Source organism: Pseudomonas cuatrocienegasensis, assembly GCF_900110925.1.
Lineage (GTDB): Bacteria > Pseudomonadota > Gammaproteobacteria > Pseudomonadales > Pseudomonadaceae > Aquipseudomonas > Aquipseudomonas cuatrocienegasensis.
The window spans coordinates 338,200-395,034 of the sequence record NZ_FOFP01000001.1 but is presented as its reverse complement, the minus strand read 5'-3'; the positions used below and the strand labels follow the sequence as shown (position 1 = coordinate 395,034).

The window sequence follows — 56,835 nt, the reverse complement described above, 5'->3', positions numbered from 1 at the left end:
CTTGAGGCTTTCCTGTACGGCGTCTTCCAGATCGACGATAACCGCATCAGCCCCAACGGCGAGCGCCTTGGGAATACGCTCCGGGCGACTGGCCGGCACAAACAGGGCACTGCGAATGATCTGTGGCTGCATACATTTCCCGTAGGGTGCGCCATGCGCACCGGCTCTTGGATTTATCGGTGCGCGCCGCGCACCCTACATAGGCGAAATCAGATCGCCCCATGCTCGCGCAAGCGCTGAATATCACCAGCGGCATAACCCAGCTCGGCGAGCAGCGCATCGGTGTGCTCGCCTAGAGCAGGCACGGCATCCATACGCGGCACGAAGGCGCTGTTGCGCCCTGGCGGCAACAATGCCGGCAGCGGGCCTGCCGGGCTGTCGACCTCGACCCAGCGTTGCCGCGCCTTGAGTTGTGGATGGGCCCAGACACCAGCCATGTCGTTGACCTGGGCGCTGGCGATCTGCGCCTGCTCCAGGCGCTCGATCACCTGCGTCGCGCTCATGCGCGAGAAGGCGTCGACGATGATGGCGCGCAGCTCAGTGCGGTTGGCCGAGCGTTTGGAGTTGGCGCTAAAGCGCTCATCACCCGCCAGCGCGGGCTGCTGCATTACCTTGTCGCAGAATGCCGCCCATTCGCGCTCGTTCTGCAGGCCGAGCATCACCGTGCCGCCGTCGCCAGCGGGAAACGGGCCGTAGGGATAGATGGTCGAGTGCGCCGCACCCGCACGCGGTGGCGGCGCGGCACCTTCATAGGCGTAGTACAGCGGGTAGCCCATCCACTCCACCAGGCTCTCCAGCATCGACACATCGACGCGGCTGCCGACCCCGGTCTTGCCACGCAGCATCAGCGCCGAGAGCACACCGGTGTAGGCGTACATGCCGGCGGCGATATCGGCGATGGAGCAGCCGGCCTTGGCCATCTCTTCTTCGCCCGCACCGCCGGTGACGGAGAGGAAACCGCCCTCGCTCTGGATCAGCAGGTCGTAGGCCTTTTTCTGCTCATAGGGGCCGCCCTCGCCGTAGCCGGAGATGTCGCAAACGATCAGTTTGGGAAAGCGTTCGTGCAGCGCCTCGAATGACAGCCCCATACGCGCGGCAGCGCCGGGCGCGAGGTTCTGCACCAGCACATCGGCGTCGGCCAGCAGGCTGTCGAGCACCTGTGTGGCTTCGTTCTGCTTGAGGTCGAGGGTCAGGCTTTCCTTGGAGCGGTTGGTCCAGACGAAATGCGAGGCCAGGCCATTGACCCGCTCGTCGTAACCACGGGCGAAGTCGCCACTGCCGGGGCGCTCCACCTTGATCACCCGCGCACCCAGGTCGGCGAGCTGACGGGTACAGAACGGCGCAGCAATGGCGTGTTCCAGGCTGACCACGGTGATGCCATCCAGTGGCCGGGGGGTTACGTGAGTCATTTCAAAAACCTCATGTACGCAAGCGTGTAGGAGCGGATTCATCCGCGAATGCGATGTGCCAGGCGCTGCACGTGTGCGGGTTGGTTTAACGTTTTCGCGGATAAATCCGCTCCTACAGAATTAGATTGCTCAGGTCATCGGTCTCGCGCAGGCGCCAAACCCGCTCGATCAGCACGCCAGCCTCATCACTACTGCGCTTGCCAGCAAAGGCCAGCAGGCGACGAAACTTGTCTTCCAGCTCGCTGCGATTGAGGCTGTTACCCGGATCGCCCTTGGGCTCGTCGATGGCGCCACGCAGGGTGCGGCCATCCGTGGTGATCACCTCGACCCGGCCCAGCCAGCGCGCGGGGTAGGCGCCGTCCACTTCAGGGTCGAGGCGCATGCTGACTTTGTCTCTGAATGCAGCAACGTCAGCATCGGTAAGCGACAGGTTCTCGAACTCGGTGAGCTGCGCCTTACCGTGCACGGCGATCAGGCCCAGCACCGTGCCCATGGAAAACTTCGCCTGGTGCACGGTCTGCGGCACCAGCACACGGCCGAGCACATCGATGGCGCCCTGGTGCACGTGGGTGATCACCTGCTTGATCTCGCCATGGCGCAGACCTTCGCGCTGCATCAGATCCAGCAGCGCATCAGCGGCCGGATGGGTATGACGGCAGGAGGCGTAAAACTTGAACGAGGTTTCCGCCAGCGCCCAGCGACTGCCGAGGCGATCCGACAGCTTGCTCGGGTTGGCATCGCTGGACATGCCGGCGGCCATGCCCTGCTCACCTTCGAGGATGTTCTGCGCGCCAGTCAGGCCCTGCTCGGTGAAATACGCCGCCAGCAGGCCATCGGCTGCGGCCTTGGCAGTGTGCAGTTGCTTGGAATCGGCGGCATCACGGAGGAACTCCCAGAGCCCGGCGGCCTGGGTGCCGGCATTGCCGAGCAGGTGAACGAACTGCTGCTGGTTGAAGTTCAGCAGCTTGCCCACCGCCACCGCTGCCGCAAGCGTGCCGACCGTGGCCGTGGTGTGGAAGATGCGGTAGTGCGAACGGCCGAGGAATTCACCGATGCGAATGCCCGCCTCGTAGCCGGCCACCGACGCCAGCAACAGCTCACGGCCGGACTTGCCGAGATCCTGCGCCGCCGCCAAAGCAGCCGGGAACACAACCGTGGCCGGGTGCAGCACCGAACTGTTGTGCAGGTCGTCCTGCTCCACCAGATGGGAGGACGCGCCGTTGACCAGCGCAGCGAAGTACGCCGAGGTGCCGCGACCATTGACCAGGATGCGCGCCGGCCCATCGGCCGGGCCCATCTTCTGCGCATAGGCTTCGAACAGTGGAATCGGTCGTGCGCCTTCACTGGCCAGGGCCGAACCGAGCCAGTCGAGGAACAGGTCTTCGGTGCGATCCAGTACGTGTTCGGGGATCTGCTCGTAATTGAGTTCAGCGAGAAATTCGGCGAGCTGTTGGGTATTGATGCTCATAAGCAGCTCCCAGGAGTCTGCTTATGAACTCGCGAGCTAGAGCCAGGCAATACCGATGGCGGCCCCGCGTAAGCGGGCGAGGAACGGACTGGGCTCGCACCCGAGTTTACGAGTTGTAAATGAGCATTCGACCGGGCTGGCGACCCAGATCGGTTACAACGCAGCATGGCCGACGCGCAGCAGTTCATAAGCAGGCTCCTCAGAAACTACGCGGCAGCTCGAGCAAATGCTCGGCCACATAGGACATGATCAGGTTGGTGGAGATCGGCGCGACCTGGTACAGGCGGGTCTCGCGAAACTTGCGCTCGACGTCGTATTCATTGGCGAAACCGAAACCGCCGTGGGTCTGCAGGCAAGCGTTGGCGGCGGCCCAGGAGGCTTCTGCCGCCAGGTACTTGGCCATGTTGGCGCTGGCCCCGGCGTTCTCGCCGCGGTCGTACTGCTCACAGGCACGCCAGCGCATCAGATCGGCAGCCTCGACTTCGATATGCGCCTTGGCGATGGGGAACTGCACGCCCTGGTTCTGCCCGATCGGCCGGCCGAACACCACGCGGTCGCGGGCGTAGGCACTGGCTTTTTCGATAAACCAGCGACCATCGCCGATACACTCGGCGGCAATCAGCGTGCGCTCGGCATTCAGGCCATCGAGGATATAGCGGAAGCCCTTGCCCTCTTCGCCGATCAGGCTGCTGGCAGGGATTTCCAGGTTGTCGAAGAACAGCTCGTTGGTCTCGTGGTTGACCATGTTGGCGATCGGCTGCACGGTCAGGCCGTTGCCGATGGCCTCACGCAGATCGACCAGGAAGATCGACATGCCCTCGGACTTTTTCTTTACCTCGGCGAGCGGCGTGGTACGCGCCAGCAGGATCATCAGGTCGGAATGCTGGACGCGCGAGATCCACACCTTCTGGCCGTTAATCACGTATTTGTCGCCACGGCGCACGGCGGTGGTCTTGATCTTGGTGGTGTCGGTGCCGGTGGTGGGTTCGGTGACGCCCATGGACTGCAGGCGCAGCTCGCCGCTGGCCAGTTTCGGCAGGTAATAACTTTTCTGTTCATCGCTGCCGTTACGCAGCAGGGTGAACATGTTGTACATCTGCCCATGGATGGTGCCGGAGTTGCCGCCGCAACGGTTCACCTCTTCGAGGATCACCGAGGCCTCAGCCAGACCCAGGCCGGAGCCGCCGTATTCTTCCGGAATCATTGCCGACAGCCAGCCGGCTTCGGTCATTGCGGCCACGAAGGCTTCCGGGAAGCCCTTCTGCTCATCGAGCTTGCGCCAGTACTCGGCCGGAAACTCGGCGCACAGCGCACGCACGCCCTCGCGGATGGCATTCAGTTCGTCGTTGTTATAGTCCATCGGTTTTCCTCACATCTGGCAGGGCGTCCCCAAGCATCCGGGACACACGGAATCAGTCGAATTGCACCTCGGCGCGTTGCGCCAGGCCCATCTCATTACCCGCCCACAGCTCGGCCTGGCCGACAGCGCTAATGCGTCCGCCGACCTCGAACGGCTGTGGTGAAACCAGTGGCCGCAGGCCACGGTAGGCAAAGCGCCGCAGGCGTGCGTGCGGGTTGGCGCGGCAGAAGGCGCGCAGGTTGAGCGTGGCGATCAGCGGGCCATGCACCACCAGGCCGGCATAGCCTTCGGTGTCAGTGACGTAGGGCCAGTCGTAATGGATGCGGTGGCCGTTGAAGGTCACCGCGCTGTAACGGAACAGCAGGGTGCTGGATGGCGTCACGGCCTCGCGCCAATCGCCGGCCATCAGCGGTTCACCGCTGCTGGCCTTGGGTGGGCTGGGCTCGCGGTAGACGATGTCCTGCTCCTCGCGGATCGCCAGTTGGCCGTCCTGCAGGTAGTCGTGCTGCACGGTGACAAACAGCAGCGCACCAGTGCGGCCGTGCTTTTCCTCGATGTGCTTGATGGTCGACACCCGGCTGGCTTCGCCGCCCACACGCAACGGCTGGATAAATTCGATGCGGCCACCGGCCCACATGCGGTTGCGGTTATCGGCCGGCGGCAGAAAGCCCCCGCGCGCCGGGTGACCATCCTCGCCCAGCCCACTCTCGGCGATGGGCTCCTGAAAAAACGCCCAGTGCCACAGCGGTGGCAGCGCCTCGCCCTGGGCTGGTGTGGCCACGCCGAGGGTGGCAGCAATGCGCGTTACCAGGTTGCGGCTGAGCAGGTCGTGGGCCTCTTCACGACGACCGATCCAGGCGGAAAAAGCAGAATCACTCATGGGGCAGGTTCCAGCTCGGTTCTTGTGTGAGCGGGAGCATGCGACGCCGCTTGCGTTCAGAGAATCTGTGTTTATCTAAACCGGCGTTCGGCTATGCTGAACACCGCACAATGACTCCACCGTAGGAGGGGCTTTAGCCGCGAGCTTTTCATCATGACGCGAGCTGTCATGGCTAAAGCGGATCGCCACCCGGCCCTCCAGGGTTTCTAAGCCGCCACCGAGACCACCATGCACTTCGACCTCCCCGACCTGCGCCTGTTTATCCATATCGCCGAGTCGCCCAGCCTGACCCAGGGCGCGCGCAAGGCGTTTCTCTCGCCGGCCGCCGCCAGCGCGCGGATCAAGGCACTGGAAAGCCAGCTCGGCAGCCGGCTGCTGTACCGCGACAGCCGTGGCGTCGAGTTGACCCCTGCTGGGCAACGCTTGCTGCAACACGCACGGCTGATCATGCGTCAGGTCGATTACCTGAAAAGCGAGTTCACCGAATACGGCACCGATGCTGCCGGGCATATCCGCATCTTCGCCAACACCACGGCGGTGACCGAGTTTCTCCCCGAGGTGCTGGCCGGTTTTCTCGCCCAGCGCCCCGGCGTCACCGTTGACCTGCAAGAGCGCCTCAGCCGCGACATCGTGCGTGGCGTGCTCGATGGCGCCGCCGACCTGGGCATCATCGCCGGCCCGGTACAGGCGCCGGGCCTGCAAGTGCTGCACTTCAGCACCGACCGCCTGGTGCTGGCCGTACCCCTGGGCCACCCACTGGCGCAACGGCAATTGGTGAGTTTCAGCGACACCCTCGCCTACCCGCATATCGGCCTGCACGAAGGCAGCACCCTACTGAGCTTTCTGCGTGAGCAGGTGGAAAAGCTCGGCGGTAACCTGGCGCTGCGTATCCAGGTATCGAGCTTCGAGGCGATCTGCCGAATGATCGAAGCGGGCGTCGGCATTGGCATCATCCCCGAGTCCGCAGCGCGGCGGCACAGTCGCACCATGCAACTGGTGACCCTGCAACTGGATGAAGTCTGGGCGGTACGCGAGCGCAGCATGCTGGTACGCGAGCTGGATGCCCTGCCCGGCAGCGTACGCGCCTTGATCGATACCCTGCTGCCCCAACCGGCAGACGAAAAAAAAGCGACTCACTAAGGAGTCGCTTGCTCGAACACTCGTATAACCGAGTAGAGAAACGCTTGCATCCAATCCACGCAGGGTTGAATAACCCCACTGTGCATCGCTGCTAATACGACGGGCTATTGCACCTTGGTCGTAACAGGTCCGGTGAACTCGACAAACCAGGGCTCCAGGCGCCGGCCGAAGGCAAGGTCGGCACTAAAGCGCTTGTAACGGCTCGAATAGTCGATGCCAGACGCGCCCTCCTGCACTGGCAGGCTGGCGAAGGTGGCATGCCAGTGCTGCGGCAGGTTGAGGCGCTGCATGCCCGGTGCGGAGGCCGTGCCGCCCAGGTGCCAGGTCCAGCGTGAGGGTTGCGAAAGATCCGTCGACTCAGCGGCCACATTATTGCTCTGCACCTGCACAACAGCGTGGACCAGGGCATAGCGCTGGCGATCCGGGTAACGCGCCCGCAGTACCTGCGGATCCAGCCCGACATCGACCACCAGCAGGCGACTGGCCCGTTGAATTTCATACTCAAGAGCATTAGCGGCGCTCACCCGCGCATTTTGCAGTTTTTCACTGTCGGGAACGGCTTTTTGCAGGCGCAATGCCTCGGCATGGGCGGTGCGCGCCAACGCCACCTCGTGTTCATAGGCGGGGCCATTGAGCTCCAGCACCAGCACGGCATCACGCGACAACTGACGGCGGTAGCGCCGCACGCTCTGCTCGGTCAGCGTTTGCGGAACCTCGAAACCCAGTTCGCTCATCTTCTCGGCGCTGATCGGCAGGTAGCGCAGGTCATCGTTTACCCGGCTGGGCCAGCGGTAATTCAGGCGCAGCGCCAGGCCACTGTTGTCCTCGTGCCAATAGGTCGCAGTGGTCCCCAGCTCACGCTCTGAGAGGTGCAGGCGACTGTCGAGCGGTGGCTGCCGATTCCATACCACGCCTGCCAGCACGACAGCATTGGTCAGCCCGATCAACGCCAGGCCAGCGATCAGGTAACGGCTCATCAGGGGCGGCCTCCGAGCAGGCCATGACGGCCGCGCAAACGACGCAGTACCAGCAGAATCAGCACCGCCCCCAGGCCCAGCAGCAGGAAGAACAGGGATTTGGGCATGCTCTCCCACCACCAGTCGAACAACCGGCTATAGAGCAACAGCACCAAGAAACTCAGCGCCGTGTTCACTACCTCCGGCCATTCACGGCGTATCCCCAGCCAGATCACCAGGGCGCCCAGGCTGAACCCGGCAAACTGGTAGGCCAACTCGATGGACTCGGTCGAGTACGCCAGGTAACTGCCCTCTCCCCAATGCGCCAGCCAAAATACCGGAACGAACACGCCGAGCAGGCCGAACACCCGGTAGGTCATGGCAAAGCCCTCGAAGCGGCGCTGATCGACGAGTAGCGGCAATAGGAAGATCAGCACGGCCGGCACCATAAAGTTTTCTGGGCGCTCGGCGAAACCCAGCCAGTAGATCCCTTGCCAGTTGCCGATCTGCGCCGCGGCGAAAGCCAGCAAACAAGCGAGCCCCGCGGCCAGCAGCAGACGCGCATGACAGGCATAGGCCAGCAGCAACGCGTAAAGCGCCCAGACCAGCAACGCATGGTTGGACGGCGCGATATTGAAGATTTGCCCGAGCATGCTGATGTTCAGGACAAAGCAGGTAAAAGCCAGTAAAGCCGCCAGCTTGCTGAAGTACCCCGAGCGGTCCAGGCGCCGCACCGACAGCGTCAGGCCGAAGGACGCGATGCTTGCCGACAATAGAATCGCCACCTGGCTCAGCGAACCGAACAACCCCCAGAATTGGTAGAACAGAAAGAACACACTGGCTGCCAGCGCCAGCGCCCCCAGAAAAGACGCAACCCGCATGCCCAGCGACAACTGCCGGGCCTGGCTGTCGTGATCGATATCGAAGGCAGCCAGGTAGCTGTTAAGCAATCGCTCCTGATAACTGTGCAGACGGCTGTACTGCTCATCACTCAGGCTCAGTACCTGCTCCGTCTCCAGGCGCTTCAGCTCGCGGTTGAACACACTGATGTCATCGGCGCGCTGCTGGGCATCACTGCGGTTCATCGCTGGCATGGCATTCCTTGCTGGGGTTGACTGCGTGCCACACTCTAGCGGTAAAAGTGGAGCGGTACATCGACACGCGCCACAGGAACTCCATCACAATAGCTGAAATCAACTACCCACCAATGCTGGCAAAACGCCTTGCCGATCACTAGAATCGCCAGCGCAGGACGCCCCAGCACCACTCTCTCGGCTTTAAATGTCATGGACAGACTTCTGTAGGTCACCCTCGCGCCAAGCAGGTCGCGACAATTCCTTCCATGCGCTGATGCCCTATGAATGTGTTTGGCAGCTCCCTGCCCCTCGCAGGTTTTGCCCTGCCTACTTTTCAACGAGATCCGTATGAACAAGATCATTATCGCCAGCCTGGCAGGTGTGCTTGCACTGCTCAGCGGCTGCGCCACTGAGCAGTCCCGCACCCTGGAAGTCGCCAAAGTCACGACCGCCAACAGCCCTTACAGCGGCCCGCGTAGCCCGATTTCCGTCGGCAAGTTCGATAATCGCTCCAGCTATATGCGCGGCATCTTCAGCGACGGCGTCGACCGTCTTGGCGGGCAAGCCAAAACCATCCTGATTACCCACTTGCAGCAATCCAACCGCTTCAATGTGCTCGACCGTGACAACCTGACCGAACTGCAACAGGAGTCGGGTTTCTCCAAGCAGGCTCAGCAGGTCAAAGGCGCCACTTTCGTGGTCACTGGCGACGTGACCGAGTTTGGCCGCAAGGAGGTGGGTGACCATCAACTGTTTGGCATCCTCGGGCGCGGCAAACAGCAAATTGCCTACGCCAAGGTCAACCTCAACATCGTCGATGTCTCGACCTCCGAAGTGGTCTATTCCGCCCAGGGCGCCGGTGAGTACAGCCTGTCGAACCGGGAAATCATCGGCTTTGGCGGCACGGCCAGTTACGACTCGACGCTCAACGGCAAGGTCCTGGATCTGGCGATTCGTGAAGCCGTGAACAACCTGGTCAACGGTGTCGACAGCGGCGCCTGGCGGCCGGTCAAGTAAGCACGGAGAAAATGATCATGAACGTTACCCGTACTGCACTTGTGCTCCTTGCCCTTATCGCTGCTGCCACCCTGACCGGCTGCGTGACACCACCCCAGCCGCTCTATTACTGGGATGGCTATCAGCAACAGGTGTATCAGCGCTTCGAGAACACCAGCAGCGCCGAAGAACAGATTGCCGCCCTTGAAGAGAGCGCGCAAAAAGCCCGTGCCGCAGACCGTACCTTGCCGCCCGGCTTTCATGCTCATCTGGGCATGCTCTATGCGGAAATCGGCAAGCCCGACCAGGTACGTCAGCAATTCGAGACCGAGAAGGCCATGTTCCCTGAGTCCGCTCAGTACATGGACTTCCTCATGCGTAAATTTGCCAAGTGATCGACATGACCTTCCCACATTCCTTCAGAACACTCGCTGCACTGGTATTAGTTGTACTGCTGGCCGGTTGTGCCACGCAGCAGCCCTATGACTACAGTGCCTTCAAGGAAAGCAACCCGGCCTCCATCCTGGTGTTGCCACCCGTTAACAAATCACCTGATGTCAAAGCGTCTTACAGCGTTTACTCGCATATCACCCTGCCCCTTAGCGAGGCTGGCTACTACGTCCTGCCCGTGGCCGTGGTCGACGAGACCTTCAAGCAGAACGGCCTGATGAATGCCGAGGAAATCCGCGACGTCTCGCCGAACAAGCTCTACGAGATTTTTGCAGCCGACACCGTGCTGTATATCGACGTAACGGAATACGGCAGCAGCTACAAGATCATCAGCAGCGAAGTGGCGGTCACCGCCACCGCGACACTGGTCGATCTGCGCAGTGGTAAGGAGCTGTGGAAAGGCGTCGCCCGCGCCAGCTCCGCGGAGCAGCAGCAAAATAGCGGCGGTGGTCTGGCGGGCATACTGGTCACCGCCCTGGTCAATCAAGTGATCAACACCCTGAGCGACCGTGGTCACGAGATCGCCGGCATCGCCAGTCAACGCCTACTGACCAGCAACCCGGTCAATGGCATTCTGCCAGGCCCAAGAGCGCGGCCGATCAGCGCACGCTAAAGCACCGCACAGCCAAACCTCAGCCGAGTCCTCCTGGCAGGCATAGAGATATTGGTGCGCGCGGCGCACCCTACGGGGCAGGTACCTTATCTAGGTCTTTGCAAGCCTGACGTAGGGTGCGCCATGCGCACCAGCCCAGAATGCGTACGACGCCACTACGCTCGCAGATGCCTCGCCTACTCCTTGCCCAAGCCATGCTGGCGCAGCTTGTTGGCGATGGTGGTGTGTGACACACCGAGGCGCTTGCCCAATTGTCGACTGCTTGGATGCTCGTGGTAGAGACGCTCCAACACGACCTTCTCGAAACGCCCGAGAATCTCATCCAGCCCGCCCTCCACCGAGAATTCGCCCAGCGGTTGCGGCGCACCATAGTCCGGCAAGCGAATATGTTCGAGCTTGACGGTCCCCCCGTCGCACAGCGACACCGCCTGGAACAGCACGTTCTCCAGCTGGCGCACGTTACCCGGCCAGTGGTAGTGACTGAGCTTGTCCAGCACCGGCGGTGCCAGTTTGGGTAGCGGGCAGCCAATTTGCCGACTGGCCTGGTCGAGAAAGTGCTCGACCAGCGGCGCCAGGCCGTCCAGGCACTCGCGCAGCGGCGGAATATGCAGGCTGAGCACATTGAGACGGTGATAGAGATCCTGGCGGAATTCGCCTTTGCCGCACAGTTCGGACAAATCCACCTGGGTCGCGCAGATCACCCGCACATCCAGGTACACCTCTTCATCACTGCCTACCCGACGGAAGCAGCCATCCTGCAGAAAGCGCAGTAGCTTGGCCTGCATGCGTGGGCTCATTTCGCCAACGCCATCGAGAAACAGCGTGCCACCGGCGGTCAGCTCCAGCAGGCCGAGTTTGCCCTCTGGGCGTGCACCTTCGAAGGCACCGGGGCCGTAACCGAACAGCTCGGTCTCAGCCATGGATTCCGGCAATCCGGCGCAGTTCAGCGCCATAAACGGCGACTGCCCACGCGGGCTGGCCAGGTGGCAGGCGCGCGCGAGTAACTCCTTGCCGGTGCCAGTCTCACCCTCGATCAGCAGCGGCGCATCCAGCGGCGCCATACGCCGTGCTTCGCGCACTACGGCAGCCATCACTTTGGAACTCTGGAAGATGCTGTCGAAACCGCGCAGCTCCTGTTTGCGCACGTTATAAATGCGCTCACCGACGCGGTCGGCACGGTGCAGGGTCAATACCGCCCCCGCCAGGGCATCGCTTTCGTCATGCTCGGTTTGCAGCGGCGCGATATCGGCGAGAAACACATCGCCCTTGACCTTCACCCGTAAACCATTGATCCGCGACTTGTTGGCACGCACCAATTCCGGCAAATCGAAGTCTTCGGCGTAGCGCGACAGGGCAATGCCTGGCACCTCATCTACCCGCACGCCCAATAGCTGCGCGGCGCTGCGATTGGCGGCGACGATCGAGCCGCCCATGTCGATCGACAGCACGGGAAAATCCAGCGCGCCGAGCAAAGCATTCAGCTCCAGATTACGTCGCTCGCTGGGCATCAGGCCCACCCGTTTGACCTCGAATACTCCGGCAATACCGACGAACTTGGGCTTGAGCGCCTGAAACTGCAGGTTGATCAGATTTGGGCAGTGCAGGTAAATGGCGTTGCCCTGCTCGCCCCCCACCTCACCACGGGCAACGTTGATACCGTAGTCGACCAGCAGGTCGAGGATATCGCGCAGAATGCCAACGCGATTCTGGCAGTGAACCTTAAGGCGCATGCAGTACCCCAATACGATGTACCGCCGGAATCTGGCACGCCAATCGCACCCTGCCGGTCATATAATGTGTCGCCATCGTGGCCTATGTCCTTATGTCAGAGGACGCCCCCTGCTTCAATGGGGCATCTCATGGCTATCGTGCGAGCGACTCTCCAGCCCGCCTCTTATTCAAATACGTGTGCCCACTTCACGCGGCCTGTCGCCTGCATGTACGTGGCAAGCGAGGTACAGCGCCGGCAAAAAGAACAAGGTTAAAACCGTGGCAACCACGATGCCGCCAATCATTGCGTAAGCCATCGGGCCCCAGAATGCCTCCCGCGCGATGGGGATCATGCCCAGGCTCGCCGCGGCCGCGGTCAGCAAAATCGGCCGGCATCGATGCTCGGTTGCCTTGACCACTGCGGCTGTTAACTCGTCCCCGGCCTGCCGGAATGCCTCGATCTGACTGACCAGGATCACGGAGTTGCGAATGATGATACCGATCAGGGCCAACACCCCCAGTATCGCCACAAAACCAAGTGGCGAACCGGTCAACAACAAGGCTGCCACGACGCCAATCAGCCCCAAGGGCGCCACACTTAACACCAACAAAACCTGCTTCACATTCTGCAACTGGATCATCAGGAAGGTCACAATCAATAGCAGCATCCAGGGCACCACGCGCAGGATAGGCTCCTGAGAGCGAGCACTCGCCTCTACGGCACCACCCACCGTGACGCTATAGCGGGGTGGCAACTGCTCCTTGAAGACCTCTATGGCGGGATGCAATTCCTCAACGAGTGCATCAGGTTGTAAATTTGCGACGATATTCGCTTTTAGCGTAATAGTCGGTAGCCGGTCACGCCGCCAGACTAATGGCTGTTCCTGCTCATAGCGAATAGTGGCGAATGCCAGAAGCGGAATCGATTCACCCGTGCGAGAAGACGGAATCTGCAAACTGCCAAGCAGCTCCGGCGACTGCCGCTCCTCGGCCTGCGCCCGCGCAACGACATCGACCAGGTAGATACCGTCGCGGACCTGGGTAATGCTTGAGCCGGAGACCACGCTGTTGAGGATCTGCGCGATATCCTGGGAGGACAGGCCGAATTGCCGCGCTTTGTCCTGCGCGATATCGATGCGCAGGACCTTGCCGGGCTCATTCCAGTCATAGATAACCTGGCCAATATTGGCATTGGCATCGATGATCGCCGCCAGGCTCATGGCCTGCCGGCGCACCTCATGCAGATCGGGACCGCTGACCCGGTACTGGATCGGCCATCCCACTGGCGGCCCCATGTTCAATGGCTGCACATAGGCCCCGATCCCTACGAAGTCCTCTCGCAAGAGCGCTCTGAGCCGTGTGATCAGCCGCTCACGCGCCTCACCACCGCGGCTGACAATCACCACCTGCCCATAAAACGGGTGGCTCAACTGCTGATCGAGCGGCAAGTAGAAACGCACCGCGCCCTTGCCGACATAAGAGCTCCAGCGCAGCACGTCGGGGTCGTCTTGCAGGCTGCGCTCGAAGCGGTCCATCGCCTCACGCGTGGCACTGATCGAGCCATGCTGAGGCAGGTGAAAATCCACCAGTATTTCCGGGCGGTCCGAATCGGGGAAGAACTGCTTCTGCAACAGGCTGGTGGCCCAGATCGAGACCGCGAACGCCAAGAGCGTCAGGCCGATGGTCCAGTTGCGGTGGCGCAGCGCCAGCGCCAACCAGGTGCTAAATACCCGCATCCAGCGGCTGCTCGACTCCACCACAGGCTCGCTAGGACGCTTGAGCAGGTAGACACCCAGCAGTGGCGCGAACACCACAGCGACCAGCCAGGACAACAGCAGCGCCACCGCGATCACCGCGAACATGGTGAACACGTACTCCCCGGCCGAGCTTGCGTTGAGCCCAATAGGCACAAAACCGGCAACCGTCACCAGGGTGCCGGTCAGCATCGGAAAAGCGGTCGAGGTGTAGGCATAAGTCGCTGCCTTCGACAGGCTGTCGCCCACTTCGATGCGCTTGATCATCATCTCCACCGTGATCATCGCATCGTCCACCAGCAACCCCAGGGCAATAATCAACGCACCCAGGGAGATGCGCTGCAGGGTGATACCGCTGTAAGACATGAACAGGAAGACCATCGCCAGCACCAGGGGAATGGAGCAGGCCACTACCAAGCCAGCGCGCATGCCCAGGCTGAGAAAGCTCACCAACAGCACGATCAACACCGCTTCGAACAGCGCACGGGTGAAGGTGCCGATGGCCTGGTCCACCACCTCCGCCTGGCTGGAGACCAGGTGCACATCGATCCCTAACGGCAGGGTCTGGGTCAACTCATCAACGCGCTGCTGCAAGCGCTCACCAAACAACTGAATATTGCCCCCCGCCTGCATGGCCACTGCCAGACCAATTGCGGGTTGGCCATTGAAGCGGAACAGCGACGCGGGCGGCTCCGCATAACTGCGCTCGATACTCGCCAGATCACTCAGGCGCAGCAGGCGATCACCAAACCTCAGGCTGACCGCCCGCAGGTCCTGCTCATCCTGAAAAGGTCCGCTGGCTTGCACCACGATGCGCTCTTCACCCGCCTCGACAAGCCCGGCTGGCGTGACGGCATTTTGCTCCTGCAAGCTCTGGATGACCTGGCGGAGATCAATCCCCAGCGCAGCCAGCTTGCGAATGGAAAAATCCAGGTAAATGACTTCACGCTGACTGCCGAGCATCTCGAACTTGCCCAGCCCGGGCACACCCTTGAGGCCAATGCGCATCTGCTCGGCATAGTCACGTAACTGGCGCAGGGACAGCCCGTCACCGGTCAGGGCATAAATGCTGCCGAAGACATCGCCAAACTCATCATTGAACGCCGGCCCTTGCACATCGCTCGGCAACTCGCCGCGCACATCCAGCATTTTCTTGCGCACCAGGTACCAGGCCGCAGGAATCTCGCGTGCCGGCGTTTCACTCTTGAGAAAGACGAACAACGTGGACTCACCCGCCACGGTGTAGCTGCGGACATAGTCCAGGGCATCGACCTCCTCCAGCTTCTTTTCGAGGCGATCAGTGACCTGCTGCAGGGTTTCCTGCAGATTCGCCCCGGGCCAACGTGCCTGGATGACCATGGTCTTGATCGCAAACGAGGGGTCCTCCTCACGCCCCAGCTCCAGATAGGCATAGGCACCCATCAACAGGGTGACCAGCATGCTGTACCAGACCAGCGTGCGATGCCGCAGCGCCCAGCCCGACAGGTTGAATCGCTCCACCATCAACTGCCCCGCTTATCCAAAGCTACCCACTGTCCTTCCTGCAAAGCATGCACCCCCGCGCTCACCACCCGGTCGCCAGGCTGCAGGCCACCACGCAACCGTACCCAGTCCGCGGAGCGCTCCAGCACCTCGACCCGCTGAGCACGCACACGTGCGCTGTGCGCCTCGATCAGCCAGACAAAATCCTGCCCTTTATCGCTCCACAGTGCCGATGCCGGCACGCTCGGCTCATTCACCTGCGGCGCAGACACGAGCTCCACAGCGACCATGCTGCCCAGGCGAAAACGCTCAGGCAGCTGCGCTGCCGACAACCGAACGCGGCGCATCCGTGTCGCGACATCCAGCATCGGATCGACCTGACGAATCTCGGCCCACGTGCTCTGCGCCGCATCGAGCATCGAGGTCACACGGATACGCGGCAGCCCTGCGTCCTTCTGCGCCTGTGTCAGCCACTCGGCAGGCAAGTCGACCCAGATTTCCAGGCTATCCAGCCGCGCCAGGCTCACCACCGGCGTACCCGCCGCGAGGACCTGGCCGACCTCGGCGTGCCAGGCGGTGACAACGCCCTCCAGGTCGGCCTCTATGCGTGCCTGTTGCAAGCGCTCCCTGGCCTGACCTAATTCGATCCGTGCCTGCTGCAATGCAGCTGCACGCACGCGCAACTCGCTGGAGAGCTGTTCGAGGCGGGCCAAGCTACCCACACCCTGCGCATGCAGGCCCTGATAGCGCGCAGCCTCATCACGGGCATTGCGCCAAAGCACCTCTGTGCGGCTGACATTCCACTGGCTGCTGCGCACATCGTTCTGCTGATCGCTCAGCTCCAGGCTCGCCAGCAAATCACCCTTGTGCACCTGCTGGCCCACCTCTACCTGCCGGCTGGCCAAACGTCCGCCTTGGCGAAACGCCGCTACCAACTGATGACGCGGCTGCACAACCCCGGTGAAACGCTCGGTCACACCCACCGCCTCAGCGCCCACCTCGATGTACAGGACCGGACGCCCAGGCGAAGTCGGCAGCGGCTCATCGAAACAGGCACTGAGCAACAGGCAAGTCATCAGGACAAGGTAATGATGTCTGTGCCTCATTCGGTCGCGCTTCCCTGCTGCGCCGCGCTCAGGCTGGCGACCTCCACCGCCTGTCCGGGGTAGAGCAGTTGCCCGCCACGGGCCACGACGCGATCCCCTTGCGCCAAACCAGAGGCCAGCAGAACCCGCCCGGCTTCAAAGCGGACAACTTCAACCACTGTCAGCCGCGCCCGTTGCTGATCATCGAGACGCCAGACGGCCGGCAGATCCCCATCACGGGTCAGCGCGGGCCATGGCAGGCTCACGATCGCCTCTGTCGGCACCGGCAGGCGCGCCACCACTGTACTGCCCAGGGGCCATGCGGGCGTCTCTGCCGGCAGGGTCAAACGCATGCGCAACGTGCCAGAGTCGGCAGACACCATCGGGGCGATCTCACGCACATGCCCTTCGACCTCATGCCCAGGGTCGCCCAGGGCATGTAGCCTTATGGGGGCTCCGACGCCGGCCATCGCAGGCATCCCTTCGTACAGGTCGAAAACTGCATCCCGGGCGCCTGCATGGGCCAGGGACAGTACCGATTGGCCTGCCTGAACCACCTCCCCTGGCTCAATACTCCGCGCCACAATAAGGCCATCGGCCACAGCCACCAGAGCTGCGTCTTGCAAACCATCACTGACCACCTGACGTCGCGCCCTGGCGGTCATCAACTCAGCCTCGGCACTCTGCAAGGCAGCATGCGCCCGCTCATAATCATTGCGGTTGGTATAGCCCTTGGGCATCAGACGTTGCTGTCGCCGATAATCAGCACGCGCCAGCTTCACACGGGCGTCCAATGCCTCAACTTCCACATTGCTGATATCCAGGGCAGCCTGTTGCTCAACCGGGTCCAGACGGGCCAGGACCTGCCCAGCTGTTACTTCATCGCCACTATCGACAAAAAACGCCGACACCTTTCCTGAGCTGCGAAACGAAAGCTCGCTGACAAAGCGGGCCTGGATATCGCCGGTCAGCAAGGTGCTCGGTGTATCAGGCATATAGCCAACGACCTGCACGGCGACCCGCGGCAGCGGCCTTTCTGGCGACGCAGGCGCTGTACACCCAACAATCAGAGCAACACAGGAAAGAACAGACGCACGCCACCTCGGCAACCGACATGGCGCACGCATTTCCTTAACAGGCGCTGAGTTCGTGTGCCTCATGCGAGCGAGGGCGACAGTTCACTCATCTGTGGCGCAGCCTCTTCGACGCCCATGAAATCAAGCACACTGCGGCGTGAAGCCAACCATGCCGCCTTGCTTTCGAGATCGAGGAAGTGCCCCGCGTTGGGAACCACGACAAACTGGCTTTTGGCAACATAGCCGGCAAATTGCCGCGCATCCTCTGCGGTGGTGTACTCGTCACGTTCACCATTGACGAACAATACTGGTATCTGGATCCGCGCAAAGCGCTCCACATAGTTCTTGGCACTTAGTTGGCGAATCTGGGTTATGTGGAAATCGATTTGCTCATACTCATGCTCAGCCAGACTGATCAGGTGCTTGTAGTTGTATAGCTTGAACAGCCGAGGCAGGTATTTACCCACGGTATCGTTGAGCAACGAGCCGATTTTCCGTTTGTCGCGCGCCGCCAGATAAACCTGCCCTTTATCGATGTAGTCGAGCATCGCCTCATTGATCACCGGCGAAAACGAACTGATGATGGCTCGCTCCACCGAAGGAGGCGACTCCGCTAACGCCAACATAGCCGAAACACCACCCCAGGACACCGACAACAAACAATTAACTTGAAAGCGCTCAATCAACTGCAGAATTATTTTGACTTCGTCTTCCTTGGTAACCACATACCCGCCGGGGTTGTGGTCGCGCGATTTACCGGCAAACGGCAGATCAAAAAGAACCAAGTTGAAATGCGGCTGTAAGTACTTGACTGTCTGCCCGAAAGATCCAGTGGTCGACAGTGCACCGTTGATCAGTAGCAGTGTTTTTGCCCCTTCCCCTCTCCAGTAAGTTTCTGTGTAGATCGAGAATCCTTCCACGCTCAGTATTTGCGCTTCCATACCTGCGGCACTCCATAAAAATTAGAATTAATTACACGCATTCTCATTTGCGCAACGGTCCAGATAGTCAAAAAACCGTCGCTAAACCTGACAAATACCGACTGAAAGCTTCGTGAAAGGTTGAGAGCACATGCATCCAACAATCTTCGGGGAGAATTTCTAGCTCAATACGGACATGACCGACAAGTCACTGACGCCACATTTGTGACTCAGGCAAGGCGTGAAACCTATCTGAAACGTCAGGCAGATGTCCTTATCCAGACCGTGCCAACTGAGAAATGATAGCGGTACCTACCAAAATTCAGCGCATTAGCGACGCAATCTGGCTGGGGGCTGGCAAACCGTCACCACAAAATCATGAAATAATTTGTTACTAGTTTTTTTGAACCAAAATATGGATGCGGGAGTGAAATAGCGAAATGCACGAATTGACTCTCTCGACAACCGAGAGGTGTAACGTTTTTATTACGTAAAGATAAAGTTACGAATTCTTCGCAGGCCTACCCCGCGCTTGAAACACCAAATATATCGTACAGGTATATTTACAGGCCAAATGACAGTTTTCTCAGCATGTAATTGCGCCTTCCTATTAGAATTATTTTTTAAAAACTACAAAGACAACCTCTTTAAAAACCACCCCCTATAGCGAATATATGCCCCTGACAATAACGCACTTAAAACTCACTAACCACTTAACCCATGAAATCACACATGGCTATTGTCGAGACAAAATCAGTCCAACCATGAATACTTACGAAAGCAATTACTGAAGGTCATATATGAGTTAACTGCCGCCCCCTGTAGGAGCGAATTTATTCGCGAATAAAGGCTAGGCGCCCCCCTTCGCCCCGCACAGGCCAAATCGGCGTATCGACAGCTGAGCATTGGCACTCACGTGGAAAAAGTCGTAAAGAAAAAATTACGTTAAATCACGAAACCATGGCCGGGAATCGACCACCTGGGACTACCGTAATAATTTCTTTACAAATAATCACTCTGATTGGCCTGCCGGCATTCGGCCAAGGGCTGCATAGCTCTGGCGCCTGGCGTATTCATGGCTCAACACAACAATAAAAGCCCCGACAGGAGGCCATAGATGAAGAGCACGCACTACGTGGCGCGTGAAGCGGACGAGCGTGGTTTTATCCATTACCCGGAAGCAGAGCACGGCGTATGGAATACCCTGATCACCCGCCAGCTCAAGGTGATCGAAGGCCGCGCCTGCCAGGAATACCTGGACGGTATCGAACAGCTCGGCCTACCCCACGAGCGCATTCCACAGCTGAGCGAGATCAATCAAGTACTCGAAGCCACTACCGGGTGGCGCGTTACGCGAGTACCAGCGCTGATCCCTTTTCAGAGGTTCTTCGAGCTGCTGGCCAGCAAGCAATTCCCAGTAGCCACCTTTATTCGCACACCCGAAGAGCTGGATTACCTGCAGGAACCGGATATCTTTCATGAAGTATTCGGCCATTGCCCATTACTGACCAACCCCTGGTTTGCCGAATTTACCCACACCTACGGCAAGCTCGGCCTGGCCGCCAGCAAGCAAGAGCGCGTCTGTTTGGCCCGCCTGTACTGGTTGACCATCGAATTTGGCCTGGTTGATACCCGCCAGGGACGGCGCATCTACGGCGGCGGTATCCTTTCTTCACCTAAAGAAACGCTGTATAGCCTGTCAGATGTGCCCGAACACCAGGCTTTCGATCCGTTGCAAGCCATGCGTACGCCCTATCGCATCGACATCCTGCAACCACTGTATTTTGTCCTGCCGGAACTCAAGCGCCTGTTCGAGCTGGCTCAACAAGACATTATGTTGATGGTGCAGCAGGCCATGCGCTTGGGTTTGCACCCGCCCAAGTTCCCCCCGAAAGTCGCCTAACTTATTGCTGGCGGCCCATTGCGAGCCCTCGCTAACACCTAATCACTCTGGAGAAGCCTGATGTCCCTTGCCCAAGCCCAATGCGAAGCCTGCCGCGCCGATGCCCCGCAGGTCAGTGATGACGAACTGGCTGAACTGCTTCGCGAAATCCCTGACTGGCATATCGAAGTGCGCGGCGACCACAGGGAGCTGGAGCGCGTGTACCTGTTCAAGAACTTCCGCCACGCCCTGGCCTTTACCAATGCCGTAGGCACAATTGCCGAAGAGGTCGGCCACCATCCGGCATTGCTCACCGAATGGGGCAAGGTCACGGTGACCTGGTGGAGCCACGAGATGCGCGGCCTGCACCGCAACGACTTCATCATGGCGGCCCGTACCGATGTACTTGCCGCCAGCGCCGAGGGCCGCAAATAAGCAACTCGCGCGTGCGCGCCGGCGCCCAATCCTGAGCAGATCAGGCAGACAAGCCTGCCCTTGAGCCCGTTATAGTGTGGCCATCGCTTTCCTTCTGCGGAATGTCCATGGCCACCACTAACAATGTCCTTTTTCGCGCCTACCAGCGGATCATCCACAGCCTGGCGTTCTACCCGACGCTGATCGCTGTTGGCTTCTTCCTATTGTGCCTGCTGACCATGGCCATCGAATACCAAAGCTGGATGATGGCGATCAAACGGCATGTAGACCTGGGACTGGTGCGCAACGCCGACAATGCCAGGCTGATTCTTGGCACCTTAGTCGCCGGTATTCTCTCGCTGATGGTGTTCAGCTTCTCCATGGTCATGGTGGTGCTCAATAATGCCGCTGCATCCCTGTCCCCACGGGTGATTCCGGGGCTGATCAGCAGCAAGGGCCACCAGAAAACCCTCGGTGTTTACCTGGGCACCATCCTCTATGCCCTGCTGCTGATCACCACCATCGAACAAGGCAACAGCTCACGCGTGCCCAGCCTTGGGGTACTGGTCACCCTGGCCCTGGGTATCACCTGCCTGGGTCTGTTCGTGCACTTTATCCGCTCCATTTCCCAGTCAATTCAAGTCGAGCACATTCTTAACACGCTCTATAGCACCAGCCTGGCAAAGCTCGACCGCTGCGCCGCCAGCCTGGCCACCTGCGAGCCACCACCGAACTGGCCGGATGACAAGGGCTGGATCACCATCCACGCGCAACGCAGTGGCTATTTCAAAGCCCTCAATGCAAGTGAAGCCAACAAACTGCTGAGCCAACATCAGTTACGCATGAGCGTTCTCGCGCACCGCGGCTTCTTCGTCGTGCAGGGGCACCCGCTGTTCAAGCTGGAGTGCCCGGTGGACGAAACCATCACCCAGGAACTGCTCGACTGCTTCGATTTTTTTATCGAGGAATACGTCAGCGCACATTACTTCTTCGGCTGCCGGCAGATGTCCGAAATCGCCGTCAAGGCCTTGAGCCCCGGCATCAATGATCCCGGCACGGCGATCAAGACCATCGACCTGCTCAGTGTGTTGCTCGGCCGACGCCTGGGCTTGCCTGATCGGGATTTCGCGGCATTGCCCGACGCCCCACCGCGCCTCTACTACCACGAGCTGACCCTGGATCAATTGCTATTGCAGTTACTCGGCCCGATACGCGCGTACGGCGCGAGTGACACCAGCGTATTGGTCAGCCTGCTGCAGGCGTACAAGAACATGCTCTACCTGACTCACGACAAGGCGCAACAGAACGAGTTACTGCGCCACGCCCGCAGCGTACGAGATACCGCCGATCGCAACCTTTTCGAGCGCCGCGACCGGGAGGAAATCAACCAGTTCATCGCTCGGATCAATCATGCGTGCGCAGCAAAAAGTGCCACCATGCCCCCTCTGGAAATAGAGGAAAACGCTCCATGATTGGGCACTTCTAGTCATCAGAAAACCGAACGACCATTTATCAGAAAAAATAAACCTTAAAAATCAATAACTTAAAAACAAACCTGAATATCCATGGCATACACCCTGCTTGCCATCATGGGCATAGTTCCTTAGGGTAGTTGCCATGTGGTCCTTGATTGCCCCTATCAGCTCGTTGCTGGGTGGGGTCGCGTTACTCCTGCTCGGCAATGGTCTGCTCAACACTCTACTGACCCTGCGTGGTGTCGCCGAAGGCTACTCCACCGGGATGCTCGGACTGATCATGTCCGGGTACTTTGTCGGTTTTCTCCTCGGTACCTGGCTGGCGATTCCGCTGGTACGCCGCGTGGGGCACATCCGCGCGTTTGCCTTTTGCGCAGCCCTCGCCGCCATTACCGCTCTGCTGCATTTACTCTTCGTCGATCCCTGGGTCTGGCTTGGGCTGCGCGTGCTCTACGGTCTGGCGCTGGTCAGTCTGTATATGGTGATTGAAAGCTGGCTCAACGCGCAGGTCCCCAATGACAAGCGTGGTCAGGTGTTCGCCGTCTACATGGCCGTCAACCTCGGCGCCCTGGCGGCTGCCCAGCAACTGCTGAACCTGGCCGAGCCCACCGACTTCTTGCTGTTCGTTCTGGCAGCGATGCTGATCAGCGCCGCGCTGATGCCCATTACCCTGACCCGCCAGGCCCAGCCAAGCTTGCCCGAAACCCTGCACACCAATCTGCGTCAGCTGGTCGGCGTGGCGCCACTGGCGCTCGCGGCATCGGCCTTATCGGGGCTGGCACTGGGAGCCTTCTGGGGCCTGGCGCCGGTATATGCCGCACTCAGTGGTTTCGACGCCCCCGGCGTCGGTCTGATGATGAGTGGCGCGATCCTCGGCGGTGCCCTGCTGCAGTTGCCCATCGGCCGCTACTCGGATAGCCACGACCGGCGCCTGGTGCTGTTCTGGGTCGTATTGCTGGCCGTGCTGGTGGCGCTGGTGATGAGCCTGCTACCTGCCGGGCGCCTGCTGCTTGTCGCCATGTTCCTCTGGGGCGGATTGGCGTTTGCCATCTATCCCATCGCGGTAGCCCAGTTGATCGACCAATTACACAGCGACGAAATTCTCGCTGGCTCCGGCAGCCTGCTGATGATCAACGGTATTGGTTCGGCATGTGGCCCGCTGCTGGCCGGGGTGCTCATGCAACACCTGGGCGCCCAGGCCCTGCCGCTGTACTTCGCCGCAACCCTGGGCCTGCTTGCCGCCTACACCCTCTATCGCCTGCGCCACGTCAGCGACCTGGTCAGCGAGCCAGCCGGCCACTTCATGCCGATGCTGCGCACCAGTCATACGGTACTCGAGCTGATGCCCGATGCCCCCGAACATCCACAGGAGGAACCGCCTCCTGCGGCTGCAGGCCCTCACTAGAAGGGCCGCCACACCAAGCACGTCGGCACCACGTCGGCGCGTCAACTGCACCACAACAATGGACAGGGAGACAGCGCATGCTACTTGCCACCGATCTGGATGGAACCTTTCTCGCCGGTGATCCGCAGGATCGCCTCAGCCTCTACCAGACCATCGCCGCTCACCCGGAAATCCGTCTGGCTTACGTCACCGGCCGCAGCCTGGAAGCGGTTCTGCCGCTGCTGGCAGACCCCACCTTGCCGCACCCGGACTACATCATCTCTGATGTCGGCGCCAGCTTTACCCACGGCGACAGCCTGCAACCGCTGCACCCGCTACAGAGCCAGGTCGACCAACTCTGGCCCGGCGAAAGCCAGGTTGCCAGCGCACTAGAAGGCTTCGACCTGGAACGCCAGGATGTACCTCAGGTGCGCCGCTGTTCGTACTTCTGCAGCCCTGAACAGGCCGCCGACCCGGCCCTGCGCGAAGCCGCCGACGCCCTCGGCTGCGACCTGCTGTATTCCGCCGACCGCTACCTGGACTTCCTCCCGCGCGGCGTGAACAAGGGCAGCAGCCTGGCCGCTCTGGCCGCCCATCTGGGTCTGGACGAAGACCAGGTGTTGACCGCTGGCGATACGCTCAATGACCTGAGCATGCTCAATGGCCGTTTCAAGGGCGTCTGTGTCGGCGCCTCCGAGCCGGGTCTGCTCGAGGCAACCCAGGCCTATTCGCGTATCCTGCATGCCCAGCGTCCAGGCTGCGGCGGCATTCTGGAAGCTTTTGCCCACTTCGGTTTTCTCGGTGAGCACGGCATCGCCGCCCTGCAGCCGCAAACCGCTCAGCCGGGCAAAGCCGAACTGGTGATGGTCTACCACCGCCTGCCGTATGAAGAGCACCGGGTCAACGGTGTGCTGCAACGCCGCCGCCCGACCTCGCCCAACGGCATCATCCCGACCCTGCTGAGCTTCTTCGGCGACGGCCGCCCCGGCTCCTGGGTCGCCTGGGCCGTGGATGACGACAACGGTGAAGCCTTCGAGACCCACACCACGGTGGACGCCGAGCGCTACCCGAAGCTCACTGCCGCTCGGGTGGCGCTGAGCAAGGAAGAGGTCGACATCTTCTATAAGCGCTTCTCCAAAGAAGCCTTCTGGCCCACGCTGCACACCTTCTGGGAGCGCGCGGTATTCAACGAGGATGACTGGCAGGTGTACCTCAAGGTCAATCGCTCCTTTGCCGAGCGCACGGCCCTGGAGGCGGCCGAAGGCGCTACCGTGTGGTTGCACGACTACAACCTGTGGATGGTCCCCGGCTACCTGCGCGAACTGCGACCGGATCTGCGCATCGCCTTTTTCCACCACACCTACTTCCCCTCCGCCGATGTGTTCAATGTGCTGCCGTGGCGCCGGCAGATCATCGGCAGCCTGCTGCAGTGCGACAGCATCGGTTTTCACATTCCGCGCCAGGTGGAGAACTTTGTCGATGCCGCGCGCGGCGTGACGCCGCTGGAGACGGTCAGCCGGCAAAACTGCGCACCGCGTTTCGTCACCTACGGCTGTGCGGTCGGCCTGGAGCGCATGACCACGGCAGTCAGCACAGGCAGCCGTGTAGTGCGCCTTGAAGCCAACCCGGTGGGCCTGGACATCGACCGCGTACGCGCCGCCCTGGATGACCCGAAGATCCGCGAGATGATGGCGCGCCTGCGTCAGGAGCTGGCCAGCATCAAGCTGATCCTCTCGGTCGAACGTCTCGACTACACCAAGGGCACCCTGGAAAAGGTCCAGGCCTTCGAGCGCCTGCTCGAAGAAAACCCCGAGCTGCAGGGCAAGGTCACCCTGGTCTGCGTCTGCGTGCCGGCAGCCAAAGAGATGACCATCTACGACGCCCTGCAAGCGCAGATCGAACAGGCCGTGGGGCGTATCAATGGCCGCTTCGCCCGGGTGGGCTGGACACCGCTGCAGTTCTTCTTCCGCAGCCTGCCGTTCGAAGAAGTCAGCGCCTGGTATGGCATGGCCGATGTGATGTGGATCACCCCGCTGCGTGACGGCCTCAATCTGGTAGCCAAGGAGTTCGTTGCCGCCCAGGGCCTGCTCGGCGGACGTGGTGTGCTGGTACTCTCGGAGTTCGCCGGGGCGGCAGCCGAGCTAAAGGGCGCCCTGCTGACCAACCCGCACGATCCGATGGATCTGGCGCAAACCTGCTACCTGGCGCTGAACATGCCCAAAGCCGAGGCCCAGGCGCGCCTGCGTGAACTGTTCGACATCGTCACCCATCACGACATTCGCCGCTGGGGCGAGGATTGCCTGGCAGGCGTAAGCGCACCAGCCGAAGCACCACTGAGTGCAGTTCTCGAACAGGCCTCCTGAGCTGGGGGCATAGTCTGTTGCCGTTTCGTCGCGAGCCGCGCGGCTTGCGACGAAACGACAACAGACCTAGCAGCGCAGTGGCGGGGTTGAACCAAACCACTGCCTGCCACTCTGAATCCATCAGCGTTTCGGCTGTCTACTAGGCAGCGCCGAACTGATCCGGTTAACCTGCCCGCATGAGGCTGCAGCCCTAGCCTGTGCGCTACAGTGTCATGCAGGACGGGAGCCGTGCCACGCCCCTTTGCACACCGAGGCCTCCATGGATTCGACTGGCTCCACCCCTGCCCCTATTTCGACCGAGCGTCATTACGAGCTGCTGGTGCAGGCGGTGAGCGACTATGCGATCTATATGCTCGACCTTCAGGGCCGCATAACGTCCTGGAATACCGGCGCATCGCGGATCAAGGGCTACAGCGCCTCCGAAGTGATCGGTCAACCGCTGGAGATGTTCTACACCGAGGAAGACCGTGCTGCGAACAAGCCCGCCTTGCTCATGCAGCAGGCACTTGCCCATGGCCGCGCGGAAGACCTGGGCTGGCGCGTGCGCAAGGACGGCTCGCACTTCCGCGCCCAGGTCGTGCTGGACCTGATTCGTGATGCCAATAATCAGGTCATCGGCTTCGCCAAGATCACCCGCGACATGACCCAACCCCATGAGGCTGAGCAGCGCATGGAAGCCATGCGCGAACAGTTGTTCCAGGCGCAAAAGCTCGAAGCCCTGGGCCAACTGACCGGTGGCATGGCGCATGACTTCAACAACCTGCTGACCATCATCATCAGCGCGGCTCGCCTGGCCAGTCGTACCGATAACCCGCAACGCCGCAGCGAGCTGCTGGAAAGCATTCACAGCGCCGGCCAGCGCGGCAGCCAGATGACTCAGCACCTGCTGACCTTCGCCCGCCGCGGCAACCTGCAGGCCCGTGTACTCGACCTGCATGAAATCCTGCCGGCCACTCAGACCTTTCTTGCCCAGGCCCTGCCCAAACACATCCACCTGAGCGGAGAACTGGACGCTGATCTGTATCCAGTCAAGGCCGATCCCAGCCAACTGGAAATGGCCCTGTTGAACCTGGTTTTCAACGCCCGCGATGCCATAGAAGGTCATGGCGAAATCTGCCTGCGGGCAGTCAATCGAACCCTCAACGGGGAATGGGACGGACTTCACGGCGACTTTGTCGTCATCAGCATCGCCGATACCGGCGTCGGTATCGACCCAGCGGTGCAGCCTAGAATCTTCGAGCCGTTTTTCACCACCAAGGGGTTTGGCCAGGGCACTGGGTTGGGCCTGAGCCAGGTATACGGTCTGCTCAAGCACCTCGATGGTTCAGTTCGGGTCGACAGTGCGCCGGGCCGCGGCACGACCGTGAGCCTGTTCCTGCCGGCCGCGATTGTGACCCCATCGGCCTGACCACTGGTAGACCTTGGATATACTGCGAACTGGTACAGGCCAGGGTATGCCCGTTATCATCGTAACCAGTCACACCCGCTGACCGTCTCAGCACCGCCACTTTGCGGTGATCGCAGGCACTCACGGCCCATTTTTTATAAGGCAGACCCGATAGTGGAACAGCTAAAACGCCTGCAGAGCGGCATTGAAGGCCTTGACGCCTTGTTGAAAGGTGGTCTGGTGGCAGGCGCCTCCTACATCGTTCAAGGTCGTCCCGGCTCGGGCAAGACGATTCTGGCCAATCAGATTGCGTTCAACCATGTGCGCAATGGCGGCCGTGTTCTGGTTGCAACCCTGCTCTCGGAATCCCATGAACGGCTATTCCAGTTCCTCTCTACCCTGAGCTTCTTCGACAAGACCCGCATCGGTGCGGAAGTCCAGTTCGTCAGCGCCTTCGACACGCTCGAGAACGAGGGGCTGGATGAAGTGGTCAAGCTGTTGCGTCGGGAAATCAGCCGGCAGAAAGCCACGGTATTGATCGTCGACGGCTTACTCAACGCACGCATCAAGGCTGACACCCAGCTCGACACCAAGAAGTTCATTTCCGAGCTGCAAGGGCACGCCGCCTTCGCCGGCTGCACGGTGCTGTTTTTGACCAGCTCGCGCCTGGATGATGGCAGCCCCGAACACACCATGGTCGATGGCGTGATCGAACTGGGCGAAGAGCTGTACGGCACTCGCTCGGTGCGCCGCATTCAACTGCGCAAGACCCGCGGCAGCGGCGCGCTGTCCGGGCTGCACGAGTGTGAGATCACCGATGATGGGCTGGTCGTCTACCCGCGCCTGGAAAGCCTCTACAGCCGCCCCTCGTGCGCTGAAAGTGACGAGCTGACACGCATCCCCAGTGGCATACCGCGCCTTGACACATTAATCGGTGGCGGCCTGCCAAGCACGTCCGTGACCTTGATCATGGGCCCCTCTGGTATCGGCAAAACCAGCCTGGGCATCAACTTCCTGGCGCAGGCGACACCTGAAGCGCCGGCGTTGCACTTCGGCTTCTACGAAACCCCGCAGCGCCTGCGCCTCAAGGCACGTGCCATCGGCCATGACCTGGCCGCCATGGAGGCCAGCGGTGCCCTGCACATGATCTGGCAACCCACCACTGCCGGGCTGCTCGATGCCCTGGGCGCGAAGCTGCTCAATACTGTGCGCACCCTCGGCATCAAGCGCGTATTGATCGACAGCCTTGGCGGTATGGCCCGCGTCACCACCAATACACCGCGCCTGGTCGAGTTCTTCAGCGCTTTGATGAATGAACTGCGTGCATTGGGTGTCACAGTCTTTGCTACCTGGGAAATGCGCGATCTATTTGGCGCGGAAATCAACGCACCGGCACCGGAATTGTCGAGCATCGTCGACAACCTGATCCTGATGCGCTTCGTCGAACTGGACTCCGAGCTCAAGCGGCTTTTTTCCATTCTCAAGATGAGAGACAGTTTTTACGACCCATCTCTACTCGAAGTGGTCATTAACGACCACGGCATTGATCTGAACAAGGCCTTTAAACATGCAGCGGCAGTATTATCAGGTTCCGCTACTCCCATCCCCGACGCCTGATCGCAGCCAGCGGGTCGAGTTCGCATGACGACTATCCTGGTTGTGGATGATGAGTATCTGATTGCAGATATTCTCGGCTACGCGCTGGAAGACGAAGGCTACATGGTGGTCAAGGCGGGTAATGGCCGCAAAGGTCTCGAGGTGCTCGACCGGGAGCGGCCGGAGCTGGTGATTACCGATTTCATGATGCCACTGATGGATGGCCTGGAGTTCGCCCAGGCGATTCGCTCACGCCAGTCGCCTCAGGCGCTGCCGATCATCCTGATGAGTGGCGCCCAAGGCAGTGTCGGCCGCGCCAGCCCCGAGCTGTTCGCCGCTGTCTTCGACAAGCCGTTCGACATCAACGAGATCATCGATAAGGTGCGCGAGCTGATCGGCCCCGGGCACAAAGGAGCGCTCTAACGCCCCGCGCCTGTGCTACAGCCAGGTTTGAGTGCAGCTGTTCTTTCCCCGTATTTCGCCCACCACCACTCTCACCAGCGTTACCAGCGGTAGGCCTAACCCCGGCGAACCGACCTCAGGGGTCAGTTCGCCTTGGGCGATGTAACGGCCGTCTACACCACGCCGAGCACAAGCAGTACCAGCACGATCACCAGCACTGCACCCAGCCCGCCACTTGGACCATAGCCCCAGCTTCGGCTGTGCGGCCAGGCAGGAATAACACCGATCAGCAGTAGGATCAGTACGATCAGCAGTATGGTTCCAACGCTCATGTGAATCTCCTTGCAAAAGATCGTGTTTGAACCCAAACAGCAGGCCAGACACAGGATCACCGCAGCCAAGACCTCTCAGCCGCGAAGCCGGACACGCTGCTCTGTGGACAGCGCCCGACCCGACTCTTGGTGGACTGGCTAGCACAGGCAAAAGTGCAGACTATTTAGCGCCCAAGAAAAAGGCCCTGGCGCTTTCACGGCAGGGCTTTTTCTTGGGTCTGTTGCAGGCGAAACCCCACTCCCGTGGGAGCGTCGCCCCGGCGCGAAGCTTTTGAGCTCTCTGACAAGTATTTAACGGTGAAGCCTGGCGCCGTAGGGTGCGCTGTGCGCACCAACGCTGCGAAGCGACCTTCAGGGCGCGAGCAGTTGCAGCGCCTCGCGGCTGGCTTGCTCGATGCGCGCCCAGTCGCCGGCCTTGATCCACTGGCTGTCGAACATCCAGGTCCCGCCTACACACATGACGTTGGGCTGATCCATGTAACGCACCAGGTTATCCGGGCTGATTCCGCCCGTTGGGCAGAAGCGCACCCCACCAAAAGGCCCGCCGAGTGCCTTGAGCGCCGCAACCCCGCCGCTTACCTCGGCGGGAAACAGCTTGAAGCGCCGGTAGCCCAGGGCGTAACCGAGCATGATGTCCGAGGCACTGCTGACACCGGGCAGCAACGGAATCGGACTGTGCAGCGCCGACTCCAGCAGTGCGGCAGTCGAGCCTGGAGTGACGATGAACTGCGCACCGGCGGCCTCTGCAGCCTCCCAGGAAGCCTGATCGAGCACGGTGCCGGCACCGACACACAGCTCCGGGCGCAGCTCGCGCAAGCGACGAATCGCGGTCAGCCCATGGGGCGAGCGCAAGGTAATTTCCAGCACCTGCAGGCCACCGGCCGCCAGAGCATCGGCCAGCGGCAGAATGTGGTCCTCATGGGCAATGGTGATCACCGGCATGATCCGCGCCCGCGCGCAAAGGCTGTCGAGCTGGGCGATTTTCGCGTCCATCGGGACGGCGGGAACAGACGTTTGGCGTGTCATGCAAGGGTCCTTCGGGCCATCAAGGGCACCAGTAGATCTCAAGGGGCGCGTGGAGGAACGCACGAATCGGAAGTTGTAGCGGGTCGTCGCCAGCCAGGGCCTGGGTCAGAGTCGCGAGCTTGCCCGGTCCCTGGATCGCCAGCAGTTGGGTACGCGCAGCCGCCAAACGCGGCAGCGTCAGGCTAAGGCGCTGGTGCGGCAGGCTGGGCGCTTGCATGGGCAGGCAACTGCGCGAACATTTCTGTGACAGGGCATCAGCCAACAAGGGGTTACCGGGAAACAGCGAGGCGGTATGACCGTCATCACCCATGCCCAGCACCAGCACATCAATCGCTGGCAACGCAGCGAGTGCGGCCTCGGCTTTTTGCGCAGCGCCCTCAAGGCTGGCGTCAGCCTGATACAGGCCAACGAAACGCGCTTCGGCAGCGCGGCCCTGTAACAGATGGGCACGCACCAGGCTTTCATTGCTGTCGGCATGGCCCAGCGGCACCCAGCGCTCATCGGCCAGGCTTACGGTGACCTGGGACCAGGCCAGTTGCTGCTGCGCCAGCGCGGCGAAGAAGGCAATCGGACTGCGTCCGCCCGACACCACCAGGGTCGCCTGGCCATGGCTGTCGAGCGCGGCACGCAAGGCCTCAGCCACCCGCTGCGCCAGGGCATCAGCCAGATGGGAGGGGTTATCCAGGCTGCGCGCCAACACCCCTACGGGTAAATCCAGTTTAGAGATCGCCATACCAAGCCTTTCCATCACGGGTGATCAGGGCAATCGAGCTCATCGGCCCCCAGGAGCCGGCGGCATAGGGCTTGGGCGAGTCGCCGAGGCGCTTCCAGCCGGCAATCAATTGATCGCACCACTGCCAGGCGTGCTCAATCTCATCCTTGCGCACGAACAGGTTCTGGTTGCCACGCATCACTTCCAGCAACAAGCGTTCGTAGGCATCCGGGACCCGATCACGGCGGTAGGTATCGGAAAAATTCAGCTGCAGCGGGCCGCTGCGCAACTGCATGCCTTTGTCCAGGCCCTGGTCCTTGGTCATCACCTGCAGCGCAATGCCTTCATCCGGCTGCAGGCGGATGATCAGCTTGTTGCCGATCAGCTCGCGCTGCTCAGGGGCGAAGATGTAATGCGGCGGCGCCTTGAAGTGAATCACGATCTGCGACAGTTTTTGCGGCATGCGCTTGCCGGTGCGCAGGTAGAACGGCACCCCTGCCCAGCGCCAGTTGCGGATATCGGCACGCAAGGCAACGAAGGTTTCGGTATCGCTCTGGGAATTGGAGTTTTCTTCTTCCAGATACCCCGGTACGGCCTTGCCATCACTGCTGCCGGCCACGTACTGACCGCGCACCACCTGGCGATTGAGCTGCTCGGCGGTGATCGGCGCGAGGGCCTTGAGCACCTTGACCTTCTCGTCGCGAATGCTGTCGGCAGACAGTTCGCTGGGTGGGTCCATGGCGATCAGACAGAGCAATTGCAGCAGATGATTCTGGATCATGTCGCGCAGTTGCCCGGCCTGGTCGAAATAGCCCCAGCGCCCTTCGATGCCAACCTTCTCGGCCACGGTGATTTCCACGTGGGAGATGTGGTTCTGGTTCCACTGGGTTTCGAACAGGCTGTTGGCGAAACGCAGGGCGATCAGGTTTTGCACCGTCTCCTTGCCCAGGTAGTGATCGATCCGGTAGACCCGCGACTCGGGAAAATACTGAGCGACGGCATCATTGACCGCCCGTGAGGAGGCAAGGTCGTGACCGATGGGCTTTTCCAGCACCGCCAGCGCACGCTCAGCCAGGCCAACGGCGGCCAGATTGGCGCAGATGTCGCCATATACCGACGCCGGCGTGGCGAAGTACGCCACCACGCGTTCGGCCGGGCCGACGCGTTCGGCCAGGGGCGCATAGTCAGCGACCTCGCGAAAATCCATGGTCAGGTAGTCCAGCCGCGCCATAAAACGCATCAGCACCTGCTGATCGACTTCTTGCGCCGGGACATAGCGGCGCAGATGCGACTCGATGGTGCCCAGATGCTGCGCGGTATCACCCACTTCACGGGCCAGAGCCAGCACCCGAGTGTCGTCATGCAGCAAACCGGCCCGGTCAAGCTGATAAAGCGCCGGAAACAGCTTGCGCAGTGCCAGATCGCCCAGGGCGCCAAACAGGGTAAAGGTGCAGGAATCAACAGTTATGCACGGCATGATGTACGTTCTTTTATCAAGTTGCGTTAGAAATACCGGGTTAACCCGGATTAATCAAGGCTATATGTTGTAATTAAAACAACATATTCATACATCCCATATTCCAGTGGTCGACAACCGGGTCCCTCAGTACGATAGGCCGGCCTTTATTTACCCTCTCAAGGAATCCCCATGGATCGAGTGCGCAATCTGCTGGAGCAGATCCAGGGCCGTCTCGACAGCCTGAACAAGGCCGAGCGCAAAGTGGCCGAGGTGATCCTGCGCAACCCGCAGCAAGCCACCCGCCTGAGCATTGCCGCCCTGGCCCAGGCCGCGCTGGTCAGCGAGCCAACGGTCAACCGTTTCTGCCGCTCCTTCGGCGTAACCGGTTATCCGGAGCTGAAGATGCAACTGGCACAAAGCCTGGCCAGCGGCGCTGCCTATGTCAGCCGCGCCGTCGAGGCCGACGATGGCCCCGAGGCTTACACCCGCAAGATCTTCGGCAGTGCCATTGCCTCGCTTGACAGTGCTTGCCAGGCTCTCGATCCGCAGCTGATCAGCCGCGCCGTCGACCTGCTGATCCAGGCCCGGCAGATCCACTTCTTCGGCCTGGGCGCCTCGGCCCCAGTGGCCCTGGACGCCCAGCACAAGTTCTTCCGTTTCAACCTGGCGGTTTCCGCCCACGCCGATGTGCTGATGCAGCGCATGATCGCCTCGGTGGCCCATACCGGCGACCTGTTCGTGATCATCTCCTACACCGGCCGCACCCGCGAGTTGGTGGATGTAGCGCGCATGGCCCGACAGAACGGCGCCTCAGTACTCGGTCTGACCGCCGAAGATTCGCCGCTGGCGCAAGTCAGCACCCTGAGCCTGAACATTCCACTGCCCGAAGACACCGACATCTATATGCCGATGACCTCTCGCATCATCCAGCTCACCGTACTCGATGTGCTGGCCACCGGCGTAACCCTGCGCCGCGGCGTGGATTTCCAGCCACACCTGCGCAAGATCAAGGAAAGCCTGGTCGCCAGCCGCTATCCGGCTGACGAAGAACCCAACTGAAACCGCTACCCGGCGTTAGGTAGCGGTCACCGCGCAGGCGTTATTTCCACCAGTACTCGACCTGCGCACCAAAGTTGGAGCCGTGGCGGGCATTGCCGAAGGCACCGGTATCGGACAGCGCGCTGCCGGCCACCAGCTCACTGGCGGCACGTTGTGCGGCCTGGTTCCAGCTGGCATAGGTGTAATACAGACGGAATTCCGGACGCTCCCAGAAGCCCGGCCCGGCCGGTGACCAGGTCGGTGCAATGGTGAACTTGGTCAGCTTGCGCGTGCCGTCACTGGCCTCGACCTGATCACGACCCAGCTCGCCGACCAGCTTGAATTGCTCGGTAAAGGCATAGCTGGCGCGACCACCGACCGACAGCCAGTTCTGATCGTCACCTTCAGGCCGCTTGTCTTTCTGATAGACCAGCTGCAATTGCCCGCCAATACGCGGCGTGGCCTGGAAATCGAAGAACTCCACCAGGCGATAGCTGGTGTTGTCGCGATCCAGTCCTACGTCGCCGGTGTAGCCCAGCCCGGTACCCGGCCCTTTGCCGTACTGCAGAGCAAAGGTGTTGCCACCACCGAGAAAGTCCGCCTGCTTGTGCTGCGCGGTTACCGCCCAGCCACTGTTGGCATCGCGGCTGTCGGGTTTGTCGATATAGCTCAGGCCCAGCTCCAGCTCGCCGCCGGGATTAACCTGAAAGCCTGCAACGTTGAAGTCGTGGCGGTTGATATAGGCTTCCTGGAAATAGCTGTCCTTGCGCGAGAAGGCGTAGCTGTACTTCAGGCCACCCAGCTCGAAGTCCTCGATACCGGCACCTGTGGCGCTCTGGTTCCAGTAGTAGAAGTCGCTGATATGGATGTCGTTGCGCTTGTAGAAGCGCCGCCCGGCCCATAGCGAGCCACCGTTGAGCGCCGGAACCTTGCTCCACTCGGCATACATCTGGTTCATCCGCGCAAAACCATAATCGCCAGTGAATTTCGGCGTGTGGCCGTACTCGTTGTACAACTGGGCCATGCCCTCCACGCTGAGCACCGAGCCATCGTCCAGGGTCGCCAGGTCATGGCGCAGGTCCAGCTCGATGTACTGCTCGCATTCGTTACCCAGGCGGTACTTGGATTGCGCGCCCGGCAGTTGGAAGCACGACTGTGTGCCCCCCTCCACCGAGCCACCGACACCGCTGCGCACGTAACCGGTGAACTCGGTACCCGTACCCAACTCCACGCCGTACGAGAGTCCCGGCAGCGCCATCAACACACACGGCAGCAACCACCCACTGTTCTTCGTTTTCATAGCCACTCCACTGGTTTTTATTGTTGTATTGCCTTGGATAGCTGGCCCGATACGCCGCGAAACGGCAGGCGGCGGCCGGGCCGCGGAATCAGCGCCCTCTGAACGGCGTCACGGTGGACGCGCGCTCAGCGGCGCTGGTCTTTCCCAACAGCCCCAGCCGCTCCCCGCTTTGCGCGTCGAACAGCAGGGCCTTGTCGGGATCGAAGCGCAGGACCAGGCTCTCGCCGATCTGCGGCGCCGCATCGGGGGTCATACGGCAGCAGACTTTGGTCTGGTTGAGGCTGACGAACACCAGGGTGTCTGGCCCGGTCGGTTCGGTAACTTCCACTTCGGCGCGGATCGACGGCTGACCCTCTACTGCGCCCAGGAGAATCTGCTCGGGGCGCACGCCGAGGATCACCTCGCGGTTTTCCATACCGGCCTCCAGCGCGCCCAGCGGCAGTTCGCAGTGCGCCGAACCGGCAACCCCGACGGCGGAGTCGAGCAGACCCCACACCTGGCCGTCGCGGCGCTGCAGGCGCAACGGGATGAAGTTCATTGGCGGCGAGCCGATAAAGCTCGCCACGAACAGGTTGGCCGGCTCGTTGTAGATCTGTTGTGGGGTGCCGAACTGCTGGATCACCCCATCCTTCATCACCGCCACCTTGTCGCCCAGGGTCATGGCTTCGATCTGGTCGTGGGTGACGTACACCGTGGTGGTCTTCAGACGCTGGTGCATCAGCTTGATTTCGGTGCGCATCTCCACGCGCAGCTTGGCGTCGAGGTTCGACAGCGGTTCGTCGAACAGGTAGATCTTCGGCCGCCGCGCTAGCGCCCGGCCCATGGCCACGCGCTGCTGCTGGCCGCCGGAAAGCTGGCCGGGTTTGCGCCCGAGCAGGTGCTCGATCTGCAGCAGCTTGGCGACCCGCGCCACTTCGTCGTCGATGGCCGCCGGGGCCATCTTGCGCATCTTCAAGCCGAAGGCGATGTTGTCGCGCACGTTCATGGTCGGGTACAGCGCATAGGACTGAAAGACCATGGCAATGTCGCGGTCCTTGGGGCTCATGCCGCTGATGTCGGCGTCATCCACCAGGATCGCGCCACCGGTGATGTCTTCCAGGCCGGCGATGCAGTTCATCAGGGTCGATTTACCGCAACCGGAGGGGCCGACCAGGATCAGGAATTCACCGTCGTCAATCGACAGTTCGATGTCCTTGAGGGTGTCCGCCAGGCCGGAGCCATAGCGTTTGTTGACGTTACGCAGTTCGAGGGTGGCCATGGTAATTACCTCAACCTTTGACGGCGCCGGCCGTGAGGCCGCGCAGGAAATATTTGCCGGCCAGGATGTACACCAGCAGGGTGGGCAGCCCGGCGATCATCGCCGCGGCCATATCAACGTTGTATTCCTTGGCCCCGGTGCTGGTGTTGACCAGGTTGTTCAGCGCCACGGTGATCGGCTGGGTGTCGCCACTGGCGAACACCACACCGAAGAGGAAGTCGTTCCAGATCTGGGTGAACTGCCAGATCAGGCAGACCATGATGATCGGTACCGACATGGGCAGCAGAATCCGCCCGAAGATGGTGAAAAAGCCGGCGCCATCCAGGCGCGCAGCGCTCACCAACGCCTCGGGAATGCTCACGTAGTAGTTACGGAAAAACAGCGTGGTAAAGGCCAGGCCGTACACCACATGCACCAGCACCAAACCGCTGGTGGTATTGGCCAGGCCAAGCTGGCCGAGGGTGAAGGATGCCGGCAGCAGCACCACCTGAAACGGCAGAAAGCAGCCGAACAACAACAGACCGAAGAACAGCTGCGAGCCACGAAAGCGCCACATGGCCAGCACGTAACCGTTCAGCGCGCCGAGCAGCGTGGAGATCAGCACCGCCGGAATGGTGATCTTCACCGAGTTCCAGAAGTAACCGCCAACGCTGTCCCAGGCCTTGATCCAGCCAATCGCGGTAAACAGCTCCGGCCACGACAGCAGGTTACCGGTGCGGATGTCGTCCGGGGTCTTGAAGCTGGTCAGCAACATGATCAGCAGCGGGATCAGGTACACCGCACAGGCTGCCAGCAAGGTGGCGTAAATCGCCACGCGGCTCAGGCTCAACGCGCGCTTAGGCATGACGCTTACCTCGCAGTTCGGAGTACAGATACGGCACCAGAATCGCCAGCACAGCGCCGAGCATAAGGATCGCGCTGGCCGCGCCCAGGCCCATCTGGCCGCGGGTAAAGGTGTGGGCATACATGAACATCGCCGGCAGGTCCGAGGCGTAGCCGGGGCCACCGGCGGTCATCGAGGCGACCAGGTCGAAGCTCTTGATGGCGATGTGCGCAAGGATCATCAGGGCACTGAAGAACACCGGCCCCAGGCTCGGCAGGATGATCCGCAGATAAATATTCGGCAGGCTCGCCCCGTCGACCTGGGCAGCGCGGATGATCGAGGAATCGACCCCACGCAAGCCGGCGAGAAACAGCGCCATGACAAAGCCCGAGGCTTGCCAGACGGCGGCGATGACCAGGCAGTAGATGACCCGCTCGGGGTCCACCAGCCAGTCGAAGCGAAAGCCTTCCCAACCCCAGTCGCGGAGCATCTTGTCGATGCCCAGCCCCGGATTGAGCAGCCATTTCCAGGCCGTACCGGTGACGATCATCGACAGCGCCATGGGGTACAGAAAGATCGTGCGGATAAAGCCTTCGCGGCGAATGCGCTGATCAAGCAGCACTGCCAGCAACACGCCGACCAGCAGGCTGATGCCGATAAACAGACCGCCGAAGACCATCAGGTTCTTGCTCGCCACCCACCAGCGGTCGTTGTCCAGCAGGCGCGCGTATTGCTGCAGGCCGACCCAGGAGTAGTTCGGCATAAAGCGCGAGCTGGTGAACGACAGCACGAAGGTCCAGGCGATATAGCCATAGAAGCCGACCAGCACGATCAGCATGCTCGGCGCCAACACCAGCTTGGGCAGCCAGCGCTGCAAGGCATCGAGCGGTGAGGCTTTACTCAATACGGCAATTGCACTCATGGGTAACTCCGTTGCGTGGTCCGTCTCTGCCGGTAAAACCGGCACGAACGCATCCCAGGTGCAGCCCTGGGGCTGCACCGGCAAGCGACGTTCGGCTGTGGGCCGCTAAACGGCCCGGGGGCTTATTGCACGGCTTCGATCGCGGCGGCCAGTTGCTGGGCGGCGCGGGCCGGGTCGGCCTTGGGGTCGTTGAAGAAGTTGGTGACCACGTCGAACACCGCACCCTGCACGTAGCTGGAGGCGGCCATGCCGTGGGCCAGGCTCGGTTGCAGGCCACCGCTGGCGGCCGCTTCCTTGAAGTCCTTCATCGAGGCCTGGGCGCAGGCGTCGAAGGTGCTCATATCCTGGTCCAGGCGGACCGGAATGGAGCCCTTGTTCTGATTGAAGAACTGCTGGAATTCCGGCTCCATGATGGTCCGCGCCAGGTCTTCCTGGGCCTTGCGGTTATCGGCATTGCTCAACTTGAACATCGCCAGGGAGTCGATGTTGTAGGCAAAGCTGCCCTGGCTGCCGGGGAACGGCAGGCACTGGTAGTCCTGCCCGGCGACCTTGCCGGCGGCGGTCCATTCGCTCTTGGCCCAGTCGCCCATGATCTGCATACCGGCCTTGCCGTTGATCACCAGCCCGGCAGCGGTGTTCCAGTCGCGCCCGGCGGCATCGGCGTCGATATAGCCGCGCACTTTCTGCAAAGCCGCAAAGACTTCGGTCATCTTGGCCCCGGTCAGGGTCGCCTTGTCCTGCTCGACAAACGCCTTGCGGTAGCCGTCGGCGCCCAGAATGCTGAACGCCAGGTCCTCGAACACGGTGCCGTCCTGCCAAGGCTGACCGCCATGGGCGATGGCGATAAAGCCGGCGGCTTTCAGCTTGTCGGCGGCGGCGAAAAACTCCTCGAGGGTGGTCGGCGGCGTGGCCCCGGCTTTGGCAAATACTTCTGGGTTGATCCACAGCCAATTGACCCGGTGCACGTTGATCGGCACCGCGACGTAGTCTCCGTCGTACTTCATCACGTCGGCCACCTGCTTGGGCAGCAGGCTGTCCCACTTCTGCTCGGTGGCGACCTCATTGAGATCGGTCAGCAGGCCCAGCTCGCCCCACTCCTGAATATCCGGCCCCTTGATCTGCGCGGCAGCGGGCGGGTTACCGGATACGGCGCGGGTCTTGAGCACGGTCATGGCCGCCTCACCACCGCCACCGGCGACGGCGAAGTCTTTCCAGGTATGGCCTTTTTCTTCGACGAGTTTTTGCAGGGTATCGGCGGCGCGTTTTTCGCCGCCGGAGGTCCACCAGTGCAGGACTTCAACTTCGCCGGCGTGGGCAGCCAGCGGCAGCAGTGAAGCCAGGGAAACAGCAGTGGCCAGGCGAGTGATCGCGTTCATCTGTGGGTCCTTTCTTGTTGTTATTCGCGGGCAAGTCGAGTGCTTGCTCTGGAATCGAGTCTAAACAGGGATACGCCAGCGCCGGGTAACGAAGGGATGCGCAAAGGTCACAGGCTGGTTACATAAGCGCAGCGCGCATGAATACGAGCCTTCACTCGGCAAACCGCGGCAACCACAGGGTCACCCGCAGCCCGCCTTCACGCAGGTTGCGCAGCGTCACCTCACCGCCATGGCTGTGGGCGATATTGCGCGCGATACCCAAGCCCAGGCCGTAGCCCTGCTGCTGCGCTGCCAGGCGAAAATGCGGCTCGAACACCTGCTCCAGGCGCTGTTCGGGCACCCCCGGCCCTTCATCGTCAACGTGCAGGACAAAGGCCTGGCCATCGTCCTCGATATGCAGGTGCGCGCGCTCGCCGTATTTCAGCGCGTTGTCCACCAGGTTGCCGATGCAGCGCTTGAGCGCCAGAGGTTTGCCCGCATAGCTGGCCAGCGCCTCGCCGGCCAAAGTCACCTGGCCATTGCCCTGGGGCGCCAGGTAAGGCTCGATCACGCAATTGAGCAGTTGATTGAGGTCCACCGCCTCGATGTTCTCGTGGATGTCGGTGTCCTTGACGCACTGCAGCGCGCCCTTGACCAGCATCTCCAGCTCGTCGAGATCGCGGCCGAACTTGGCCTGTACAGCTTCGTCCTCCAGCAGCTCGACGCGCAGGCGTAAGCGCGTGATGGGCGTGCGCAGGTCATGGGAGATGGCGCTGAACAGCTGGCTGCGCTCCTTGAGGTAACGGCCGATGCGCTCGCGCATATTGTTGAACGCGCGGCTCACCTCCACCACTTCACTGCCACCGGCTTCGGCCAGCGGCTCGACCTCACTGCCCAGGGACATTTCCCGCGCGGCCCGGGCCAGGCGCTTGAGCGGGCGGCTCTGCCAGTGCACCAGAATGCCGATAAACAGCAGCAGAAAGCTGCTGGTGAGGATGATGAACCACAGCTGCTGCGCCGGCAGGCCCTGCTGTTCCAGGCCGACATAGGGCTCGGGCAGCAAGGAGGCCAGGTACAGCCATTCACCTTCGGCGATCTGGATTTGTGTGACCAGCACCGGCGGGTTGAGCGGCTCCAGACTCAGGGCGTAATGCGCCCAGGAGCGCGGCAACTCATCGAGCTTCAGCGCGCTGTTGAAGATACGCAGGTCATCCGGGCTGACGAACTGCACCGAGAGGTCGAGCTGGTTACCCAGGCGCTCGCGCAGGGTCGCATCGACCGCCTCAAGCACCGCGCGCTTGCGCGGTGTTTCCGGCAGCACCTGCATGACCAAGGGCTTGTCGTTGAGCGACACGAAAAACCGCGTGCCGCCCATATTGCGCAACTGGTCGAGCACCAGCGGGCGATAGCCCAAAGGCAGCGAGCGAAAGTAGCTGACGCTGGCGGCCATCGACTGGGCCAGGCTGCGCGAGCTGGTCAGCAGGCCCGCCATCTGGCTGGCGCGCAATTGCGACACCCAGATCAGACTCGACAAGCCCTGGGCCAACAGCACCACCAGCAAAGTCAGCAGCAACATGCGCCCAAGCAACGAGCGCGGCACCGCCAGCCACTTACGCAGACTATGCATGGCGACAACCACGCGCGCAGCCGTGCACAACTCCTGTAGGAGCGAATTTATTCGCGATGCCCCCGCGAATCTCACAAACACATTCGCGCCTACACACCGATATTGTTCTACCCATGGCTATACGGAGTAACCGCCGCCGCCAGCTGATAGCCACTGCCGCGCACGGTACGAATCAGCCGTGCCGGCTTTTCCGTGTCACGCAGGCGTTGCCGTAGGCGGCTGACGGCCATATCGACGATACGCTCCAGCGGCATCACCTCACGACCACGGGTGGCGTTGCCAATGGTGTCGCGGTCAAGAATCTCTTGTGGGTGGTCGAGGAACAGCTTGAGCAGGGCGAAGTCCGCACCAGACAGAATCACCTCTTCGCCGTCACGGTGGAACAGCCGGTGGCTGACCATATCCAGGCGCCAGTCATCAAAGGCCAGTACCTCGCCGCCCCGCTCCTGGGTGAAATGCGCGCGGCGCAGCAGCGCCTTGATTCGTGCCAGCAATTCGCGCGGGCTGAAAGGTTTGCCGAGGTAGTCATCGGCGCCCAGCTCCAGGCCGATCACCCGGTCGGCTTCGTCGGAGCTGGCGGTGAGCATGATGATCGGCACCTGGGCGAAACGCTGATGCTCGCGTACCCAACGACAGAGGCTGAAGCCGTCTTCGTCGGGCAACATCACATCGAGGATCACCAGATCGGCCTGCTCGGCGCACAGGCGCTGGCGAAAGCCCGCACCGTCTGCAGCCGCGCGTACCTGAAAACCAGCGCGGCTAAGGTAGGTATCGAGCAGTTCACGAATCTCCTGGTCATCATCGACCAGGAGGATGGATTTACCGGGCTGGCTCATTGTCCGCCGTCCTTGTTGTTATCTCGATTTATCTAGCAAAACCTCGCGGCTAAAACCCTCCCGCACAAGGACTCATATTGTGGGAGGGGCTTTAGCCGCGACGAGCAACCGCTACGAGCGCGCCTGCTGCAACGCCACACCGGCACCGAGCAGGCCTGGGTACTCGGCCGTCACCAGCCACACCGGAATGCCGGCAAGGTAATCGCTCATGCAGCCTTTGTCACGGAAGGCCTCGGCAAAGCCACTGGCCAGCAGCAACGGGGCCACCCGCGGCAGCACGCCGCCGACCAGATACACCCCGCCACGCCCGCCGAGGGTCAGCACATTGTTACCCGCCACGCGCCCCAGCCAGCGGCAGAACTGCTCCAGCACCGCCAGGCCTTGGGCATCGCCCGCCAACGCGGCGGCGGTAACATCGGCTGGCTCGTGCCAACGCGGCGCCTGCCCCTCGAGGGCACAGAGCGCGCGGTGCAGATTGACCAGGCCGCTGCCACTGAGCACATCCTCGGCACGCACATGGCCCAGTTGCTGCTCCAGCTGCAGCCAGAGCGCCGCTTCATGGGCCGTGCCGATGGGCAGGTCGACATGCCCACCCTCTCCCGGCAACGCCTGCCAGTGCCCCGACGCGAGGGGCAACAGGGTGCCCACACCCAGGCCCGTACCCGGGCCGATGATCACCCGTGGCCGCTCGACCTCCGCCTCGCCAGGGCAAACCTGCAGGCAATCCTCCGGCGTCAGGCGGGTCATGCCCAGGGCCATGGCGGAAAAATCGTTGATCAGCAGCAGTTCACGCACCTGCAGCGTCTCGCAGAAGGCGCGGCGGCTAAGCTGCCAATGGTTGTTGGTGAAGCGAAACAGGTCACCGCCCACAGGGCCCGCACAGGCCAGGCACACCGCATCGATGGCCCCTGGCGCCAGGTCGAGGCTGGCCAGGTAGGCAGTGATCGCCTGCTCCGGGCTGGGGTAATCCGCCGTGGCCAGCACCTGCACCGAGGCCAGGGCGTTGTCCTGCCAAAGCGCGAAACGCGCATTGGTGCCGCCGATATCACCGACCAGCGCGCGCGTCACGTCAGCGACTCCAGCTCCGCACTGAATACGCTCGCGCCCTGCTCCGCCGGGCTGAACGCTGCACGCATAAAGCCGAACAGCTCGCGACCACAACCAATGCCGGTGCCCACCGGTCGCGGTGCCGGCGTGCGTGCTGCCCAGGTGGCGTCATCTACCAGCACGGTCAGGGTGCCGGCCGCGCCGTCGACGCGCACCACGTCGCCATCCTGCACCCGCGCCAGCGGCCCACCGTCCCAGGCCTCCGGGCTGACGTGAATCGCCGCAGCAACCTTGCCCGAGGCGCCAGACATGCGCCCGTCGGTGACCAGGGCGACCTTGTAGCCACGGTCCTGCAGCACGCCCAGGTAAGGCGTCAGCTTGTGCAGCTCGGGCATGCCATTGGCTTTCGGCCCCTGGAAACGCACCACGGCGACGAAGTCGCGCTCCAGCTCGCCGGCCTTGAAGGCATCGGCCAGCGCCGCCTGATCCTCGAACACCCGTGCCGGCGCCTCAATCACCTGATGCTCTGGCGCCACCGCCGAGACCTTGATCACCCCGCGACCAAGATTGCCGGCCATCGCCCGCAAGCCGCCCTCAGCCGAGAACGGCTGCGCGGCGCTGCGCAGGATATTGCTGTCCAGGCTCGCCTGCGGCCCTTCGCGCCAGGTCAGCACGCCGTCCTCAAGGAATGGCTCGCGGGTGTAGCGCGACAGGCCCTTGCCCATCACGGTGTTGACGTCCTCGTGCAGCAAACCGGCCTCCAGCAGGGTACGCACCATAAAGGGCACGCCGCCGCTGGCATGGAAGTGGTTCACGTCGGCCTGGCCATTGGGGTAGACCTTGGCCAGGGTCGGGGTGACGGTCGACAGGTCGGCCATGTCCTGCCAGGTCAGCAGAATCCCGGCGGCGCGGGCGAATGCGGGAATGTGCAGGGTGTGATTGGTCGAGCCGCCGGTGGCGTTGAGCGCGACCACTGAGTTGACGATGGCCTTCTCGTCGATCACCTGGCACAACGGGATGTAGTTGCCACTTTGCTGGGTCAGCCGGGTGACCTGCTGCGCTGCCTCACGGGTCAGCGCGTCGCGCAGCGGCGTATAGGGGTTGACGAACGAGGAGCCGGGCAAGTGCAGCCCCATGATCTCCATCACCACCTGGTTGGTGTTGGCGGTGCCGTAGAAGGTGCAGGTGCCAGGGCTGTGGTAGGACTGCATTTCCGACTCCAGCAGCTCCTCGCGGCTGGCCTTGCCCTCGGCGTAGCGCTGGCGCACCTCGGCCTTCTGCTTGTTGGGGATGCCCGAGGGCATCGGCCCGCCGGGCACGAAGATCATCGGCAGGTGTCCAAAGCGCAACGCACCAATCATCAACCCCGGCACGATCTTGTCGCAGATCCCCAGCAGCAGCGCGGCGTCGAACATGTTGTGCGACAGCGCCACCGCGGTGGACATGGCGATTACCTCGCGGCTGGCGAGGCTCAGTTCCATGCCCGGCTCGCCCTGGGTCACGCCGTCGCACATGGCCGGCACACCGCCGGCGAACTGGCCGACCGAGCCGATATCGCGCAGGGCCTGTTTGATCTGCTCCGGGAAATGCTCGTAGGGCTGGTGCGCCGACAGCATGTCGTTGTAAGCCGACACAATGGCCACGTTGGCCTGGTCCATCAGTCGCAGGCGCTGCTTGTCGGTGGCCGAACCGCACCCCGCCACGCCGTGGGCAAAGTTGGCGCATTGCAGGCTGCCGCGGTGCGGCCCGTCGCTGGCCGCCGCGGCCATTTGCGCCAGGTAGCGCTCACGGGTGGCGCGGCTGCGCGCGATCAGACGGTCGGTTACCTCAAGAATGCGGGGGTGCATGACAGTGACTCCAGGCTGGCGGACAGCAATATTTTGTACTTAATACAAAAATACTGCCACGCAAAAGGCTTGATTTCTACAGCTAGGCTAATAATCTTGTAATTCCAACAACAAATTAAACGGTCCTCACCTATGACTCTGCGAATTGCCATCAATGGTTTCGGACGTATCGGCCGCAATACTTTGCGCGCGCTGTACAGCGGAACCTACCGTCAACAGCTGCAGGTCGTGGCGATCAACGACCTCGGCGACAGCGCGATCAACGCGCACCTGCTCAAATACGACAGCGTACACGGGATTTTTGACGGCCAGGTCGAGGCCGATGGCGACAGCCTGACCATCAATGGCGACCGTATCGCCGTCAGCGCCATACGCAACCCCGCCGAACTGCCCTGGAAAGACCTGCAAATCGACGTGGTCTTCGAATGCACCGGGCTGTTCACCGAGCGCGACAAAGCGGCTGCGCACATGAGCGCCGGCGCGCGCAAGGTGATTATCTCGGCACCGGCCAAGGGCGCCGACGCGACCATCGTCTACGGCGTCAACCACGACAGCCTGCGCGCCCATCACCAGATCATCTCCAACGCCTCCTGCACCACCAACTGCCTGGCCCCGGTGGCCCAGGTGCTGCAGCGTGAGCTGGGCATCGAGAGCGGTCTGATGACTACCATCCACGCTTACACCAACGACCAGAATCTTTCCGACGTGTACCACAGCGACCCGTTCCGCGCGCGCTCGGCCACCCAGTCGATGATCCCGACCAAGACCGGAGCCGCCGAAGCAGTCGGCCTGGTGCTGCCCGAACTGGCCGGCAAGCTCACCGGCATGGCCGTGCGCGTACCGGTGATCAATGTGTCGCTGGTCGACCTGACCCTGCAGGTGCAGCGCGAAGCCAGCGCCGAGACGGTCAACGCGCTGCTCAAGGAGGCCAGTGAACAATCGCCGGTGCTCGGCTACAACAGCCTGCCGCTGGTGTCTTGCGACTTCAACCACAACCCGTTGTCGTCGATTTTCGATGCCAACCACACCAAGACCAGCGGCAAGCTGCTCAAGGTCATGGCCTGGTATGACAACGAATGGGGCTTCTCCAACCGCATGCTCGACACCTGCCTGGCGTTGTGCAATGCGCCCGATTGAGTCACGCCCATGAGCCGGATCAGCTTTACCGAGGGCCAGATGCCGGCGCGCAAGCGCATCGCGCTGATCGCCCACGACCATTGCAAAACCTTCCTGCTCGACTGGAGCCTGCGCCAGCGCGAACGCCTGGCGCACCACGAACTGATCGCCACCGGCACCACCGGAGTGCTGCTGGCCAAGCACCTGGGCCTGCCGGTGGAGTGCATGATCAGCGGCCCCCTGGGCGGCGACCAGCAGATTGGTGCGCGCATCGCCGAACGGCGCATCGATCTGCTGGTGTTCTTCTGGGATCCTTTCGAGCAACAGCCCCACGACCCGGACATCAAGGCCCTGCTCAGGGTCGCCGCGGTCTGGAACATTCCCCTGGCCTGCAACGAAAGCAGCGCCGACTACCTGATCGGCAGCCCCCTGCTCGACCAGGCGCACAGCTGTCGCATCCCCGACTACAGCCGTTATCTGGCTGGACGCACCTGAGTCATCCCAGCGTAACCGGTGGGTGCAACGCGCATTCGCGGTTATCCAATGCCTCCAGCAGGCGACAGTGCTCGGCCTCGGCGGCGTCACAGGTGGCCAGCTTGCTCAGGGCGATCTGCATGCGTTGCAGGTCGGCGATGCGCACCTCGATCGCGGCCAGGTGCTCGCGCACCAGCCGGTCGGCCTCGGCGCAAGGGCTATGGGGCTGGGCATCCAGTGCCAGCAGCGTGGTGATTTCCTCCAGGCTGAAACCCAACTCGCGCCCGCGGCGGATAAAACGCAGGCGACGCACGTCGGCTTCGGCGTACTGGCGATAGCCGGCAGCACTGCGCGGTGGCGCGGCGAGTAGGCCGCTGCGCTCGTAAAAACGGATGGTCTCCGGGTTGACGCCACTCTCGCGGCTCAACTGACCGATGTTAAAGGCTCGATTCATCGCTTGACCCTGTAGTGACTACAGGGTTTAGCGTACGCCTTGTCATCAATATGGAGAAGCCCCCATGAGCGCGCACTGCTGCCATCCCACGCCAAGCCAACGCCCACCTGCTGCAGGCTATCGGCGCATCCTGTGGATCGCCCTGTTGGTCAACCTCGGCATGTTTTTCGTCGAGATCGCCAGTGGGGTAAAGGCCGGCTCCGTGTCGCTACTGGCCGACTCGCTGGATTTTCTCGGTGATGCCGCCAACTACGGCATCAGCCTGTTCGTCCTCGGCATGGGCCTGGCCAGCCGCGCCCGCGCCTCACTGTTCAAGGCCCTGTGCATGCTGCTGTTCGGTATTGGCGTACTGTCGATGGCCGGCTGGCGGGCACTCTCGGGCGAGGTGCCGGAGGCGATCACCATGGGCTTGATCGGCAGCCTGGCACTGGCCGCCAACGTGCTGGTGGCAGTCTTGCTGTTTGGTTATCGCGAGGGCGACAGCAATATGCGCAGCGTCTGGCTGTGCACGCGCAATGACGCCCTGGGCAACCTCGCCGTACTGCTCGCGGCCTTTGGTGTGTTCGGCACCGGCACCGCCTGGCCCGACCTGCTGGTGGCCACCATCATGGCCAGCCTGGCGATCAGCGCCGCGGTACAGGTGATGCGCCAGGCGCGCACGGAGTTGCACAGCGCCCACGCAGCTTGAATCAGGCGCTGCCGAGGTGCTCACTCAGGTAGTCAAGAAAGCAGGTGATGCGCGCCGCCAGCGCCGTGTTGCGGTAGTACACCGCATGGATTGGCTGGCGCACCTCGACGGTGTCGCGCATCAGCACCTGCACCAGGTCGCCCCGAGCGCGGTCGGCGGCGGTCATAAAGTCCGCCAGGCAGACGATGCCCACGCCCTGCAACGCCAACTGGCGCAGGGTTTCACCACTCGAGGCGGTCAACGCCGGAGCAATGGCCAGGCTGTCACCGCCAGCATGGCGCAGCGGCCACTGGTTGAGGTGCTCCGGCTGAGTAAAGCCCAGCAGGCTGTGTTGGCTGAGGTCGTCCACTGTACGCGGCGTGCCGTGGGCCTTGAGATAAGCCGGGCTGGCCAACACACGTAAGGCGTTGCTGCCCAGCGGCCGCGCATGCAGGGTGGAGTCGCGCAGCGGGCCGATGCGGATGGCGATATCGGTGCGCTGCTCAAGCAGGTCGATGATCTGGTCGCTGCTGTGCAGCTCCAGCTGAATCTGCGGGTAGCGCGCGCGAAACCCCGCCACCAGCGGCACCACCGCATGCAGCATAAAGGGCGCGGCGGCATTCACCCGCAAACGTCCGGCGGGCTTCTGCCGACGCACTTTCATCTGCTCTTCGGCATCTTCCACCGCAGCGAGAATCTTGCGTGCCTGGGCCAGAAAGGCCCGCCCCTCCTCGGTCAACTCCAGACGCCGCGTGGTGCGGCGCAACAGGGTGACATCGAGCTTTTCCTCCAGACGACTGAGCGCCCGGCTGACACCAGAAGCGGTCTGCGCCATCTGCTCAGCCGCTGCGCTGATGGAGCCACTGTCCACCACGCGGACAAAGGCTTGGAGTTCATCGAGGGTCGTTTTCATTCACGCACTCCAGGGTAGGCAAGTAAGCCATCGCATGGCCTGCGCTAGCCTGGGTCGAGCGCAGCGACGAATAGCAGAAAGCCCAAAAAGCTTTGCGCCGGGGCGGCGCTCCTACGGGAGTTGTGTTCTGGCCTGCGTGCGGCTGCAACAGACAACAGGGCCACAACCTCAAAAATCCACCCGACCCCTGCCCGCCTTGATCGCCCCGCGCTTGGTCTTGCCCTCCAGGCGGCGGGTTTTCGAGCCCAGGGTCGGCTTGGTCGGGCGGCGGGCTTTTTCGGTTTTACCAGCGCTGCGAATCAACTCGGCCAGGCGCTCCAGGGCGTCGGCGCGGTTCTGTTCCTGGGTGCGGTACTGCTGCGCCTTGATGATCACCACGCCTTCGGCGGTGATGCGGCTGTCGCGCAGGGCCAGCAATCGCTCCTTGTAGAACGGCGGCAAGCTTGAGGCTTGGCTGTCGAAGCGCAGGTGCATGGCGCTCGAAACCTTGTTGACGTTCTGCCCACCCGCGCCCTGGGCGCGAATCGCGGTCAGCTCGATCTCGCTGTCGGGTAGGTGAACGCTGTTGGAAATCACCAGCATGGCCAATCTTCGTGCTGCAAATGTGTCGCGATCATACCGCACTGCCCGGGCCAGGCGGCTCTTGCGCGGGCTAACCGACGAATTCAATGCTGCCTATCAGGGCGATATCTTTTTGCCATCACATTTTGCTGGCGCCATAACTTCGGCGCGCCCATTATGCGCATCCTGTATCAGCAAAACCCAGCGAGACAACGCACCATGCCTGCACACCTCACGATTGCTCAACGTCTGGGCCTCGGCTTCGGCCTGATCCTCTCGTTGATGATCCTGCTCAGCCTGATCGGCATTAATCGCGTCAGCTTTATCGACACCACCCTGAGCGAAGTCAGTGCGGGCGCCACCGTGAAACAGCGCAACGCCATCAATTTCCGCGGCAGCGTGCATGACCGCGCCATCGCCATTCGCGATGTGGTGCTGGTCGACGAGCCGAGCAGCCAGTTGGCCGACATCAAACGCCTGGACGGCTTTTATCAGACTGCCGCACGCGACATGGATCAGCTGTTCGCCAGCCAGGGCGCAAGTGCTGACGAGCAACGCCTGCTGGGCGAGATCAAACGCATCGAAACCGCCACCCAGGCCCTTACCGCAGAGCTGCTGCGCCTGCGCCAGGCCGCTGATCCGGCGGCGACCAAGCGTTTTCTGCTGACCCAGGTTTCCCCCGGCTACAGTGCCTGGCTGAAGGCGATCAATGCCTTTATCGACTACCAGGAAGACGTAATCGGCAAGGACCTCGCCCAGGTGCGCAGCACAGCGGGCGGCTTCCAGTTACTGATTCTGCTGGCCACCGGTATCGCCATGCTGCTGAGCATCCTGGTATCGGTGCTGATCATTCGCCAGTTGATCAGCACCCTGGGCGCCGAACCCCAGGCCGTGGCCGAGGCGATCAAGCGCCTGGCCAAGGGCGAGCTGGGCCAGCGCATCGAAACCCGCCACCCCGACAGCGTCATGGGCGCGCTGCGCGACATGGCGGGGCACCTTGCCGAGACCATCAATCAGGTCCGCTCGGCCGCCGCCGAACTGGCTCGCTCAGCCGACCAGTTACTGAGCACCTCAAGCAGCAACAGCCAGCAGATTCGCCTGCAATCCAGCGAAGCCGAGCAAATGGCCGCAGCCGTGCACCAGATGGCAGCCACCGTCAGCGAAGTCGCCGGCTACGCGGCCAGTGCCGCCTCGGCCACGCGCAGCGCCCATGGCGAGGTAGCTTCTGGCAACCAGGTCGTCAGCGAAACGGCCAGCGCCATGCAGACGCTGGCGAAATCCCTGGAAGATGCCGCCAATCAGGTGCAGCAGGTGTCCAGCGACACGGCGAACATCGAGAAGATTATCGAGGTGATCACCGCCATCGCCGACCAGACCAACCTGCTGGCGCTCAACGCCGCCATCGAAGCTGCCCGCGCCGGCGAGCACGGCCGCGGTTTTGCCGTGGTGGCCGATGAGGTGCGCTCGCTGGCGACCCGCACCCAGGACTCGACACGGGAAATTCGCGGCATGATCGGCGCCCTGCAAGAGGGCGTCGGCCAGGCAGCCGAGGTAATGCGCAGCAGCCGCCAACTCGCCCAGCAGACCGTGGAGCAGACCCACCAGGCAGAAACCGCGCTGAACAAGATCCGCACCGAGGTCACCGCCATCAACGACATGAACGCGCAGATCGCCAGCGCCTCGGAGCAGCAAAGCCAGGTGGCCGAAACGGTCAATCAGAACATCAGCCGCATCCACGACGCGACCCTGGGTACCGCCGCCGGCTCCGAGCAGGTGGCCTCCTCCAGCCGCGAGCTGGCAGCCCTGGCCCAGCGCCTGACGGAGAAGGTCAGCTTCTTCAAGCTGTAACAGCCTTTACCGCACAACGCGCAGGCGCCCCGCCTGCGCGATCACAGACCGGCGAGCGCCCAGCCTGCCAGCAACGGCAACAGCACGGCACTGATCACTCCCAGCAGGCTCATGCCCAGCGCAGCAAAGGCGCCACATTCAGACCCTTCCTCCAATGCCCGCGCCGTGCCGATGGCATGGGCGTTGATGCCGTAGCTCAGCCCCCGCGCCGCCGGGTGGGTGACATTGAACAGGCCCAATAACCAGGGACCCAATGCCGTCCCTATAACCCCGGTGAGCATGACGAAGACCGCTGCCAGCGAGGCCAGTCCGCCGAGCTGCTCCGCCGCCAGCATGGCGATGGGCATGGTCACTGACTTGCCCGACAGGCTCGCCAATACTGGCAGCTGGGCGCCCATGGCGTGGGCGATCACCAGGGTCAGGGTGACCGTCAGCGAGCCGCCGACCAGCACAGTCAGCAACACTGGCGCGGCCAGTTGGCGAATACGCTTGATGTTGTTGTACAAGGGCACCGCCAGGGCGATGGTCACCGGGCCCAGCAGAAAAGCGATAGGCGCCGCGCCCGCACGGTAGGTGGCGTAATCCATGCCGCAGGCCAGCAATACCCCCACCACGATCAGCATGGAGACCATCACCGGTTGCAGCACCAGCCAGCCGCTGCGCCGGTACAGCCACAGAGCAAACTGGAACGCCACCAGCGTCAGCCCCACGGGAAACAGCGGGTGATCGACCACCAAGCGCCCTACCGTCAGCCACATCCCTTCACTCATGACCGCCCTCCACCCGCTGCTCGATGCGCCGGGCCAGGCGCTGCATCATCCAGCCGCACAAAGGCACCGTAACCAGCAACGACAGGCACAACGCAACCAGAATCGCCGGCAGGTCGGCGAGCAACGCATCGCTGGCGACCATGATCCCCGCCGCCGGCACGACAAACAGCAGCGGCAAGTACTGCAACAAGGTGCTGGTCGCCTGACTCAACGGCTCACTGACCTGACCACGCAGCAGCAAGTAGGCAAACAACAGCAGCAAACCAATCACGCTGCCGGGCAGCATGGGCAACAGCAGCTCACTGACGAGACTGCCGAGAATCTGCAGCAGGACCAGCCAGGTCAGCCCTTTCAACACCATAAGAACACTCCTCTGTGTGAGCTATTGATCGCGAGGTAATGCAGCCGGCCGTTACTCGCAAAATAGGCTGCAACATCGCGAAGACATTCGCGCCTACACACGCCGACGAAACAACGGTCGCGGCTCGATTGCCGAGCGACCATATACCACACTCATGCCGGCCAGGCCCTTGAGTGCATCCTCGACCGACTTGTCTTCGCGCACGGCAAATGCATCGAAACCGCACTGGCGCATATGGCTGAGCTGATCACGCAGCACATCGCCCACCGCGCGCAACTCGCCCGTCCAGCCCAAGCGCGTGCGCAGCAGGTACGCCTGGCTATAAGCGCGTCCATCACGAAAGCTGGGAAACGCGATGGCAATCATCGGCAGAACCGGCAGGTAAGGCCGCAGGCTTTCCACCTCATCGTCCGGAGCCAGGCAGACACCATCGGCACTGGCCTGCTCGGCGCGCAAAACAGCCTCATCCTGGCGCGCGAGCCAGACATTCAACGGCATTATCTGTGGCCCTTGCACAGCGGGCTCAGTGACGTCACCCAGCAGTTGCCAAGGGTCGTTGCAGACAATACTCGGCGTGCCATCAAGCAGTCGGATCAGGTTGTTCATGCTGGCACCTGCGGCTTGCGATAGACCTCTTCCTTGAACGGCTCCAGGCCGATGCGCTGCACGGTATCGACAAAACCTTCCTCGGCCTCGCGGTAGTCGGTGAAGGTGCGCACCAGCCCATCGATTACATCGGGGATCTGCGCCGCACTGAACGCCGGACCGATCACCTTGCCCAGCGCGCTGGCCTTGCCCTGGGCGCCGCCGATGGTCACCTGGTACCACTCGCTGCCGTTCTTATCGACGCCGAGGATGCCGATATTGCCAATGTGGTGATGACCGCAGGCATTCATGCAGCCGGAGATATTCAGGCTGATATTGCCCAGGTCATGCAGGTAATCCAGGTCATCGAAGCGCTGCTGGATCGCCTGGGCAATCGGGATCGACTTGGCATTGGCCAGGGCGCAGAAATCACCGCCGGGGCAGGCAATCACGTCCGTCAGCAAACCGATATTCGGCGTCGCCAGGCCCACCTCAGCTGCGGCCTGCCAGAGCGCGTACAGATCCGCCTTGCGCACGTCGGGCAGCACAATGTTCTGCTCGTGGGCAATCCGCAGCTCGGCAAAGCCAAAGCGCTCGGCCAGATCGGCCAGCGCCTCCATCTGCTCGGCGGTGACATCACCCGGTGGCGCACTGATGCCCGGTTTGGTCGACAGCACCACGGCGCTGTAGCCGGGCACCTTGTGCGCCAGGGTATTGCGCGACACCCAGCGGGCAAATTCGGCGTCCTGCGCCAAGGCCGTGCCGAAACCCAGGTCGAGCTCAGACAGTTGCTCGTAGGGCGGCGCGACGAAGGCATCGGCCACGCGCTGGTACTCTTCCTGGGTCAGTTCGGCTGGGCCATCCTTGATGTGCTGCCACTCGGCCTCGACCTCACGGGCGAACGCCTCGATGCCCAGCGCCTTGACCAGAATCTTGATGCGCGCCTTGTACTTGTTGTCGCGCCGGCCGTGGCGGTTGTACACCCGCAACACCGCCTCGACATAGGACAACAGATGGCGCCAGGGCAACGCCTCACGAATCTGCTGACTAAGAATCGGCGTGCGTCCCAGACCGCCACCCACCATCACCCGCAGCAGCAACTCGCCCGCCTCGTCGCGGTACAGGTACAGACCGATGTCGTGCATCATCACCGCGGCACGGTCCTCCTCGGCCGCGCACAGGGCGATCTTGAACTTGCGCGGCAGGTAGAGAAACTCCGGGTTGATGGTCGACCACTGGCGCAAAATTTCCGCCAGCGGGCGCGGGTCCAGCAGCTCATCGGCAGCGACCCCGGCAAAGGCCTCGGTGGTGATATTGCGCACGCAGTTGCCGGACGTTTGAATCGCGTGCATCTCAACACCCGCCAGGTGCTCGAGAATATCTGGCACCCGCTCCAGCTCGATCCAGTTGAACTGAATATTCTGCCGCGTGGTGAAATGCCCGTAACCCCGGTCGTACTGCCGCGCGACATGCGCCAACGCGCGCATCTGCCGGGCCGCCAACGTCCCATAGGGGATCGCCACGCGCAGCATGTAGGCATGCTTTTGCAGGTACAGGCCATTCTGCAGACGCAGCGGCAGAAACTCTTCCTCGCTCAGCTCATCCCGCAGACGGCGCTCGACCTGATCACGAAACTGCGCCACCCGCTCATTCACCAGCACATGGTCATATTCATCGTATTGGTACATCGGCGGCCTCGGCTATTATCGATGGCCACACTATGCCCAGGCCCCTGATAGCGAAACAGCGGCAGATTCGGCGGAAAAATACGGTGCAGATGGTGCTGTCAGGTGTTGATAATCACCCGGCATTTCCACCCGCTGCAATCCAGGCTACCGTGCTGACTCCCTAGCATCGAGCCGCTGACAAAGTTGCCGGGCACCACTCGCCCCATTGAATACCACCTGACAAGGAGCCCACCATGGCCGCCCTCGACGCCAAAAAACTGCATATCGACATCGTCTCTGACGTGGTCTGCCCCTGGTGCGTGGTGGCTTACCGGCAATTGGCGCAGGCCCTGCAAGCCAGCGGCACGGACTACGAAGTGCATTGGCACCCCTTTGAGCTGAACCCCGATATGCCCGCCGAAGGCCAGAACCTGCGCGAGCATATCGCCGAGAAATACGGCGCGAGCCAAGCGCAGTCAGAGGAAAACCGCCGGCACCTGGTGCAGGCCGGCAATGACGTTGGTTTTGAATTCAACTTCGCCGACGACATGCGCATGCACAACACCTTCAACGTCCACCAGTTGCTGCACTGGGCCGACCAACAAGGCCGCATGCACGACCTGAAACAGGCACTGTTTGTTGCGCACTTCACCCATCGCCGCAACCTGTCGGACAACCAGGTACTCGCAGACGTAGCCGCCGAGATCGGCCTGGACCGCAGCGAAGCATTAGGCGTGCTTGCCGATCAACGCTTCGCCGACGAGGTACGCGCGGCCGAGCACACCTGGGTCAGCCGAGGCATTCGCAGCGTGCCGGCGATCATCTTCAACCACCGCCACCTGGTCAGTGGTGCTCAGGGCGTCGAGAACTTCAGCCGAATTCTGCAACAGTTGGCGACGGCCGAAGACTGAGTACGGCAAACCGATACGCCCCCTCGTAGAAGCGAAGGAGTCGCCCGGCCTCAAATCGCGAATAATCCGCCGCTGATGTGTAGGAGCGAATTTATTCGCGATTGCTCTGAAAGGCGCTGCAAACATCGCGGCTAAAGCGGAGCGCCGCCCGGCCCCTCCCATACCCACAGAATTCCAAGCGGCACATCAATAATCCAATCATTAAAAACTCAATGGCCGCACCGCCCGTCCTGCGTACGGGCGCCTGGGGTGCCGCGCGCGTGTTTCTTGTGCAGGACCATTGAGCCTTCTTAGTAGACCTGCTGAAAGGCATCGCCGCAGACTCATTACACGGCCTGGTCTTCATGTTCATCGTGGTAAAGGCTGCGATAGGTAATCAGCGCATCCCATCATAAGGTCGACGACCTAACACCCCCACACGGTGCCAGGGACAGGCCCATTCTAGAAATTCACTCAGCGCTTCGGCAGCTGTGTGCAGGTCTCAATAAAAGCACGCAGCTTCGGTTGGTTTTTGGCGGCCTTGGAGAAATACAGAAACAGCCCATCACTTCCCGGTGAGCACTCCAGCAATGCGGGTTGCAAGGTGCCGGCTGCCAACTCACGTGACGTGTGAAAGGTCGACGAGTAGATCAGGCCAACACCCTGCACCGCCAAGCTACGCATGAGTTCGCCATCATTGACGGTGACCGAGCCCAGCGGGTCGACCCTCACGGTTGAGCCCTTCTCAACGAACTCCCAGCGATAGACATCGCCCTTTTCTGGTCGACGAAAGCGAATGCACTCATGGCGCACCAGATCGCTGGTGGATTGAGGTATGCCGTGTGCTTTGAAATAGTCCGGCGAGCCAAAAACAGCCCATTGGAAGGGTTTGCAGAGCCGTACCGCGATCATGTCCTGGGCGATATATGAACCGATCTGGATACCGGCATCATATCCCTCGGAAGCGAAGTGTTCGTGGCGGTTACTGACTGTGATCTCAAGATTCAGCTTTGGCCATGCCTGACGAAAAGCCGGCAGCAGCGGCTCGATCACATGCGATAGCGCCAAACGCTCGACAATCAGCCTCAAGGTGCCCGACGGCGCTTTCGCCGACTGAGCAGCGGCATCAAGCCCAGTGGCAATCGCTTGTGCAGCCGGTTCGATCTTCTGCAGCAGATCCTTCCCAGCTTCCGTCAGAGACATCTTGCGGGTTGTGCGATGCAAAAGCAGTACGCCAAGACGTTGCTCTAGTCGCTGCAAGGCCAGGCTCACGGAGCCGGGGGTTTTACCAAGATCAAGGGCGGCCTTGCGAACGCTCATTCTCTTGGCCACGGCCAGAAACTCGGGCAAACCATCAAAACTATTGGGGTGAATCATGGGGCACCTTCACGTTGCAACTTTCGAGCGCTTAAGCACCTGAAGGGCACAGCTTACGCGACTTATTCGATCCAATACCGCCAGATTAGAGCGTTTTATTAAACAGCTCATTCGCGTTTGGCCGGCTATTTCCTCCTTCTAGCCATCGATAAAGTGACGCAACCTCAAACAGTTGAAGGAATGGAAGATGTCTATTACCAAGTACTTTGCTGGCATTACTGCTGCCATTGCTCTTGTCACATGTGCGTCAACAGCGTTCGCCCAAGACAATCAGAACAACCACAGAGTTTTG

At 61.8% G+C, this 56,835-nt stretch carries 53 protein-coding genes and 1 pseudogene (2 of these 54 cut by a window edge); 20 read left to right on the top strand and 34 right to left on the bottom strand.

Translation table 11 applies throughout. The annotated features are described in order from the left end of the window. From BMW49_RS01875 to BMW49_RS01855, 5 genes are all read right to left on the bottom strand, one after another. Nucleotides 1-132 carry the 5' portion of an HpcH/HpaI aldolase/citrate lyase family protein gene (locus tag BMW49_RS01875; protein WP_069516791.1) on the bottom strand. The gene continues 696 nt to the left of window position 1, outside the view, so only the first 132 of its 828 coding nucleotides appear in the window; the start codon lies at nt 130-132; the stop codon falls past the left edge of the window. 77 nt (nt 133-209) lie between these two features. Continuing rightward, a complete protein-coding gene (locus BMW49_RS01870; protein WP_069516792.1) occupies nt 210-1,409 on the bottom strand; it encodes a CaiB/BaiF CoA transferase family protein in 1,200 nt (399 codons plus the stop codon). 112 nt (nt 1,410-1,521) lie between these two features. Next, nucleotides 1,522-2,877 (bottom strand): MmgE/PrpD family protein, encoded by a 1,356-nt coding sequence (locus BMW49_RS01865; RefSeq protein WP_069516793.1) that lies wholly within the window; start codon nt 2,875-2,877, stop codon nt 1,522-1,524. Nucleotides 2,878-3,076: 199 nt separating this feature from the next. Beyond that, a complete protein-coding gene (locus tag BMW49_RS01860; RefSeq protein WP_069516794.1) occupies nt 3,077-4,237 on the bottom strand; it encodes an acyl-CoA dehydrogenase family protein in 1,161 nt (386 codons plus the stop codon). Nucleotides 4,238-4,289: 52 nt separating this feature from the next. Beyond that, nucleotides 4,290-5,117, bottom strand: a complete 828-nt coding sequence (locus tag BMW49_RS01855; protein WP_069516796.1) for an HTD2 family dehydratase — start codon at nt 5,115-5,117, stop codon at nt 4,290-4,292. A gap of 228 nt (nt 5,118-5,345) precedes the next feature. Here BMW49_RS01855 and BMW49_RS01850 point away from each other — a divergent pair, with 228 nt between their 5' ends. Then, a complete protein-coding gene (locus tag BMW49_RS01850; protein ID WP_069516797.1) occupies nt 5,346-6,257 on the top strand; it encodes a LysR family transcriptional regulator in 912 nt (303 codons plus the stop codon). 104 nt (nt 6,258-6,361) lie between these two features. On the opposite strand, the gene BMW49_RS01845 is transcribed toward BMW49_RS01850, so the two are convergent. From BMW49_RS01845 to BMW49_RS24755, 3 genes are read right to left on the bottom strand one after another with little or no spacing between them, the layout of a single operon-like run. Next, nucleotides 6,362-7,234: a DUF4824 family protein gene (locus BMW49_RS01845; RefSeq protein WP_069516799.1), complete on the bottom strand. Its 873-nt coding sequence runs from the start codon at nt 7,232-7,234 to the stop codon at nt 6,362-6,364. Beyond that, nucleotides 7,234-8,307: a DUF2157 domain-containing protein gene (locus BMW49_RS01840; protein ID WP_069516800.1), complete on the bottom strand. Its 1,074-nt coding sequence runs from the start codon at nt 8,305-8,307 to the stop codon at nt 7,234-7,236. Before BMW49_RS01840 ends, BMW49_RS01845 begins: the two co-directional genes overlap by 1 nt. Nucleotides 8,308-8,342: 35 nt before the next feature. Continuing rightward, complete coding sequence (locus BMW49_RS24755) at nt 8,343-8,501, bottom strand: hypothetical protein (RefSeq protein ID WP_167362770.1); 159 nt, start codon at nt 8,499-8,501, stop codon at nt 8,343-8,345. 136 nt (nt 8,502-8,637) lie between these two features. Between BMW49_RS24755 and BMW49_RS01835 the strand changes: the two genes are divergently transcribed. Genes BMW49_RS01835 through BMW49_RS01825 form a run of 3 tightly spaced genes read left to right on the top strand, consistent with a single transcriptional unit; the run spans nt 8,638 to nt 10,348 of the window. Continuing rightward, nucleotides 8,638-9,306 (top strand): CsgG/HfaB family protein, encoded by a 669-nt coding sequence (locus BMW49_RS01835; RefSeq protein WP_069516801.1) that lies wholly within the window; start codon nt 8,638-8,640, stop codon nt 9,304-9,306. A gap of 11 nt (nt 9,307-9,317) precedes the next feature. Next, on the top strand, nt 9,318-9,680 hold the full coding sequence (locus BMW49_RS01830; protein WP_069516802.1) for a DUF4810 domain-containing protein: 363 nt from the start codon (nt 9,318-9,320) through the stop codon (nt 9,678-9,680). Between the two features lie 5 nt (nt 9,681-9,685). Then, nucleotides 9,686-10,348, top strand: coding sequence for a DUF799 domain-containing protein (locus tag BMW49_RS01825; RefSeq protein WP_069516952.1), 663 nt, complete (start codon nt 9,686-9,688; stop codon nt 10,346-10,348). Between the two features lie 176 nt (nt 10,349-10,524). Here BMW49_RS01825 and BMW49_RS01820 read toward each other — a convergent pair whose 3' ends face one another. The 5 genes from BMW49_RS01820 to BMW49_RS01800 all read right to left on the bottom strand — a co-directional run bounded on the left by BMW49_RS01820 (nt 10,525) and on the right by BMW49_RS01800 (nt 18,396). Then, the gene (locus BMW49_RS01820; RefSeq protein WP_069516803.1) at nt 10,525-12,078 is read right to left on the bottom strand and encodes a sigma-54-dependent transcriptional regulator; all 1,554 of its coding nucleotides are present in this window, start codon (nt 12,076-12,078) and stop codon (nt 10,525-10,527) included. 168 nt (nt 12,079-12,246) lie between these two features. Next, the gene (locus tag BMW49_RS01815) at nt 12,247-15,315 is read right to left on the bottom strand and encodes an efflux RND transporter permease subunit (RefSeq protein ID WP_069516804.1); all 3,069 of its coding nucleotides are present in this window, start codon (nt 15,313-15,315) and stop codon (nt 12,247-12,249) included. After that, nucleotides 15,315-16,358 (bottom strand): efflux RND transporter periplasmic adaptor subunit, encoded by a 1,044-nt coding sequence (locus BMW49_RS01810; protein ID WP_167362769.1) that lies wholly within the window; start codon nt 16,356-16,358, stop codon nt 15,315-15,317. Before BMW49_RS01810 ends, BMW49_RS01815 begins: the two co-directional genes overlap by 1 nt. Before the next feature lie 38 nt (nt 16,359-16,396). Next, nucleotides 16,397-17,374, bottom strand: coding sequence for an efflux RND transporter periplasmic adaptor subunit (locus BMW49_RS01805; protein WP_167362768.1), 978 nt, complete (start codon nt 17,372-17,374; stop codon nt 16,397-16,399). A 161-nt stretch (nt 17,375-17,535) separates the two neighbouring features. After that, on the bottom strand, nt 17,536-18,396 hold the full coding sequence (locus tag BMW49_RS01800) for an alpha/beta fold hydrolase (protein WP_069516807.1): 861 nt from the start codon (nt 18,394-18,396) through the stop codon (nt 17,536-17,538). A gap of 1,096 nt (nt 18,397-19,492) precedes the next feature. On the opposite strand from BMW49_RS01800, the gene phhA reads away from it, so the two are divergent. The 8 genes from phhA (at nt 19,493) to BMW49_RS01760 (ending at nt 29,299) form a co-directional block, all read left to right on the top strand. Beyond that, nucleotides 19,493-20,278 (top strand): phenylalanine 4-monooxygenase, encoded by a 786-nt coding sequence (gene phhA / locus BMW49_RS01795; RefSeq protein WP_069516808.1) that lies wholly within the window; start codon nt 19,493-19,495, stop codon nt 20,276-20,278. 57 nt (nt 20,279-20,335) lie between these two features. After that, complete coding sequence (locus BMW49_RS01790) at nt 20,336-20,692, top strand: 4a-hydroxytetrahydrobiopterin dehydratase (protein ID WP_069516810.1); 357 nt, start codon at nt 20,336-20,338, stop codon at nt 20,690-20,692. A 107-nt stretch (nt 20,693-20,799) separates the two neighbouring features. After that, nucleotides 20,800-22,143, top strand: a complete 1,344-nt coding sequence (locus BMW49_RS01785; RefSeq protein WP_069516811.1) for a DUF2254 domain-containing protein — start codon at nt 20,800-20,802, stop codon at nt 22,141-22,143. 145 nt (nt 22,144-22,288) lie between these two features. After that, a complete protein-coding gene (locus BMW49_RS01780; protein WP_069516812.1) occupies nt 22,289-23,551 on the top strand; it encodes an MFS transporter in 1,263 nt (420 codons plus the stop codon). 77 nt (nt 23,552-23,628) lie between these two features. Then, nucleotides 23,629-25,893 carry a glucosylglycerol-phosphate synthase gene (gene ggpS, locus BMW49_RS01775; protein ID WP_069516813.1) on the top strand — a complete coding sequence of 755 codons (2,265 nt, stop codon included), beginning with the start codon at nt 23,629-23,631 and terminating at the stop codon, nt 25,891-25,893. Between the two features lie 259 nt (nt 25,894-26,152). Next, nucleotides 26,153-27,301: a two-component system sensor histidine kinase NtrB gene (locus tag BMW49_RS01770; protein WP_069516814.1), complete on the top strand. Its 1,149-nt coding sequence runs from the start codon at nt 26,153-26,155 to the stop codon at nt 27,299-27,301. Nucleotides 27,302-27,451: 150 nt separating this feature from the next. After that, nucleotides 27,452-28,897, top strand: coding sequence for an ATPase domain-containing protein (locus tag BMW49_RS01765; RefSeq protein WP_069516815.1), 1,446 nt, complete (start codon nt 27,452-27,454; stop codon nt 28,895-28,897). Nucleotides 28,898-28,921: 24 nt separating this feature from the next. Beyond that, entirely contained in the window at nt 28,922-29,299 is a 378-nt protein-coding gene (locus BMW49_RS01760) for a response regulator transcription factor (protein ID WP_069516816.1), read from the top strand. A 152-nt stretch (nt 29,300-29,451) separates the two neighbouring features. Here the strand turns inward: BMW49_RS01760 and BMW49_RS01755 are convergent, their stop codons facing one another. The 4 genes from BMW49_RS01755 to zwf all read right to left on the bottom strand — a co-directional run bounded on the left by BMW49_RS01755 (nt 29,452) and on the right by zwf (nt 32,825). Further along, nucleotides 29,452-29,610, bottom strand: a complete 159-nt coding sequence (locus tag BMW49_RS01755; protein WP_069516817.1) for a DUF3309 family protein — start codon at nt 29,608-29,610, stop codon at nt 29,452-29,454. Between the two features lie 351 nt (nt 29,611-29,961). Further along, nucleotides 29,962-30,636: a bifunctional 4-hydroxy-2-oxoglutarate aldolase/2-dehydro-3-deoxy-phosphogluconate aldolase gene (locus BMW49_RS01750; RefSeq protein ID WP_244168295.1), complete on the bottom strand. Its 675-nt coding sequence runs from the start codon at nt 30,634-30,636 to the stop codon at nt 29,962-29,964. A gap of 19 nt (nt 30,637-30,655) precedes the next feature. Continuing rightward, nucleotides 30,656-31,369, bottom strand: a complete 714-nt coding sequence (gene pgl / locus BMW49_RS01745) for a 6-phosphogluconolactonase (protein WP_069516819.1) — start codon at nt 31,367-31,369, stop codon at nt 30,656-30,658. After that, on the bottom strand, nt 31,356-32,825 hold the full coding sequence (gene zwf, locus BMW49_RS01740) for a glucose-6-phosphate dehydrogenase (RefSeq protein WP_069516820.1): 1,470 nt from the start codon (nt 32,823-32,825) through the stop codon (nt 31,356-31,358). The genes pgl and zwf overlap by 14 nt, the downstream gene beginning before the upstream one ends. A gap of 180 nt (nt 32,826-33,005) precedes the next feature. On the opposite strand from zwf, the gene BMW49_RS01735 reads away from it, so the two are divergent. Then, nucleotides 33,006-33,866 carry a MurR/RpiR family transcriptional regulator gene (locus tag BMW49_RS01735; RefSeq protein WP_170829032.1) on the top strand — a complete coding sequence of 287 codons (861 nt, stop codon included), beginning with the start codon at nt 33,006-33,008 and terminating at the stop codon, nt 33,864-33,866. A gap of 40 nt (nt 33,867-33,906) precedes the next feature. Here the strand turns inward: BMW49_RS01735 and BMW49_RS01730 are convergent, their stop codons facing one another. The 9 genes from BMW49_RS01730 to edd all read right to left on the bottom strand — a co-directional run bounded on the left by BMW49_RS01730 (nt 33,907) and on the right by edd (nt 44,860). Beyond that, nucleotides 33,907-35,103 carry a maltoporin gene (locus BMW49_RS01730; RefSeq protein WP_069516953.1) on the bottom strand — a complete coding sequence of 399 codons (1,197 nt, stop codon included), beginning with the start codon at nt 35,101-35,103 and terminating at the stop codon, nt 33,907-33,909. Nucleotides 35,104-35,233: 130 nt separating this feature from the next. After that, nucleotides 35,234-36,403, bottom strand: a complete 1,170-nt coding sequence (locus tag BMW49_RS01725) for an ABC transporter ATP-binding protein (RefSeq protein WP_069516822.1) — start codon at nt 36,401-36,403, stop codon at nt 35,234-35,236. A 10-nt stretch (nt 36,404-36,413) separates the two neighbouring features. Further along, the gene (locus BMW49_RS01720) at nt 36,414-37,247 is read right to left on the bottom strand and encodes a carbohydrate ABC transporter permease (RefSeq protein ID WP_069516823.1); all 834 of its coding nucleotides are present in this window, start codon (nt 37,245-37,247) and stop codon (nt 36,414-36,416) included. Then, nucleotides 37,240-38,148, bottom strand: a complete 909-nt coding sequence (locus tag BMW49_RS01715; RefSeq protein WP_069516824.1) for a carbohydrate ABC transporter permease — start codon at nt 38,146-38,148, stop codon at nt 37,240-37,242. The genes BMW49_RS01720 and BMW49_RS01715 overlap by 8 nt, the downstream gene beginning before the upstream one ends. Nucleotides 38,149-38,270: 122 nt before the next feature. Continuing rightward, on the bottom strand, nt 38,271-39,524 hold the full coding sequence (locus BMW49_RS01710) for an ABC transporter substrate-binding protein (protein WP_069516825.1): 1,254 nt from the start codon (nt 39,522-39,524) through the stop codon (nt 38,271-38,273). Nucleotides 39,525-39,675: 151 nt separating this feature from the next. Then, the gene (locus tag BMW49_RS01705) at nt 39,676-41,103 is read right to left on the bottom strand and encodes an ATP-binding protein (RefSeq protein WP_167362774.1); all 1,428 of its coding nucleotides are present in this window, start codon (nt 41,101-41,103) and stop codon (nt 39,676-39,678) included. Between the two features lie 134 nt (nt 41,104-41,237). After that, nucleotides 41,238-41,966 carry a response regulator gene (locus tag BMW49_RS01700; RefSeq protein WP_069516827.1) on the bottom strand — a complete coding sequence of 243 codons (729 nt, stop codon included), beginning with the start codon at nt 41,964-41,966 and terminating at the stop codon, nt 41,238-41,240. A gap of 111 nt (nt 41,967-42,077) precedes the next feature. Then, nucleotides 42,078-43,034, bottom strand: a complete 957-nt coding sequence (locus tag BMW49_RS01695; protein WP_069516828.1) for a glucokinase — start codon at nt 43,032-43,034, stop codon at nt 42,078-42,080. Next, nucleotides 43,031-44,860: a phosphogluconate dehydratase gene (gene edd, locus BMW49_RS01690; protein ID WP_069516829.1), complete on the bottom strand. Its 1,830-nt coding sequence runs from the start codon at nt 44,858-44,860 to the stop codon at nt 43,031-43,033. The genes BMW49_RS01695 and edd overlap by 4 nt, the downstream gene beginning before the upstream one ends. A 132-nt stretch (nt 44,861-44,992) precedes the next feature. On the opposite strand from edd, the gene gap reads away from it, so the two are divergent. Further along, nucleotides 44,993-45,997: a type I glyceraldehyde-3-phosphate dehydrogenase gene (gap, locus tag BMW49_RS01685; protein ID WP_069516830.1), complete on the top strand. Its 1,005-nt coding sequence runs from the start codon at nt 44,993-44,995 to the stop codon at nt 45,995-45,997. Nucleotides 45,998-46,006: 9 nt separating this feature from the next. Further along, the gene (locus tag BMW49_RS01680) at nt 46,007-46,471 is read left to right on the top strand and encodes a methylglyoxal synthase (protein ID WP_069516831.1); all 465 of its coding nucleotides are present in this window, start codon (nt 46,007-46,009) and stop codon (nt 46,469-46,471) included. Nucleotide 46,472: 1 nt separating this feature from the next. Here BMW49_RS01680 and BMW49_RS01675 read toward each other — a convergent pair whose 3' ends face one another. Next, a complete protein-coding gene (locus BMW49_RS01675) occupies nt 46,473-46,904 on the bottom strand; it encodes a MerR family DNA-binding protein (protein WP_069516832.1) in 432 nt (143 codons plus the stop codon). A 64-nt stretch (nt 46,905-46,968) separates the two neighbouring features. On the opposite strand from BMW49_RS01675, the gene BMW49_RS01670 reads away from it, so the two are divergent. Beyond that, nucleotides 46,969-47,592 carry a cation efflux transmembrane domain-containing protein gene (locus BMW49_RS01670; RefSeq protein ID WP_069516833.1) on the top strand — a complete coding sequence of 208 codons (624 nt, stop codon included), beginning with the start codon at nt 46,969-46,971 and terminating at the stop codon, nt 47,590-47,592. A gap of 1 nt (nt 47,593) precedes the next feature. Here the strand turns inward: BMW49_RS01670 and BMW49_RS01665 are convergent, their stop codons facing one another. Next, nucleotides 47,594-48,484, bottom strand: a complete 891-nt coding sequence (locus tag BMW49_RS01665) for a LysR substrate-binding domain-containing protein (RefSeq protein WP_069516834.1) — start codon at nt 48,482-48,484, stop codon at nt 47,594-47,596. 168 nt (nt 48,485-48,652) lie between these two features. Then, the gene (gene arfB / locus BMW49_RS01660) at nt 48,653-49,066 is read right to left on the bottom strand and encodes an alternative ribosome rescue aminoacyl-tRNA hydrolase ArfB (protein WP_069516835.1); all 414 of its coding nucleotides are present in this window, start codon (nt 49,064-49,066) and stop codon (nt 48,653-48,655) included. 156 nt (nt 49,067-49,222) lie between these two features. Here arfB and BMW49_RS25460 point away from each other — a divergent pair. Next, a pseudogene (locus BMW49_RS25460) lies at nt 49,223-49,771 on the top strand (MCP four helix bundle domain-containing protein); the annotation flags it as partial. Between the two features lie 90 nt (nt 49,772-49,861). After that, nucleotides 49,862-50,893, top strand: a complete 1,032-nt coding sequence (locus BMW49_RS25455) for a methyl-accepting chemotaxis protein (RefSeq protein WP_425272735.1) — start codon at nt 49,862-49,864, stop codon at nt 50,891-50,893. 41 nt (nt 50,894-50,934) lie between these two features. On the opposite strand, the gene BMW49_RS01650 is transcribed toward BMW49_RS25455, so the two are convergent. The 4 genes from BMW49_RS01650 to BMW49_RS01635 form a co-directional block, all read right to left on the bottom strand. Then, nucleotides 50,935-51,663, bottom strand: a complete 729-nt coding sequence (locus tag BMW49_RS01650) for an LrgB family protein (protein ID WP_069516836.1) — start codon at nt 51,661-51,663, stop codon at nt 50,935-50,937. After that, the gene (locus BMW49_RS01645) at nt 51,656-52,024 is read right to left on the bottom strand and encodes a CidA/LrgA family protein (protein WP_069516837.1); all 369 of its coding nucleotides are present in this window, start codon (nt 52,022-52,024) and stop codon (nt 51,656-51,658) included. The genes BMW49_RS01650 and BMW49_RS01645 overlap by 8 nt, the downstream gene beginning before the upstream one ends. Nucleotides 52,025-52,117: 93 nt before the next feature. Continuing rightward, a complete protein-coding gene (locus tag BMW49_RS01640) occupies nt 52,118-52,630 on the bottom strand; it encodes a DUF934 domain-containing protein (RefSeq protein WP_069516838.1) in 513 nt (170 codons plus the stop codon). Then, a complete protein-coding gene (locus BMW49_RS01635) occupies nt 52,627-54,297 on the bottom strand; it encodes a nitrite/sulfite reductase (protein ID WP_069516839.1) in 1,671 nt (556 codons plus the stop codon). Before BMW49_RS01635 ends, BMW49_RS01640 begins: the two co-directional genes overlap by 4 nt. A gap of 233 nt (nt 54,298-54,530) precedes the next feature. On the opposite strand from BMW49_RS01635, the gene BMW49_RS01630 reads away from it, so the two are divergent. Beyond that, entirely contained in the window at nt 54,531-55,187 is a 657-nt protein-coding gene (locus tag BMW49_RS01630) for a DsbA family oxidoreductase (RefSeq protein WP_069516840.1), read from the top strand. Nucleotides 55,188-55,640: 453 nt separating this feature from the next. Here the strand turns inward: BMW49_RS01630 and BMW49_RS01625 are convergent, their stop codons facing one another. Further along, a complete protein-coding gene (locus BMW49_RS01625) occupies nt 55,641-56,543 on the bottom strand; it encodes a LysR family transcriptional regulator (RefSeq protein ID WP_069516841.1) in 903 nt (300 codons plus the stop codon). A 187-nt stretch (nt 56,544-56,730) separates the two neighbouring features. Here BMW49_RS01625 and BMW49_RS01620 point away from each other — a divergent pair, with 187 nt between their 5' ends. Then, nucleotides 56,731-56,835 carry the 5' portion of a type 1 glutamine amidotransferase domain-containing protein gene (locus tag BMW49_RS01620; protein WP_069516842.1) on the top strand. The gene runs 663 nt beyond the window's last position, so only the first 105 of its 768 coding nucleotides appear in the window; the start codon lies at nt 56,731-56,733; the stop codon falls past the right edge of the window.

Bases quoted from the DNA above. Each gene is read 5' to 3' on its own strand.
- BMW49_RS01870 (WP_069516792.1), bottom strand. From the start codon at position 1,409: ATGACTCACGTAACCCCCCGGCCACTGGATGGCATCACCGTGGTCAGC.
- BMW49_RS01865 (WP_069516793.1), bottom strand. From the start codon at position 2,877: ATGAGCATCAATACCCAACAGCTCGCCGAATTTCTCGCTGAACTCAAT.
- BMW49_RS01860 (WP_069516794.1), bottom strand. From the start codon at position 4,237: ATGGACTATAACAACGACGAACTGAATGCCATCCGCGAGGGCGTGCGT.
- BMW49_RS01855 (WP_069516796.1), bottom strand. From the start codon at position 5,117: ATGAGTGATTCTGCTTTTTCCGCCTGGATCGGTCGTCGTGAAGAGGCC.
- BMW49_RS01850 (WP_069516797.1), top strand. From the start codon at position 5,346: ATGCACTTCGACCTCCCCGACCTGCGCCTGTTTATCCATATCGCCGAG.
- BMW49_RS01845 (WP_069516799.1), bottom strand. From the start codon at position 7,234: ATGAGCCGTTACCTGATCGCTGGCCTGGCGTTGATCGGGCTGACCAAT.
- BMW49_RS01840 (WP_069516800.1), bottom strand. From the start codon at position 8,307: ATGCCAGCGATGAACCGCAGTGATGCCCAGCAGCGCGCCGATGACATC.
- BMW49_RS24755 (WP_167362770.1), bottom strand. From the start codon at position 8,501: ATGACATTTAAAGCCGAGAGAGTGGTGCTGGGGCGTCCTGCGCTGGCG.
- BMW49_RS01835 (WP_069516801.1), top strand. From the start codon at position 8,638: ATGAACAAGATCATTATCGCCAGCCTGGCAGGTGTGCTTGCACTGCTC.
- BMW49_RS01830 (WP_069516802.1), top strand. From the start codon at position 9,318: ATGATCATGAACGTTACCCGTACTGCACTTGTGCTCCTTGCCCTTATC.
- BMW49_RS01825 (WP_069516952.1), top strand. From the start codon at position 9,686: ATGACCTTCCCACATTCCTTCAGAACACTCGCTGCACTGGTATTAGTT.
- BMW49_RS01820 (WP_069516803.1), bottom strand. From the start codon at position 12,078: ATGCGCCTTAAGGTTCACTGCCAGAATCGCGTTGGCATTCTGCGCGAT.
- BMW49_RS01815 (WP_069516804.1), bottom strand. From the start codon at position 15,315: ATGGTGGAGCGATTCAACCTGTCGGGCTGGGCGCTGCGGCATCGCACG.
- BMW49_RS01805 (WP_167362768.1), bottom strand. From the start codon at position 17,374: ATGCCTGATACACCGAGCACCTTGCTGACCGGCGATATCCAGGCCCGC.
- BMW49_RS01800 (WP_069516807.1), bottom strand. From the start codon at position 18,396: ATGGAAGCGCAAATACTGAGCGTGGAAGGATTCTCGATCTACACAGAA.
- phhA (WP_069516808.1), top strand. From the start codon at position 19,493: ATGAAGAGCACGCACTACGTGGCGCGTGAAGCGGACGAGCGTGGTTTT.
- BMW49_RS01785 (WP_069516811.1), top strand. From the start codon at position 20,800: ATGGCCACCACTAACAATGTCCTTTTTCGCGCCTACCAGCGGATCATC.
- BMW49_RS01780 (WP_069516812.1), top strand. From the start codon at position 22,289: ATGTGGTCCTTGATTGCCCCTATCAGCTCGTTGCTGGGTGGGGTCGCG.
- ggpS (WP_069516813.1), top strand. From the start codon at position 23,629: ATGCTACTTGCCACCGATCTGGATGGAACCTTTCTCGCCGGTGATCCG.
- BMW49_RS01770 (WP_069516814.1), top strand. From the start codon at position 26,153: ATGGATTCGACTGGCTCCACCCCTGCCCCTATTTCGACCGAGCGTCAT.
- BMW49_RS01760 (WP_069516816.1), top strand. From the start codon at position 28,922: ATGACGACTATCCTGGTTGTGGATGATGAGTATCTGATTGCAGATATT.
- BMW49_RS01755 (WP_069516817.1), bottom strand. From the start codon at position 29,610: ATGAGCGTTGGAACCATACTGCTGATCGTACTGATCCTACTGCTGATC.
- BMW49_RS01750 (WP_244168295.1), bottom strand. From the start codon at position 30,636: ATGACACGCCAAACGTCTGTTCCCGCCGTCCCGATGGACGCGAAAATC.
- pgl (WP_069516819.1), bottom strand. From the start codon at position 31,369: ATGGCGATCTCTAAACTGGATTTACCCGTAGGGGTGTTGGCGCGCAGC.
- zwf (WP_069516820.1), bottom strand. From the start codon at position 32,825: ATGCCGTGCATAACTGTTGATTCCTGCACCTTTACCCTGTTTGGCGCC.
- BMW49_RS01730 (WP_069516953.1), bottom strand. From the start codon at position 35,103: ATGGCGCTGCCGGGACTCTCGTACGGCGTGGAGTTGGGTACGGGTACC.
- BMW49_RS01725 (WP_069516822.1), bottom strand. From the start codon at position 36,403: ATGGCCACCCTCGAACTGCGTAACGTCAACAAACGCTATGGCTCCGGC.
- BMW49_RS01720 (WP_069516823.1), bottom strand. From the start codon at position 37,247: ATGCCTAAGCGCGCGTTGAGCCTGAGCCGCGTGGCGATTTACGCCACC.
- BMW49_RS01715 (WP_069516824.1), bottom strand. From the start codon at position 38,148: ATGAGTGCAATTGCCGTATTGAGTAAAGCCTCACCGCTCGATGCCTTG.
- BMW49_RS01710 (WP_069516825.1), bottom strand. From the start codon at position 39,524: ATGAACGCGATCACTCGCCTGGCCACTGCTGTTTCCCTGGCTTCACTG.
- BMW49_RS01700 (WP_069516827.1), bottom strand. From the start codon at position 41,966: ATGAGCCAGCCCGGTAAATCCATCCTCCTGGTCGATGATGACCAGGAG.
- edd (WP_069516829.1), bottom strand. From the start codon at position 44,860: ATGCACCCCCGCATTCTTGAGGTAACCGACCGTCTGATCGCGCGCAGC.
- gap (WP_069516830.1), top strand. From the start codon at position 44,993: ATGACTCTGCGAATTGCCATCAATGGTTTCGGACGTATCGGCCGCAAT.
- BMW49_RS01680 (WP_069516831.1), top strand. From the start codon at position 46,007: ATGAGCCGGATCAGCTTTACCGAGGGCCAGATGCCGGCGCGCAAGCGC.
- BMW49_RS01675 (WP_069516832.1), bottom strand. From the start codon at position 46,904: ATGAATCGAGCCTTTAACATCGGTCAGTTGAGCCGCGAGAGTGGCGTC.
- BMW49_RS01670 (WP_069516833.1), top strand. From the start codon at position 46,969: ATGAGCGCGCACTGCTGCCATCCCACGCCAAGCCAACGCCCACCTGCT.
- BMW49_RS01665 (WP_069516834.1), bottom strand. From the start codon at position 48,484: ATGAAAACGACCCTCGATGAACTCCAAGCCTTTGTCCGCGTGGTGGAC.
- arfB (WP_069516835.1), bottom strand. From the start codon at position 49,066: ATGCTGGTGATTTCCAACAGCGTTCACCTACCCGACAGCGAGATCGAG.
- BMW49_RS25455 (WP_425272735.1), top strand. From the start codon at position 49,862: ATGCTGCTGAGCATCCTGGTATCGGTGCTGATCATTCGCCAGTTGATC.
- BMW49_RS01650 (WP_069516836.1), bottom strand. From the start codon at position 51,663: ATGAGTGAAGGGATGTGGCTGACGGTAGGGCGCTTGGTGGTCGATCAC.
- BMW49_RS01645 (WP_069516837.1), bottom strand. From the start codon at position 52,024: ATGGTGTTGAAAGGGCTGACCTGGCTGGTCCTGCTGCAGATTCTCGGC.
- BMW49_RS01640 (WP_069516838.1), bottom strand. From the start codon at position 52,630: ATGAACAACCTGATCCGACTGCTTGATGGCACGCCGAGTATTGTCTGC.
- BMW49_RS01635 (WP_069516839.1), bottom strand. From the start codon at position 54,297: ATGTACCAATACGATGAATATGACCATGTGCTGGTGAATGAGCGGGTG.
- BMW49_RS01630 (WP_069516840.1), top strand. From the start codon at position 54,531: ATGGCCGCCCTCGACGCCAAAAAACTGCATATCGACATCGTCTCTGAC.
- BMW49_RS01625 (WP_069516841.1), bottom strand. From the start codon at position 56,543: ATGATTCACCCCAATAGTTTTGATGGTTTGCCCGAGTTTCTGGCCGTG.